Source organism: Rahnella sp. CJA17(1/100) (genome assembly GCF_963881615.1).
Lineage (GTDB): Bacteria > Pseudomonadota > Gammaproteobacteria > Enterobacterales > Enterobacteriaceae > Rahnella > Rahnella aceris.
Genome location: NZ_CAWOJA010000003.1, coordinates 57,672 through 115,342 on the forward strand (window position 1 = coordinate 57,672; position 57,671 = coordinate 115,342).

Below are 57,671 nucleotides of genomic sequence, written 5' to 3' on the forward strand. Positions count from 1 at the left end.
CAATTTTGACCGCCTGCGTGCCTGCACCACGGCGCAACAGGTGCTGGATCTGATCGACCTGACCTCCGCCACGGCGGTTCATTAATTCGTTAGCAGAGAAGGAATATATTATGTCTCATTCATTACCGATGTTGCAGGTGGCGCTGGATAACCAGTCGATGGACGACGCTTACAAAACCACGCGTCTGATCGCCAGCGAAGTCGACATTATCGAAGTCGGCACTATTTTGTGTGTCGCAGAAGGTGTGCGCGCGGTGCGTGACCTTAAGGCGCTGTATCCGGAAAAAATTGTGCTGGCCGATGCCAAAATCGCCGATGCCGGAAAAATCCTCTCGCGCATGTGTTTCGAAGCCCATGCTGACTGGGTGACGGTGATTTGCTGTGCCGACATCAACACCACCAAAGGTGCGCTGGAAGTGGCGAAAGAATTTAACGGCGACGTGCAGATTGAGCTGACCGGTTACTGGACGTGGGAACAGGCGCAGGAATGGCACGACGCAGGCATCGGGCAGGTGGTTTATCACCGCAGCCGCGACGCGCAGGCCGCCGGGGTGGCGTGGAGCGATGCCGATATCTCGGCGATTAAACGCCTTTCCGCCATGGGCTTTAAAGTGACCATTACCGGCGGCCTGGCGCTGGAAGATTTGCCGCTATTTAAAGACATTCCGGTGCACGTCTTTATCGCCGGACGTAGTATCCGCGACGCCAAAGATCCGGTTGACGCAGCACGTCAGTTCAAAAAATCCATTCGCCAGCTCTGGGGCTAAGGAACACCGGATGATGCATAAAGCCGTTCCACTCGGTATCTATGAAAAAGCCCTGCCTGCGGGCGAAGACTGGCTGATGCGCCTGACACTGGCGAAAGAGCTGGGCTTCGATTTCGTTGAAATGTCGGTGGATGAAACCGACAACCGGCTGGCGCGGCTGGACTGGTCACGCGAGCAACGTTTGCGGGTAGTTGATGCAATATCACGCACCGGCATCCGCATTCCGTCCATGTGCCTGAGCGCACACCGGCGGTTCCCGCTTGGTGCAGAAGATGATGAAACCCGCAATCAGGGTCTGGAAATCATGCGCAAGGCCATCGTGCTGGCGCAGGATCTCGGCATTCGCGTGATCCAGCTTGCCGGTTATGACGTGTATTACCAGCAGGCCAATGAAAATACCCGCGAGCGTTTTCGCGATGGCTTGCAGGAGTCCGTCGAAATGGCCAGTCGTGCGCAGGTCACGCTGGCGATGGAAATCATGGATTACCCGCTGATGAATTCGATCAGCAAAGCGCTGGGTTACAGTCATTACCTGAACAATCCGTGGTTCCAGCTTTATCCGGATATCGGCAATTTATCGGCATGGGATAACGACGTGCAGATGGAACTGGCAAGCGGCGCAGGGCATATCGTCGCTGTGCATGTTAAAGACACGCAGCCCGGCGTATTTAAAAACGTCCCCTTTGGCAGCGGCGTGGTGGAGTTCGAGCGTTGCTTTGCCACGCTGCAAAAAAGCGGTTATCGCGGGCCGTACCTGATCGAAATGTGGAGCGAAACTGCCGCCGACCCGATGCAGGAAGTGCGCAACGCCCGCGCCTGGGTGGTCGATAAAATGCAGAAAGCCGGGCTTAACATGGAGGAAACCCGATGACGGATGCACTGAAACAACGCGTATTTGAAGCCAACATGGCGCTGCCCGCTTTTGGTCTGGTGACCTTCACGTGGGGGAATGTCAGCGGTATTGATCGCGAGCGCGGTATTGTTGTGATCAAACCGAGCGGCGTGGAATACGAGAAAATGCAGGTCAGCGATATGGTCGTGCTGAACCTGCAAGGCGACGTCGTGGAAGGGCATTACAAACCCTCTTCAGATACCGCCACGCATCTCGAACTTTACGCCCGTTTCCCGCAGCTTGGCGGTATCGTGCACACCCATTCGACCTATGCGACGTCATGGGCGCAGGCCGGCGTCGCCATCCCGCCACTCGGCACCACACACGCGGATTATTTTGCCGGTGCCATTCCCTGCACCCGGCCTTTATCGCGTCAGGAAGTCAGCGGAGAGTACGAACTGGAAACCGGCAAAGTTATCGCCGCGTCGCTGACCGGCATCGATCCGCTGCATATGCCGGGTATTCTGGTCGCCCAGCATGGCCCGTTCTGCTGGGGAATCACGCCGGAACAGGCGGTACACAACGCGGTGGTGCTGGAAGAAGTCGCGAAAATGGCGTGGATCACTGGTTCCATCCGCCGTAACCAAACTCCGATGGATGATTACCTGCTGCACAAGCACTTCAGCCGCAAGCACGGGCCGGATGCGTATTACGGGCAGAAATAATCGCTATTGAGATGCCATTAAAACCCCACCCCACCCCAACCCTCCCCTTCGCAGGGGAGAGAGCCGATCGAGTTTTTGCTCCTCCCCCTGCGAAGGGGGAGGCGGGGAGGGGGTTTTAATGGCAACGCCCCATCCCTTCGACATGATTTCATGCATTTTTCCTCATCCCCGCAGTGAGCATTTTTCCAGCATAGGGTTTATACATAGATATCGCGATCACACTTTTTCTCACGGAAGCATTCCGTCCCCTCAGACTGAAAAGAGACTGCCCTATGTCGAAGATCACGTTCAAGCAGGATGTTTTTTTGGCGGCGCTCACCCGCCAGTGGCAAGCGTTCGGACTCACTTCAGCTTCAGATATGACCCGGCACCAGTGGTGGCATGCGGTCAGCGCCGCCGTTGCGGAACAAATTCCCCCGCAAAACGAGCCGGTCAGCAGTAAAAGCAAAAAAATCACCCGCCACGTTAACTATATCTCGATGGAGTTTCTGGTCGGGCGTCTCACCGGTAACAACCTGATTAATCTCGGCTGGTACGAAAAAATTGCCGCTGCGCTGGAACAGTTTGATATCAACCTGACCGACCTGCTGGAAGAAGAAATTGATCCGGCGCTGGGCAATGGCGGGCTGGGACGGCTGGCGGCCTGTTATCTCGATGCGATGGCTTCCGTCGGGCAGCCCGGCATCGGTTACGGCCTGAATTATCAGTACGGTTTATTCCGCCAGCGTTTTGTTGACGGCAAACAGAAAGAGTCGCCGGACGACTGGCACCGCAGCGAATATCCGTGGTTCCGCCACAACAGTTCGCTGGCGGTCAGCGTCGGTATTGGCGGTAAAATCGTGAAAAATGAGCAGGGCGTTTCACGCTGGGAGCCGGAATTTACCCTGCGTGGCGAAGCCTGGGATTTACCGGTAATGGGTTACCGCAACGGTATCACGCAACCGCTGCGCTTATGGGAAGCCACGCATCCGCACCCGTTTGATCTCGAAAAGTTTAATGACGGCGAGTTTCTGAAAGCGGAACAACAGGGCATCGACGCCGCTAAACTCACCAAAGTGTTATACCCGAATGACAACCATCAGGCCGGTAAACGCCTGCGCCTGATGCAGCAGTATTTCCAGTGCGCCTGCTCGGTGGCCGATATCCTGCGGCGTCACCATTTTCTCGGCCGCAAAATCAGCGAACTGCCGGATTATGAAGTCATCCAGCTTAACGATACGCACCCGACCATCGCCATTCCTGAAATGCTGCGCGTGCTGCTCGACGAGCATCAGCTGAGCTGGGATGACGCGTGGCACATCACCAGCCGCACCTTCGCGTACACCAACCACACGTTAATGCCGGAAGCGCTGGAAACCTGGGACGAGCGACTGGTGCGCAGCCTGTTGCCGCGTCATTTCCAGATCATTAAACAAATCAACGCCAACTTTAAGAAACAGGTCAGCAAAGAATGGCCGGGTGATGAGGCCGTCTGGGCGAAACTTGCCGTGCATCACGACAAACAGGTGCGTATGGCGAACCTCTGCGTGGTCGCGGGTTTTGCGGTGAACGGCGTAGCGGCGCTGCATTCGGATCTGGTGGTCAAAGATCTGTTCCCGGAGTATCACCAGTTGTGGCCGGAAAAATTCCATAACGTGACTAACGGCATCACGCCGCGCCGCTGGCTTAAACAATGTAATCCGGCGCTGTCGGCACTGATTGATGAACGGCTGAAAACCGACAGTTGGGTCAATAATCTGGACCTGCTGAAAGGTCTGGAAGACGGCGTTAAAGACAAAAAATTCTGCAAACAGTACCGCAAAATCAAGCACGATAACAAAGTGCGGCTGGCGGAATACGTCTGGCAGCGCATGGGGATCCGGCTTAATCCTGACGCGATTTTCGATGTACAGATTAAACGCCTGCATGAATACAAACGTCAGCATCTCAATCTGCTGCATATTCTTTCCCTGTACCGCCAGATCCGCGATAACCCGAAACTCGACATCGTGCCGCGTGTTTTCCTGTTCGGCGCCAAAGCCGCGCCCGGTTATTACCTCGCCAAAAATATTATCTATGCGATCAATCAGGTGGCGGAGAAGATCAACAACGATCCGATCGTCGCCGATCGTCTCAAAGTGGTGTTCATTCCCGATTATTGTGTTTCGGTGGCAGAACTGATGATCCCGGCGGCGGATGTGTCGGAGCAGATTTCCACCGCCGGGAAAGAGGCTTCCGGTACCGGCAATATGAAACTGGCGCTGAACGGTGCACTGACCGTCGGCACGCTGGATGGTGCCAACGTCGAAATTGCCGAACAAGTCGGCGAGGACAACATCTTTATCTTTGGACTGACCGTCGATGAGGTCAAAGCGCAGCTGAAAAAAGGCTACAAGCCGAAAGCGCTGGTGAAAAAGGACAAACATCTCAAAGCCATTCTCGACGAACTGGCCAGCGGTTTTTATGCCAGTGGTGACAAAAAGGCCTTCGATCTGATGCTCAACAGTCTGCTCGACGGCGGTGATCCGTATCTGGTGCTGGCGGATTTTGCCACCTATTGCGAGGCGCAAAAACAGGTCGATGCGCTTTACCGTAATGCCGATGAATGGACCCGCCGTACCTTGCTCAACACGGCCCGTGTAGGCATGTTCAGCGCAGACCGTTCCATCCGCGATTATCAGCAGCGCATCTGGCAGGCCAAACGATAGGAGCCGACATGGAGGACAAGCAACTCGCTGAGGCCGCGCGCCGGGCAGGCATTGTAGACAGTTTCATTAATATGACGGATGACGTGGAAACGGTGTCAGATGACACGCGCGTCGCCTTGCTGGCGGCGATGGGGCGTGATCCGGCTGACGTGCCGGAAATCACGCCCGTGCCGCCGGTCAAAGTGTTTACACAAGGCAAAAAAGTGTGGCTCACGCCGGAAGGCAGTGGCGCATTTCAATGGCAACTGACGCAGGAAAATGGCAGCCAGACGCAGGGCGAAATCCTGACAGGCAACGTGTTGAACCTCGGGGCTGCGCTGCCTGCTGGCTATCACCAGTTGACGTTATCGCAAAATGATAACGTCTGGCCTTGCCGGATCATCGTCGCGCCGCCGCGCTGTTATGAGCCTGAGGCATTGCTGGCAGGGGAAAAACTGTGGGGTGCGACGGTTCAGCTTTATACGCTGCGCTCGGAAAATAACTGGGGCGCAGGCGACTTCGGTGACCTGAAAAAAATGGTCGAAGAAGTTGGAAAACGCGGCGGGGCGTTCGTCGGGCTGAATCCGATACACGCGCTCTATCCGGCGAATCCGCAAAGTGCCAGCCCTTACAGTCCGTCGTCCCGCCGCTGGCTGAATCTGACCTACATTGATGTGAATGCCGTGGAGGAGTTTACCGCCAGTCGCGAGGCGCAAGACTGGTGGCATTCCACAGAGACGCGCGAGGCGTTACTGCAGGCGCGCAGCACGGAGTTTGTCGATTATCCGCTGGTGATGGCGTTGAAATCGGCGGCGCTCAAACTGGCCTGGCCGCTGTTTTGCGAGTTGCCGGAAGACAGCCCGCGTAAGCAGGATTTTCGCCGTTTCGTCGCACTTGGTGGCGACAGCCTGCGACAGCAGGCGTTGTTCGACGCACTGCATACGCATCTGCGCGATCTGGATTTAGGCCAGTGGGGCTGGCCGGTATGGCCGGAAGTCTATCGTGATGCGAAAAGTGCACAAGTGCGGGAATTCAGCGAGCGTTACGCCGGTGAAATTGAATTTTATCAGTGGCAGCAATGGCTGGCGCAGATGCAGTTTTCCGCATGTTATCAGCGCAGTGTTGAGCTGAAGATGCCGATCGGCGTGTATCGTGATCTGGCGGTCGGCGTAGCGCAAGGCGGCGCGGAAACCTGGTCCGATCCGGCGCTGTATTGCCTGAATGCCACCATCGGTGCGCCGCCAGATATTCTCGGCCCGCAGGGACAAAACTGGGGGCTTCCGCCCATTGATCCACACGAAATGAAAGCCCGTGCCTATCAGCCGTTCATAGATTTGCTGCGTGCAAACATGGCGGAATGCGGTGCACTGCGTATCGATCACGTCATGGGGTTGCTGCGTTTGTGGTGGATACCCGCCGAACAGGACGCGGGCAGCGGCGCGTATGTCCGTTATCCGCTGGAGGATTTACTCGGTGTGCTGGCTTTGGAAAGTCAGCGGCATCAGTGCATGGTGATTGGTGAAGACCTCGGTACCGTGCCGAAAGAAATCCTCGCCAGCCTGCGTGACAGCGGGGTGTATTCCTACAAAGTGTTGTATTTCGAGCACGATAAACACTTCCTTTACCGGCCGCCGGAAGATTATGTTTCACAAGCGATGGCAACGGTCACCACCCATGATTTACCGACGTTGCGGGGCTACTGGGAAGGGGGCGATTTAACGCTAGGTGCGTCGCTGGGTGTTTATCCTGATCCGCAGGTGCTGGAAAAACTGCGCGGGGAACGTGAACGTAGCAAGCAGGGGCTTCTTAATGCGCTGCATCTGACACAGTGTGTGCCGAAATCGATCAGCCGCAGTGCTGAAAACATGCCGATGACGCCGCTGCTGAACCTGGGTTTGCAACGTTATCTGGCGGGCAGTGCCAGCGCGTTGCTGGGTTTGCAACCGGAAGACTGGCTGGATATGGATTTGCCGGTGAATGTGCCGGGCACCAATACCGAATACCCCAACTGGCGGCGCAAACTGACGCGAACCCTGGAGGATATGTTTGCTGATGAGCATATTGATGCGCTGCTCAGTGATTTAAACCAGCGCAGGCAGGCATAAAAAAAGCACCCAACGGAAGGGTGCTTTTTATGTTCTGGCTGATCAGCAGGTGATCAGTAGAAGGAGTGCTCGCCGCGCTGGTGTTCAGTCAGGTCGCGAACGCCTTTCAGCTCAGGGAAGTTTTGCAGCAGTTCTTTCTCGATGCCGTCTTTCAGGGTGACATCAATCATCGAACAGCCGTTGCAACCGCCGCCGAATTGCAGGATAGCGATGCCGTCGTCGGTGATTTCCATCAGGGAAACACGACCACCGTGGCTGGCTAACTGCGGGTTAATCTGCGACTGCAACTGATATTCAACACGTTCCATCAGCGGCGCATCGTCAGAGACTTTACGCATTTTGGCGTTCGGAGCCTTCAGCGTGAGCTGGGAACCGAGCTGATCGGTGACGAAGTCGATCACGGCGTCTTGCAGATAAGGCGCGCTTAATTCATCAATGAAAGCAGACAGTTTCTCGAACTTGAGTTCGGTATCCGTCGCTTCTACGGCGTCAGGTGGGCAATAGGAGACACCGCATTCTGCGGTTGGCGTACCGGGATTGATCACGAATACGCGGATTTGGGTGCCTTCTTCCTGGCTTGCCAGCAATTTGGCAAAGTGCTCTTGGGCAGCATCGGTAATAAGGATCATAACATTCGCTCAATAGTTGACTACTCTAGTTGGTTATAATACGCCCTTTGTTTTTACCCGTCACCCTTCACGTTGCCAGTGTGTTAGCAGCACGTGCTTACGCCTGTAAAGTCCGGCAAATACAGGCAATTTGCAGCGAAGCAACGCCCTGATTACGCAGAATCTTGCTGATTTCCCTGACAGTACTGCCGGTGGTGACCACATCATCGAGCAACATCACGTGCTTATCGCGCAGGCTGGCATGGCATGTGAAGGCTTTGCGCAAATTCCACTTTCTCTCGTGCTCGGTCAGACTTTGCTGCGGCGGCGTGCGCCGGTTGCGGCTCAGGGCATCGGGCAGATATTGGCAATGCAGCCAGCGTGCCAGCGGCTTCGCGAGCAATTCACTCTGATTATACCCGCGCGAGAAATAGCGCTTCTGATGCAGCGGCACGCTGAGAAGCACGTCGGGTCTGGGCAGATTGCTCATCCGGTAGCGTTCCTGCCAGCGCAGAAAAAGTAAACGGGCAAGTGTGGTGTCGAGTTCCGGTTGCCTGGAGAATTTGAACCGCAAAACCAGCCCGCTCACCGGCATTTCATAAGGGCTGGCGAAGATCATCGCATCCCACGGTGGGGGTTTTAACAGACAACGTCCGCAATCGGCATGGCCCCCGGAAGAGGGCAATCCGCAGCGCAGGCAGCAGGGCGGTGCGACCGGCAGATGTTTCATGCACAAACTGCAAATGCCCTGAACCGGGAGATGCAGCGGACACTGGCATAGCCAACAGCGGCTGGCAATTGTTAGCATAGCGGCGGGTTCCTTTTGCCAATCAGACAGACACGGACAATACGCTATGAATACGCTTTACCGGGAGACTATCGGCGAAGGAGATCGCCATCTTGTGCTGCTTCACGGATGGGGGCTGAATGCCGAAGTGTGGCGTTACACGGCAGAGCGACTTGCGCCGCAATTTTGTCTGCATCTGATTGATCTGCCGGGCTATGGCCGCAGTGAGGGTTTCGGGGCGATGACGCTGGAAGAGATGGCGGAAACCGTGCTTGCCGCAATGCCGGAGAAAAGCGCATTACTTGGCTGGTCGCTGGGCGGCCTGGTGGCCAGCCAGATAGCCCTGAGTGCGCCGCAGCGCGTGGAAAAACTGATTACCGTGGCATCATCGCCCTGTTTTGCCGCTCATGAAAACTGGCCGGGGATCCGCCCGGACGTATTGCAGGGTTTTCAGCATCAGTTAAGTGAAGATTTCCAGCGCACGGTTGAGCGTTTTCTGGCGCTGCAGACGCTGGGCAGCGACAGCGCCCGTCAGGATGCGCGGCTGCTTAAATCGATCGTTCTGAATCTGCCGATGCCGCCGGTTGCCGTGCTCAATGGCGGGCTGGAGATTTTACGCAACGTGGATTTGCGCCAGCCGGTGACGCAACTGACCTTGCCAGTCCTGCGTATTTACGGTGCGCTCGACGGGCTGGTACCGAGAAAAATGGTGCCGCTGATGGATGCGATTCTGCCCGATTCCTGTTCGGAAGTCGTTGAAAAGGCTGCACATGCGCCGTTTATCTCCCACCCTGATAGGTTTTGTGAACTTGTCGAGCGTTTCCTGATTGCAGACTGCAAGCCAATGTAAATATTTTTTTCAATTTTCTGGCTAATTCTCAAGGGTGACTAATACTTAAGCCGATGATGACGGGGTGAAAGGTGGGCGTAAGTTGTTACGCGAGCCTGTTTGCGTCTCTGGGGAGTTTACTGGCGTTTAACCATGAAGGTCATGCCAGCGCAGATACACCCGCTGTTCATATCCTGACTGCTTTCTTTGAGAACTATTCATCCAATTTAGAGGTTATGTCATGAAATCAAACAAAATTATCGTTGCGGCAATTCTGACAGGGTTATTCTCACTCAACGCGATGGCGGCAGAGATGATCTCGAAAGAAGAAGCCAAAGATAAGGGTTACACCAGTCTGGGCGTGGTCACGACCAGCAATGAATACACTGCGCCAATGGATGCGAAAGAAGAACTGTCCAAACTGGCTGATGAGAAGGGCGGCAAATACTATGTGGTGATTGCGGCTCAGGAGAAGAAGAAAATCACCGCAACGGCTGAAGTCTTCAAATAATCGCTTTTATGCCGCTCTGAACCCCGGGATGCCTTTGTGCATCCCTTTTTTATTCCCGTTTTCTGTGCGCTCCTTCTCTTTCTTTGTTCTGTATCAATTTGTTTTTAAAGAAATACGTCAGACCGTTACTCTCAGCGTAACGAAGTGTCCGGACGCTTAATTGATGCAATATTCTTCGCTGTTTACACTTAGCAGGCTATCAAAACAGGTCAAATGTGATGCAACCGCCACTTGACTGAACTTCCCAATGCCTCTTGTTTCATCACGCCGGGAAAGATTCAGCAAGCTCAACCCAGGGAGGTTTGGCATGCCGCAACATCCGCAGACCACGAAAGTGTGGGACACCCGCCGCAATGAAAAACAACGGCGTATCGACAGTGTCCGTTCCGTGGCAGAGGGTAAAGTTTTACCCACAGATAAAATTATCCCCATCCTCGAAACGCTGATTGCCTCCGGCGACCGCGTGGTGATGGAGGGTAACAACCAAAAACAAGCTGACTTCCTTTCCCGATCACTGGCGAAAGTGAATCCTGAAAAGCTGCATGATTTACATATGATCATGCCGAGCGTCAGCCGCGCTGAACATCTGGATCTCTTTGAACGTGGCATCGCCCGTAAGCTCGATTTTGCGTTCTCCGGTCCGCAAAGCCTGCGTATCGCGCAGTTGCTGGAAGACGGTCAGATGGAAATCGGTGCGATCCACACCTATATCGAACTGTATTCCCGCCTTTACGTCGATCTGGTGCCGAACATCGCACTGATCGCCGGTTTCAAAGCTGACCGCAAAGGCAATCTGTATACCGGCGCAAGCACCGAAGACACCCCGGCGCTGGTCGAAGCCGCAGCCTTCAAAAACGGTATCGTGATTGCGCAGGTCAACGAACTGGTTGAAGAAGACACTGATCTGCCGCGCGTCGATATTCCGGGCGACTGGATCGATTTCGTGGTCGTCGCCGACAAGCCATTCTTCATCGAACCGCTGTTCACCCGTGACCCGCGCCTGATCAAACCGGTTCACGTGCTGATGGCCATGATGGCCATTAAAGGCATCTACGCCAAACACAACGTGCAGTCGCTCAACCACGGTATCGGTTTTAACACCGCCGCTATCGAACTGCTGCTGCCCACTTACGGCGAACAGCTCGGCCTGCGCGGCAAAATCTGTAAACACTGGACACTGAACCCGCATCCGACGCTGATCCCGGCGATTGAAAGCGGCTGGGTGGAAACCGTTCACTGCTTCGGCGGCGAAATGGGGATGGAAGAATATATCCGCGCCCGTCCTGACGTGTTCTTCACCGGCTCCGACGGTTCTATGCGCTCCAACCGCGCGTTCTGCCAGATGGCAGGTCAGTACGCGGTAGACATGTTCATCGGTTCGACCTTGCAGGTTGACGGGCTGGCGAACTCGTCAACCGTGACCCGTGGTCGTCTGGCCGGTTTCGGTGGCGCGCCTAACATGGGTCATGATCCGCACGGTCGCCGTCACTCCACGCCAGCCTGGCTCGACATGATTGAAGAGCCGGACCCGATGGCTCGCGGTAAAAAACTGGTCGTACAGATGGTGGAAACTTTCCAGGCCGGTGGCAAACCGACATTCGTTGAGAAACTCGAAGCCGTTGATGTGGGTAAAGAATCCGGTATGCCGCTGGCGCCGGTGATGATTTACGGCGACGACGTGACCCACGTGCTGACCGAAGAAGGTATCGCCTATCTTTACCGCGCCCGTTCTCTCGAAGAACGCCGTGCGATGGTGGCGGCAGTTGCCGGTATCACTGACATCGGTCTGGGCGTTGACGCCAAACGCGTCGCCGACCTGCGCCGTCAGGAACTGGTGGTCTTCCCGGAAGATATGGGCATCCGCCGCACCGACGCCACCCGTTCATTACTGGCGGCAGGCAGCGTGAGCGAGCTGGTTGACTGGTCCGGCGGCTTGTATAACCCGCCAGCCAAATTCCGTAGCTGGTGATCACTATGCCGCAGACTTTAACGACTGGCGCTCTGCTCACAGCGGAAGAACTGGCCGAAAGGCTGGCAGAAACGGCGACGCAGGCGCTGATCGACGAAGCGCGGCTTAGCCCGAAACCGGGGCTGGTAGACAGCCGGAGTGCCGGTGCCCATCAGGATTTAAGTTTAGATCTGATGGTGCGTTCGGCGCGCAGCCTGACGTCCACGTTCTATTTGCTGGCTTTACACAGCTGGCAGCGCCCGGCGGATATCGCCCTGCGTCAGGAAGTGGGCCGTTTAGGTCGTGCTGGCGAAGCGCAGATGATGGCGGAAACCGGCGGCGTGAATACTCACCGGGGCGCTATCTGGGCGATGGGGTTGCTGGTCAGCGCCGTTGCCATGCAACCGGAACGTTTGCTGCCGCAAAGTATTGCGCAGCGTGCCGCGAAAATTGCAGCGTTACCCGATGCTTTCAGCCCGAAAAAATTCAGTAAAGGTTCGCACGCCGTGCAGCGTTATCAGGTGCCGGGTGCACGCGAAGAGGCGCAAAGCGGTTTCCCGCACATTATCGGTTGTGCACTGCCGCAGCTTCATCACAGCCGGGCACACGGCGCCAGCGAAAGCGAAGCGCAGGTCGATGCCTTACTGGCGGTGATGTCCACACTGGCCGACACCTGCGTGCTGTCACGCGGTGGCTTACCGGCGCTGGAAGCCATGCATCAGGGCGCGCAGGCCGTGCTGGAAGCCGGTGGCACCAGCACGATGGCGGGCAAACAACGGTTGCGCCATCTCGAACACCGGATGCTGGCGGACAACACATCGCCCGGCGGTGCCGCTGATTTACTGGCTGCGACGCTGTTTCTTGACCGCGTCAGCGTGGTCTGAACCGGATACGCATTAACTAACATCAGTACAAAGAGGTGTTATGGAACGTTTTGAATTTAACTACCCGGCGGCAAAACCGCTGGCAGGCCGTGCCGAAGCAGGCGTGGTAGGTTCCGGCGATTTAGAAGCGCTGTATGAACCAAAAACAGTCAATGAACTGAACATTATCGTCACCACCTCGGTCGACGGCAGCCATACCTTATGGCAGAACTTTTTTAACCGTCTGAGCGCGCTGCGTGAATTACCGGCAGGCCGTCTGGACATCAATGATTTTGGCGCCACACCCGGGGTTGCCCGTCTGCGTATCGAACAGGTCTTTGAGGAGGCAGAAAATGCCAACTGATACTGATCAGAGCTTTATCGAACTGAGCGCCCGTCAGCGCGCCCGCAAACTGCTGGACGACGGCACTTTCCGCGAACTGCTCGGGCCGTTCGAACGCATTATGTCTCCGTGGCTGGAACCGCAGGGCATCGTGCCGCAGGCCGATGACGGCATGGTCGTCGCCAAAGGTCAGATTAACGGCCAGCCCGCCGTGGTTGTGGCGATTGAAGGCAGCTTCCAGGGTGGCAGCATGGGCGAAGTGTCCGGTGCCAAAATGGCCGCTGCGCTGGAACTGGCTGCAGAAGATAACCGTAACGGCATCCCGACGCAGGCCGTTCTGCTGCTGGAAACCGGCGGTGTGCGTTTGCAGGAAGCCAATCTTGGTCTTGCCGCGATCGCTGACATTCACGCCGCCATTGTGGATTTACGCCGCTATACGCCGGTGATCGGCGTCGTTGCCGGTACTGTTGGTTGCTTTGGCGGGATGTCGATTGCCGCCGCACTGTGCAGCTATCTGATTGTCACCCGCGAAGCCCGTCTGGGACTGAACGGTCCGCAGGTTATCGAACAGGAAGCCGGTATCGATGAATACGATTCCCGCGACCGTCCGTTTATCTGGAGCATGACCGGTGGCGAAGTGCGCTATCACAGCGGGTTTGTTGATGCGCTGGTAAAAGATTCCCTGAATGAAGTGAAAGACAGCGTGCTGGCCTTTATTAAAGCGAGCGTACCTGCGACACATCGTTCTGATAATTATGATTATTACCTGCCAAAACTGACCGGTTTTGACACCGCGCAGCAGGCCAGCCGTGAAGTGACGGAAACCCTGTTTAACCGGGAGGAGCGCGCATGAGCAACATCAATAACAACGCCGTGAGCCGGGGTGATTACTGGTTCGCTGAACTGACCAAAGATGCCACACCGGTAACCGGTCTTTGCCCTTCCGTGAAAGCGGCTGATGGCAAAATGAATGACCAGCCGGTACGTTTCATCGCCGTGGTGCCGGACAAAAATAACCAGTATCCGCGTGCAGCGGGCGGCGAAGTCGGTTTGCTCGAAGGCTGGAATCTGGCAAAAGTCGTTAACGACGTGATTGACGCCGACGCTGATGCCAGCACCAAACGCGCCATCGTGGCGGTCATCGACGTACCAAGTCAGGCTTATGGTCGCCGCGAAGAAGCATTCGGTATCCATCAGGCGCTGGCCGGTGCCGCAGGCGCTTACGCCAAAGCGCGTCTGGCCGGGCATCCGGTGGTCGGGCTGATTGTCGGTAAAGCGATGTCCGGTGCGTTTCTGGCGCACGGTTATCAGGCTAACAAACTGATCGCCTTCAAAAACAACGGCGTGATGATCCACGCGATGGGTAAAGAATCTGCCGCACGTATCACCTTACGTTCTGTGGATGCGCTGGAAAAACTGGCTGCCACCATTCCGCCGATGGCTTACGACATCGAAAACTACGCCACGCTGGGCCTGCTGTCGCAATTACTCGACATCGCTGACCCGGACAAGGCCACACCCGACGACATCAGCAACGTGCAAAACGTTGTCTGGCAAAACATCCAGGACGCACGCAAAGAAGGCGTTAGCCTCAGCAACCGTCTGGGTGCAGAAAACCGCGCAAGTTCCCAGCGCGTTCGCCAGCAGATGCGCCAGGAATGGTAATTCGTTAACAACTTTCAGTCTCAACCGGTAACGCACCTGCAAACAGCGTGACGCAGCCGCATTGCGGGTTCCCGCCCTGACATACCGTCCGGGCGAGGGCCTGCTGTTGTCTGCAACTGGACTGTCATACTAAAAAAACCATCGCACCGGCGCCGACTGAGCAATCATTTTTTGCCTCAGGAAAAACGCTATGACTTACGTAATATTGCACGCGCTTGCCCCTATTTTCGTCATCATGATCCTCGGTTTTTACGCCGGGAAAGCGAAAATGGTGGATAACCAGAATGTCTCTTTACTGAATATTTTCGTGATGGATTTTGCTTTACCTGCTGCGCTGTTTGCAGCCACCGTACAAACCCCGTGGGCGGGCATTGTGGAACAATCACCGCTGATTCTGGTGCTGGTTCTGGCGATGTGGATCACTTATGCGGCGATTTACTTTATTTGCACCAAAGTCTTCAAAAAATCCGCGCAGGACGCGGCGGTGCTGACGCTGACTGTCGCACTGCCAAACTATGCGGCACTGGGTTTGCCTATTCTGGGCAGCGTGCTGGGGGATGCGCCGTCAACGTCACTTTCCGTCGCGGTCTCTATCGCCTGCGGTTCCGTGCTGATGACACCATTCTGTCTGCTGATCCTTGAACGTGAAAAAGCGCGTCTCAGTGGTGAAAATCAGGGATCTTCCCTGGCATTGCTGCCGGTTCTGATGTGGCGTTCAGTGAAAAAACCGATCGTCTGGGCACCGTTGCTGGGTGTGATCCTGTCAGCGATTGGCATTAAAATGCCGGAAATTTTCCTGGCTTCGATCAAGCCGCTGGGGTTGTCAGCGACCGCATCTGCGCTGTTCCTGACCGGTGTGATCCTGTCAGCCCGTAAACTGAAAATTAACGGTCCGGTGTTGTTGTCTTGTGTGGCGAAAAACCTGATCCAGCCGTTCATCGCCTGGGGTCTGGTTCTGGCATTTGGCCTCAGCGGTCAGGTTGCTGTGACCGCAATCCTGATGATTGCGCTGTCTGCCGGTTTCTTCGGTATCGTGTTCGGTAACCGTTTCGGTGTGCAGTCCCCGGATGCAGAAGCATCACTGCTGATCAGTTCCGTATTGTGTATCGTGACCTTGCCGCTGTTTATCTCACTGACCGCTGCATTGCATTGATTTAAGAAGGATTGAATATGTGTGACCCGCGTGCCCATGATTTTGTCTGGATAAGCGACCGTTCAGCGCTGCAAAGCGACACAACCTTACCCGAATGGGTAAACACCGGCTGGCGCACTGCGCTGCCGCTGGTGGTGCGTCGCGATAAGCGTGCTGACGGTGCGGTTCCGGTGGGTATTCGCGGGCTGACCCGTATTCAGCGAGCCGCCGCCTGGATTGACCCGGCGGCGGTGGAGCGGGTTGTCACACCGGAATCACTGGTCAGCGACGTGAATGCATTACTGCATTCGCCGTTTGTGTCACAGCAACCGGTGCAGGCGCTGATTACGTTATGCAGTCTGCAACTGCCTTTCGCGTGGGGCGTGACGGGCAGTTGTGCCTACGCGCTGGTCAGTGACCTGCCGGTGATGCATGCCGACAGCGATCTCGATTTACTGGTCCGTTGCGACACGCCGCTGGATCCTTCTCAGTTTTCCGATTTTTACGACCAGCTTCAGCGGCTTCCCTGCCGCGCCGATGTTCAGATCAATACGCCGCAGGGGGGATTTGCCCTCAGCGAATGGCTGCGTGGCGGTGACATCATGCTGAAAACGGCGTCCGGCCCGTTGCTGGTGCGCGACCCGTGGCAATCGCAGGCAGGCTAAGGCCCGCAAAAAGAAGCAAGGAGCACGATGAAAATCTTATTTACCTTCCCCGGGCAAGGGCCGCAGGTGCCGCAAATGCTGCATCGCCTGCCGGATAACCCGCTCACGCATTCCCTCATTGAACAGGCCAGCCTCGCGCTGGATGAAGACGTTCTGCTGCTCGACAGCGCCGATGCTCTGCGTTCCACCCGCGCGGTACAACTGTGTTTACTGATTGCCGGTGTGGTCTGGGCAAAACAATGTCAGGCCGAAGGAATCGAAGCCGATTTTTGCAGCGGGCTGTCGATTGGCGCGTTTCCGGCGGCGGTGATTGCCGGTGCGCTCGACTATTGCGATGCTGTACGTCTGGTCGCACTGCGCGGTGAACTGATGCAACAGGCTTATCCGCAGGGCTTTGGCCTCTCGGCGATCACCGGCCTGCGTCAGATGCAGGTTGAAGATCTGGTGGCGCAGGTCAACAGCGCGGAATCACCGGTATATCTGGCGAATATTAACGCGGAAGATCAACTGGTAATTGCCGGCAGCGATGCCGCGATGGCGCAGGTGATGCAACTCGCTAAAGCGCAGGGCGCACAGAAAACCCATCAGCTGGCGGTCAGTGTGCCGTCACACTGTGCGCTGCTTGATCAGCCTGCGGCAAAACTGGTGGAGGCGTTTAAACAGATTCATATTTCCCGCCCGATCAGCGGTTATCTCAGCGGAACAACCGGGCGTGTGTACTGGCAACCGGAAAAAATCGCTGACGACCTGGCGATGAACATGGCCCGTACTGTCAACTGGCGTGACGCCATGGTTGCCGCGTATCAGCGCGATGTACGACTGGCAATTGAAATGCCGCCGGGCGCGGTGCTGAGCGGCCTGACACGCCGCGCGATGGAGCAGGGCGAAGCGCTGTCGTTATGCCAGTCGGGTATGCAGGTTGCGCGACGTCTCGCAACACGGTTACGGGAAAACGAACGCTGATTAAAGGCGTGATAGGTTGGTGATGCTACGGAATAAAAGCCTTTCCTGAGTGAAAGGTTTTTTGTTTTTATCGGACCGTTTATACAGGGAGGTCACCGCCATGCCAGTGATACTACGCTTTAAAAATTACCGTTTTTTCTTCTATTCCAATGAAGGAAATCCTCTTGAACCGCATCATATTCATGTAAGATCTGGTCAGAAAGAAGCCAAACTATGGCTTTCACCTGTTGCCCTATGTCGCCAGACAGGTTCTTCTGCCAAAGAGATCAGGGAAATTATAACGTTAACTAACGTTTATCAGACACTATTTCAAGGAGCATGGAATGAATATTTCGCCTAAAAGTGTTCGTTTTGATGAAAGTACAATGTGGGTGACTCTTGAAGATGGCCAGATCCTGACAGTGCCGCTGGCGCAATTTCCTGTTCTGCTGAACGCAACACCCGCACAGCGTCAGGATTGCGAAACCAGTGCTTATGGTTTGCATTGGGATGCTCTGGATGAAGATATTTCCATTGAGGGCTTAATCGTGGGAAAGCCGATCGCTAAACCGGCGACCCATACGAATGCGTCAGCGCTTTCTGCTCGCTAGCGCATACATCCGGCTTTCAGCGGCGAGGGCGAGCAGATTCGGGTCGTGCTCGCGGCTGTGTGGAAAGACCAGCGAAATGGTCTGGCGCATCTGGTAGGCTTCGGCCAGTGGCAGTAATTTCACCGTATTCTCATACACGCCTTTCATCCTGCCGGGAATCAGTGTGTAACCGACACCCGCCTGCACCAGACTCAGCATCGAGAAAATATCATTCACCCGCGTCACGATATCCGGTTCGAAACCGGCGACCTGAAAGGCTTCCTGAAAGCCGTGATAGGTGGCGAACCCTTCGGCCAGCGACACGAATTTCTTCTGTTTGTAATCGCGTAAATCCGCTGTGCCTTCTGAAATCAGTTCTGCGCTGGCCGGTGCGGCGAGGAAGATATCGTCCTGAAACAGCGGCAACTGATCGTAACGCTGGGCATCGACATTGGAATCACTGGTCGAAATCAGGATGGCATCCAGCTGACCGTCTTCCAGCTTGTGCAGTAAATCATTGTTGGACCCCATCACCAGTTCCAGTTCAAGCTCCGGACGGCGCAGTTTCAGCCCCATGATCAGGCGCGGAATGGTTTCCAGCGTCAGCGAATATAACGTGCCGACTTTCAGCCGCTTATCGCCAAAACCGGCGGCGCGCCGGGTCGCCAGGATACCGTGTTCCATTTGCTCGATGACCTGCGTCGCGTGCTCCAGCAGCGCTTCAGCCGCAGGCAGCGGCAGCAGATTGCGGCCACGATGGATAAACAGCGGGCAACGTAAGCCTTCTTCCAGTGAATGCAGGGCGCGATGCACGCTGACGCTGCTCAGACCGAGTTGTTCAGCAGTACGCGTGATGTTTTGCTTTTCCATATAAGCGAGGAAGATTTCGAGTTTACGGAAGGTGATTTCACTGTCGATCATGCAGGCTCCTGCGGGCGTAAACGAGGAGTGATGATAGCCGCGACGCGGCTATCAGGAAAGGCTTTGAATCAGTGTCGGGTGAGCTGATAGCTCACCGTGAGGCATTTCTTGCCGTCGGCGCAGCTTTTACAACTGCCGCTCAGACAACTGTCATCAGCTTCGACCACTTCTGCTTTGCGCATGGCGACCAGCCGTTCAAGCATCGCCTGCACCAGCGGTTGTGGTGCATTAAGCTGATGGCTGAGCTGGCGGGCATCTGCCCGCCCGGCCAGTGCGAGACTGTCGCGAACCTGAATCAGACTGGTCATCTCATCTCCTAGTGGCAATCGCTGCCGGTAGCGGGTTTACAACAGGCCGCCACATTGCGCGGTTGCAGATGAACGCTGACCCGGCTGCGGGCTTTGCGCAGGGCGGTTAAGACGAGGGCATTGAAAATCAGGACGATCAGGATAATGCCCGCGCTGTGTGCCGGATGCGTGCTGAACGTTGCCGCCTGATAGAACAGGGTTGCCAGTGAGTACGCCACGTTTAGCCCCCAGAAGATCGAGAACGTCATCCAGCTACGGCTGGTTTCACGGGCAATCGCCCCCATCACCGAGACGCAAGGCACGTAAAGCAATACAAAGATCAGGTAGCTGTAAGCCGAAATCGCCGAACCAAATTTGGTGCTCATGACGCCCATTGAGCTGACGCCCATTTCGCCGTCGCCTTTGCTGGCTTCGATCGGGTTCGACAGCACGCTGATGCTGAAGGTATCTTTCAGACCCTGCCAGGTTTCTTTCACCGCGCCGCCCAGTTCATCGAACAGGTTGAAGCTGGCCGCATCGAAGGCTTCATTGGTGATGTGTTCGGCGGTATATAGCGTGTTCAGCGTACCGACCACCACCTCTTTTGCCATCGCACCGGTGACCAGACCCACGGTCGCCTGCCAGTTGTCAGGATGTACGCCCATCGGCGAGAGCACCGGTGTCAGCACTTTACTGACTGACGCCAGCGCCGAGTCATTGATGTTATCCACCGCCTTGCCGCTGAACGAGAAACTGTTCAGTGCGCCGATGAAAATACTGGCAATCACGATTACCTTACCGGCGCGCAGTACGAAACCTTTCAGACGTTGCCATGTTTGCAGCAGCAGGCTTTTCAGGTGCGGTACGTGATACACCGGCAGTTCCATCACAAACGGCGAGGCTTCGCCGCGCATGATGGTGTATTTCAGCAGCAGTCCGGTCAGGATAGCGACCACGATGCCCAACAGATACAGCGAGAACACCACGGATGCGCCGTCCTGCCCGAAAAAGGCCGCAGAGAACACCGCAAAAATCGCCAGACGTGCGCCGCATGACATGAACGGCGCCATCATCACGGTGATCAGCCTTTCACGCGGCGCATCCAGCGTGCGGGCACCCATAATAGACGGCACGTTACAGCCGAAACCGACAATCAGTGGCACGAAGGATTTACCCGGCAGGCCGAGCGACTGCATCAGCCTGTCCATGACGAACGCGGCACGCGCCATATAACCGGAGTCTTCAAGGAACGACAGGAACAGATACATCATGCCGATTTGTGGCACCAGCGGCAGCACGGTATTGATACCGCCACCCAGCCCCTGTGCCAGAAAAATGGTCAGCCATTGCGGGAAATGCAGGGTAAAGCCAATCCACTGCATGCCCTGAATGAAAATCGCAGCGGAGCCGATATCGAAAATCGGCTGCAACGCACCACCGATGTTGATGGCCAGCACGAACATCAGATACATCACCAGCAGGAAAATCGGTACGCCCAGAAAGCGGTTGAGGATCACGCGATCGAGCACCTGCGTCAGTTTATTCGGCGCCGTAAGGTGGGAGTTGCTGATCTCTGCGCAAAGCGCCGCGATGCTCTGATAACGCGCATCGGCGATCAGCAGTGCCGGATCGTCCAGTTTCTGCTCAGCCAGCCGGGCTTTCACCTGCGGCAATAATGCCTGTGCGTTGCCTGCGTGCGTCTGGCTATAAATATCCCCTTCAAGAATTTGCAGTGCCAGCCAGCGGCGTTGTTGCAGCGCCATGGCTGGCGGCATTTCGGCGGCCAGGACATCGACTTCCTGTTGTAAAACCGGATGATATTGCACACGTTCCAGCACAGCCACTTGTGGCAATTCGTCGATGGCGGCTTTCAGTTCTTTGATGCCGCTGGCACGGGTAGAAACCAGCGCCACCACCGGGCAACCCAGACGAGCAGACAGCGCAGGGATATCAATATTGATGTTCTGTATTTTGGCGATATCCAGCATGTTCAGCGCCACGATGCATGGCACGCCCAGTTCCAGCAGTTGCAGTGTCAGGTATAAATTGCGCTCGAGGTTTGAGGCATCGACGACGTTGATCATCAGATCCGCGTCGCCACTCAGAATGTAATGGCAGGCAATTTGTTCATCGAGCGAAGTTTGCTCGGAAATGGTGGTCAGGGAATAGGTACCCGGTAAATCCACCAGCGTAATCTGGTGCGCTGCGGTGGCAAACTGACCTTCTTTGCGCTCGACGGTCACGCCAGCCCAGTTACCGACACGCTGGCGTGAACCGGTTAACTGATTGAAAAGCGTGGTCTTACCTGAGTTTGGGTTACCAATCAGGCCGATCGTTAATGGTTTCATTCGATAAAATCTACGTGTCAGAAAAGGTAAACATGCAAGCCCGGGGCCGCCGCGAAAAATGAACTGTCAAAGGCCTGATGTTGGGATCAGGCCATCATCTCGAGCTGGAGGAGATCGAGGTCTTTTCTGCGGACGACGAGGCTGGTACGGCGGGTTTCGATTTGTACCGGATCACCCATCGGCGCAACGCGGATAATGTTGAAAAATGACCCCGGTAACATCCCGAGTGACAACAGTTTCTGCCGGTAAGCCGGGCTGATTTCGTGTGAAAAGCCGGTAATTTTATAAGCACGTTTTGATTGAAGTTGCATAGTTCCTCGCGAAGCATTCAGGCATTTTGGGGGCAGCGTGACAAAGGTTACGCCGCGCTTCCGTGCCCGGTGATCTCACTTAACTGCGAAATATTGCTCAGAAATTGTCCATGGTGCGAAATTGTCAGCCTGTGGCTGACGGCGTATTGAATACGCAAAGAAGTACAAACGAGAATAGTTATCATAATTAGTACGCGTGTGGAGACAAAAGAAAAGAGGGGGTGCCTCTTCACGGGAATCTCCACCGCGTCGCTATCGTATGCCTGCCGGATGGCCGATTTATTGATTTACCTCAGTGATTGATTCATTAAGACAGAGTTTAAAAAGTGTCGAAAAAAGATACATAAAAAAAGCCGCTGGATATCAGCGGCTTTGGTGTGGCGGGGAAAAACGAAGAATTAACGTTTTTTGCCGAGCGCGGCGGCCAGAGCATCGGCCATCGCGTTATTGCCTGCTGGCGCGGCATTGTGGCCCGACGGTTTGTTTGGCGCGTGGCGTTTCTGATTGTCTCGTGAATCTGACGCTGGCGCGGAAGAACGGCGCGCGGGTGCTTCGCCCGGTTGCTCGTCCAGTCGCATGGTCAGCGCGATACGTTTGCGTTGCAGATCGACTTCCATCACTTTGACTTTGACGATGTCGCCCGCTTTCACCACCGTGTGGGGATCTTCGACGAATTTGTTCGCCAGTGACGAGATGTGAACCAGGCCGTCCTGATGGACACCAATATCGACGAACGCACCAAAGTTGGTGACGTTAGTGACAGAGCCTTCGAGGATCATGCCCGGCATCAGGTCGTTCATGGTTTCCACGCCCTCGGCAAAGGTCGCGGTTTTAAACTCTGGACGCGGATCGTGCCCCGGTTTTTCCAGCTCTTTGATAATGTCGGTGACCGTCGGCACACCGAACTGCTCATCGGTGAATTCGCTGGCTTTCAGGCCGCGCAGCACATTGGAATCGCCCATCAGTTCTTTCAGCGCCAGCTGTGTTGCCGCCAGAATGCGTTCCACTACCGGATAGGTTTCCGGGTGAACTGTCGAGGCATCAAGCGGGTTGTCGCCGTGGTTGATACGCAGGAAGCCCGCGCATTGCTCAAAGGCTTTTGGCCCCAGACGGCTGACTTTCAGCAACTGTTCGCGGTTACGGAACTGACCGTTTTCGTCGCGCCAGTTAACGATATTCTGCGCCATCATGCGTGTCAGACCGGCCACGCGGGTCAGCAGGGGAACGGATGCAGTATTGAGATCGACACCCACGGCGTTCACACAGTCTTCGACCACGGTATCGAGTTTTTTCGCCAGCTGAGACTGGCTGACGTCGTGCTGATACTGACCAACACCGATGGATTTCGGGTCGATTTTCACCAGTTCAGCCAGCGGATCTTGCAGACGTCGCGCAATGGAAACAGCACCACGAATCGAAACGTCCAGATCCGGGAATTCCAGCGCCGCCAGTTCGGAGGCGGAATACACCGATGCACCGGCTTCACTGACAATCACTTTCTGCGCTTTTACCGCCGGGAACTGTTTTTGCAGCTCAAGGAAGAAACGCTCGGTCTCGCGGGACGCGGTGCCATTACCGATCGCCACCAGTTCGACATTATGTTTGATGCACAGCGCGGCAACCTGTTGTGCGGCTTTTGCAGCCTGACCGGTATGGGGATAAACGGTATCGATATCCACCAGTTTGCCGGTGTTATCCACAACGGCGACTTTTACACCGGTACGTAAACCCGGATCCAGACCCATAGTGGCGCGCATACCGGCGGGGGCGGCCATCAGCAAATCGTGCATGTTGCGGGCAAAAACGTTGATCGCTTCATCTTCGGCGCGTTCGCGCACGGTGCCCATCAGCTCGGTTTCGAGGTGCAGCAGCACTTTGATACGCCATGTCCAGTTGACCACGGCACGACGCCAGACGTCAGCAGGCGCGTTGTTCAGGCGCAGGCCCAGATGGTCGATGATCAGTTGTTCGGCATAGCTTTCTTTTGGCGGCTCGTCATGCTGCGGATCGGCATTCAGCGCCAGTTGTAAGATACCTTCGTTGCGGCCGCGGAACATCGCCAGCGCGCGGTGCGAAGGCACCTGAGAAATCGGTTCGTGATGGTCGAAATAGTCGCGGAATTTCGCGCCTTCCTGCTCTTTACCTTCCACCATACGGGACGTCAGATGGGCGTTTTTCCACAGGTAATCGCGGACTTTCGCCAGCAGCGCGGCATCTTCAGCGAAACGCTCCATCAGAATGTAACGTGCGCCATCAAGGGCAGCTTTGGTGTCGGCCACGCCTTTATCGGCATCAATGAATTTTGCGGCAGCAGCGTCCGGCTCGTTTTGCGGATCGTTCCACAGCAATTCGGCCAGCGGCTCCAGACCGGCTTCGATAGCGATTTGTCCGCGGGTGCGGCGCTTGGGTTTGAACGGCAGGTAAAGGTCTTCCAGCTCGGTTTTGCTCAGCGTGGTATTAATGGCTTTTGCCAGGTCGTCGCTGAGTTTGCCCTGTTCCTCGATAGATTTGAGGATGGTCTGGCGGCGGTCTTCCAGCTCCCGCAGATAACCCAGACGGGTGTCCAACTGACGCAGTTGGGTATCGTCCAACCCACCGGTGACTTCCTTACGATACCGCGCAATAAACGGCACGGTATTACCTTCATCCAGCAGACGCACCACGGAAGCAACCTGCTCCGGGCGAACCTGCAATTCACTTGCGATAATGCGGCTCAGTTGATCATTCATAGGTCTGATATCAGTTTTTTTCGTTTAAAAAGCAGGGCACAGTTATACGGTTTGAAGACATAAAATGCCAGTCATCAGGCTGTCCGCCTGCGTGTTTTGAGAGTTAGCTGATCATTTCCCGTAGTCAATCTCATTGACGTACCAGGTCGCGTCGCCAACCGGCGTGGTGACCACCAGACTGTCGCCGACTTCTTTTTTCAACAGCGCGCGCGCCATCGGCGAGTCGATAGAAATGTAGTCTTTACGGCCAAAAATTTCGTCATATCCGACAATGCGGAAACGCTTGATGTCGCCGTCGTCATTTTCGACTTCCACCCAGGCACCAAAGAACACTTTGCCGTCCTGTTGCGGTGAATAATCGACGATGCGCAACTGTTCCATGCATTTGGTCAGATAGCGGATGCGGCGGTCGATTTCACGCAGCCGTTTCTTATTGTACTGGTAATCGGCATTTTCACTGCGGTCGCCCAGGCTTGCAGCCCAGGTGACCTTTTTGGTCACTTCGGGGCGTTCATCGCGCCACAGGAAATCCAGTTCAGTTTTGAGCTTGTCGTAGCCTTCACGGGTAATCAGTTTCGTCTTCATGTCACCTGTCGCTTTGCGCAAAATCCTCGCGCTATTGTTTCACACAATCGTGTCGCTGGCAGCGCAGAAATCAGCCGGAAATCCCCGGTTGCTGCTACGCTTTATCTGATGGCTTTTTAGGCGAATAATCATTATCCTGCGGCGCAATGCGTTGAATTTAATAAAAGTCCTGATTCGCATAAAAATATCACTTCTGGCGATGGTTCACAGGGATTAGGGGTACAGCAACAAATGGATTTATTAAAATTCTTACTTCGTCTGCCTTTTACATTGATAAAAGGTGTTTTCCGCGTGCTGGCTTTTGTTCTGGGCCTGCTGGGTCGTGTCTTCAAACCGCTGGTCGGGAATATTGACTGGCGGGCGCCTGCCTGGTGGACAGCCACTTCCGGCTGGCTGAAGCGCAGCTTTACGCGGATGGAAAATGGCGTAGATAAATACCCGAAAGCCATCAGTCTGGCGATTCTGGTTTTGCTGTGCGCCGCAGGTGCTGGCGTTTACGGCTGGCACTGGTGGCTCAATCGTCCGCAGCCGATAGAACCGGCGCCGATGGTTTATCAGAACACCAGCGTGAGCGTCAGCGGCCCCGAGTCCGTCAATTACGCCGCGCAAAAGCCTGCACCGCAGCAAGTCATTTTCAGTTTCCGCCATTCTGCCGCGCCCGTGACGGAAGTGGGCAAAGTGGTCGAAAAAGGGATTTCCCTGAAACCTGCCACGGAAGGTGAATGGAAATGGGTAAGTGGTTACACCTTAGTGTTCACGCCTAAAAATCCGCTGCCGATGGGCAACAAATATGATGTGAACTTCACCCCTGATGTGCTGCTTGCGCCACAAATTAAACTGGCGAAAACTCGCTATGAATTTTCTGCCCCGGCTTTCGGTTATCAGTTGGGTCAGGCCGAGTATTATCAGGACCCGCAGGATCCCCAAAAACGCAGCGCGATTTTTAACGTTAAATTCAACGCACCGGTGGATGTCGCCAGTTTCGAAAAACAGATTTCGCTTGGCCTGACCGAAGGGAAAGCCAAAACCGGGACGAAACTCAATTATTCTGTGGTCTATGACCAGAAGAAACTCAATGCCTGGGTACATTCCGAACCGCTGAAATCGCTGGATCACGGTGGTTCCGTGCGTGTCATCATTGGCGAAGGCGTGAAAGCCTCTGTACCCTCAAATGCCACCGCGCAGGCGAAGAATGGCGTGGTGTCCGTGCCGACGCTCTATAGTCTGACGGTGAACGAAGCCAGCGCGCAGGTGGTGGATGCCGATGGCGCGAAAGGCCAGCGTGCGCTGATCGTCGGGTTCAGCGACGCGGTCAAAGACAAAGATATCCGCCAGGCGGTCAAAGTCTGGTTACTGCCACAGCATAATCCAAACGATCAGGACGAAGCCAAAGGCCCGGATGATTACGCAAGCTGGGCAGTCGATAGCGTCGAGAATAATGTGCTCGCGCAGTCCACGCCGCTGAATATCCAGCTCAATGACGCGGAAAGTGATTATCAGCCGCAGTTCAGCTTCCGTTTCGATGCGCCAGCCCATCGCGCCATGCTGGTGGAAATTGACAATATTCTGACATCTTCCGGCGGCTATAAAATGCCGGAAAAAGTCTACCGTATCGTCCAGGTTCCGGATTATCCGAAATCCCTGCAATTTATGTCGCAAGGCTCGCTGCTGTCGGTCAACGGTGACAAGCAAATCAGCGTCGCGGCGCGTAACGTACCGGGGCTGCGCCTGGACATCAAACGGGTGATCCCGAGCCAGCTGCAACACATCGTGTCGTTCAAAAGTCGTGAATATTCATCGGCGGAATTTAACCGTCTGAATGACGAGTATTTCACCGAGCACTTCAAATATCAGACGGCGGTGAATAACGACAAGCCGGGTGAAGTGAATTATCAGGGCGTCGATCTTTCGCGTTATCTCTCCACCGATCCGGCGTCGCATCGCGGCGTATTCCTGCTGACGCTGTCGGAATGGGATCCGAAAAAGAAAGAAGTGAAACCGGAAGCTGATGACGACGGCAATGTGTATCAGGATGAAGACCAGAGCGGAGATGAAGCGCCGGTTGGCGATTCGCGATTCGTTGTTGTCACCGATTTGGGGATTATTGCCAAGCGTTCGCAGGATAAAACACGCGACGTATTTGTGCAGTCAATTCACAGCGGTACACCGGTGGCAAATGCGAAAGTCTCGGTTATTGCTAAAAACGGCGTCACGCTGCTGACTCAAACCACCGGTGCTGACGGGCATGTACGTTTCCCGGCGCTGGACGTTTATACCAGCGAGCGTCAGCCGGTGATGTTCCTGGTGGAAAAAGAGGGCGATGTCTCCTTCCTGCCAGCGGACCGGAATAACGATCGCGGCCTCGACTTCTCCCGTTTTGATGTTGATGGCGAAATCACCCCCAATGACCCGCGTACGCTGAGCAGTTATCTGTTCTCCGATCGCGGCGTTTATCGTCCGGGGGATACCTTCAATATCGGGTTGATCACCCGCGCTGCCGACTGGAGCAACGGGCTGACGGGTGTGCCGGTGCGTGCGGAAATTCACGACCCGCGCGACAAGCTGATGAGCACCATCCCGCTGACGCTCGGTGCCAGCGGTTTCAATGAGCTGAGTTATACCACTGACGATAATTCACCTACCGGTGAATGGAATGTCTATCTGTATCTGATCGGCAAAGACAACGAGTCTTCCACTTTGCTGGGACATACCTCAGTTAACGTCAAAGAGTTCGAGCCGGATCAGCTGAAGGTGAAATTGCAACTGACGCCGGAGCGCAAACAAGGCTGGGTGAAACCGTCAGAATTGCAGGCCAATATTGACGTGCAGAACCTGTTCGGTACGCCTGCGCAGGACCGGCGCGTGACCTCGAAACTGACGCTGCGCCCGATGTATCCGAGCTTCGATCAGTTCCCGGATTACGCTTTCTATGAGAACCGCCAGAACAGCGACGGTTTCGAAACGGAACTGGAAGACCGCACGACGGATGAAAAAGGCGCGGCGAATATCCCGCTGGATCTGAAATCTTACGCTGACGCGACCTATCAGTTGCAACTGCTGTCTGAGGCGTTCGTGGCCGGTGGCGGACGTTCCGTGGCCGCAACGGCTCGGGTGCTGGTATCGCCGTATGATTCTCTGGTCGGCGTAAAAGCCGACGGCGATTTAGGCTATATCAACCGCGATGCAGCGCGCCATCTGAACATTATTGCGGTCGACCCGTCACTGAAACAGATTGCGTTGCCGGATCTGAAAGTCGCGCTGATTGAACAGAAATACATTTCAGTGCTCACCAAACAGGATTCCGGCGTTTACAAATATCAGTCGAAAATGAAGGAAGTGCAGTTGTCGGAACAGCCGCTGTCACTGACGGCGCAGGGCAACGACCTGACGCTGGCGACGGATAAACCGGGTGATTTCGTGCTGGTTATTGAGGATGCGAAAGGCAACGTGCTGAACCGCATTGGCTATACCGTGGCCGGCAACGCCAACCTCAGCCGTTCACTGGACAGGAATGCCGAACTGAAGCTGAAACTCAATCAGGCGGAGTACCAGCCGGGTGAGGAAATCGAGGTATCCGTTAACGCGCCGTACACCGGCAGCGGGCTGATTACCATCGAGAAAGATAAAGTCTACAGCTGGCAGTGGTTCCACACCGACACCACCAGTTCGGTGCAGAAAATCCGTGTTCCTGCAGGCATGGAAGGCAACGGCTACATCAACGTGCAGTTCGTGCGTGATGTGAATTCCAATGAAATCTTTATGAGCCCGCTGAGCTACGGCGTGATGCCGTTCAAAATCAGCACTAAAGCCCGCCAGAACGCTCTCGAGGTCAACGCGCCTGAGGTGATTAAACCGGGGGAAAACCTGGTCATGACGGTGAAGACCGACGGCCCGCAACAGGTGGCGCTGTTTGCCGTCGATGAAGGGATTTTGCAGGTGGCGCGTTATCGCCTGAAAGATCCGCTGGAGTACTTCTTCCGTAAACGTGAACTGGGCGTGGAAAGCTCGCAAATTCTGGATCTTATCCTGCCGGAATTCAGCAAGCTGATGCAGCTCGCCGCCGCGCCGGGCGGTGACGCCGGTGAAGGGCTGGATCTGAACGTCAATCCGTTTAAACGTAAGCGCGACAAGCCGGTGGCGTACTGGTCGGGCATTACCGAAGTGAACGGCGAGAAGCAGTTTGATTATCCGGTGCCGGATTATTTCAACGGTAAAATCCGCGTGATGGCGATTTCCGTGACGCCGGACAAAATCGGTAAAGCGCAGACCTCGGCAACCGTGCGCGATAACTTCATCATGACGCCAAACGTGCCGTCGATGGTGGCACCGGGTGATGAGTTTGATGTCAGCGTAGGTGTCAGTAACAACCTCGAAGGGCTGAACGGCAAAAGCATTCCTGTTGCTATCCACCTGACTATACCGCCGCAGCTTGAAGTGGTGGGCAAAACCGATCAGAACCTGTCGCTGGCTGAAAAACGCGAGGGCGTGATTAATTTCCGCTTACGCGCCAAAGCCTTGCCGGGCGATGCGCCGCTGGTGTTTGAGGCGACGTATGGCGATAAAACCAGTCGCCGCACGATCAGTACGTCGGTGCGCCCGGCAATGCCGTTCCGCACGCAGTCGGTGATGGGACGCATGAACGGCAGCAGCCAGAACGTCGATAATCTGCGTCAGATGTTTGATGCTTACGCGGTGCGTAAAGCGGCGGTGTCCAACTCGCCGCTGGTACTGACCAGCGGGTTATCCCAGTATCTGGCGGATTATCCGTATTACTGTTCTGAGCAGATTGTCAGCCGCTCGGTGCCGCTGATCCTCGAAACCGTGCATCCGGAAATGCGTGGCAATCTCAGCCCGGCGGACAGCAGCAAGCAACTGAAAGATATGCTGGGGGTGCTGCGTTCACGACAGAACGACAGCGGCGCGATTGGCCTGTGGCGTTCATCGCCGCAAACCGATCCGTTCGTCACGCCGTATGTAGTGCAATATCTGCTGGAAGCCAAAGCGGCGGGCGTTGCGTTGCCAGCCGGTATGCTGGAAGAAGCCAATTCGGCACTGCGCGAACTGGCGGGAAATCAGAATGATGATTTGTATACCCTGCGTCTGCGCGCATGGGCGGTTTATTTGCTGACGCGTCAGGGTGAAATCACCACCAGTTCGCTGGCCTCGGTGCAGGACACCTTGCAGCAGCGCTATCCGGACACCTGGAAAACCGATCTCAGCGCGATGTATCTGGCGTCTTCTTACCGTCTGCTGAAAATGGATGATGAGGCGAATACGCTGTTGCAACCAACGTGGGCGCAACTGAGCAAGGCGTATGACAAAGCCTGGTGGACGCAAAGTTACTTTGATCCGCTGGTGCAGGACGCGACGCGGCTGTATCTGATCACCCGTCACTTCCCGGAAAAAGTCTCCGCGATTCCGCCACAGGTGCTGGAAAATATGGTCAAGGCACTGAAAGAGGAACGCTACACCACGTATTCCTCGGCAATGAGCATTCTGGCGCTGGAGAGTTATTCCGCACAGGTGGCGGCGCAGGCCACGGCACCGGATGCGCTGAAAATTACGCAACTAAGCAAAACCAAAAATGTCGAACCGCAGCTGATTTCACAGGTTCAGGGGCTGTTTGCTAAAGCGAATTTCACCGCTGACGCGCAGGCACTTCGCATTGAAAACGGCAATAACGCGCCCGCCTGGTACGTGGTGACGCAGGCGGGTTACGATCTGGCAGCGCCGAAGAAAGCCATTTCCCGCGGTCTGGAAATCACCCGCGATTACACCGATGAAAAAGGCAACGCAGTCACGCAGGTGACGCTGGGGCAGAAGATCAATGTGCATCTGAAAGTCCGCGCCAACTCGCAGGAAGGGCAGGACAATCTGGCGATTGTGGATTTGTTGCCGGGCGGATTCGAAGTGGTCCAGCAAACGCCACCGGAACCGGAATCTGACAGCAGTGATGAAAACAGTGAAGCAGAAGCTTCAGCGTCCTGGCAGTCACCGCTGGCGGCATCGGGTTCTACGTGGGCACCGGATTACAGCGATATTCGTGAAGATCGCGTGGTGATTTACGGCAGCGCCAGCACCGATGTGCAGGAGTTTGTGTATCAGATTAAAGCCACCAACACCGGCAGTTTCGTGATCCCTCCGGCTTACGGGGAAGCGATGTATAACCGTGAAGTTCAGGCGTTGTCGGTCAGTGATAAAAAACTGGTGGTCGTGCCGGCTGATGAAGCGGCTGTTGCTAAAAAATAACACAATGCAGAAGCCCCGCCGCTGATGGCGGGGCTTAACCTGTTCTGAGTAGCAAGATGATCACCTTTCGCGCATTTTCTAAAACAGCCAAACGTCTGCTGCAAAACATCGCGATGGCGGTTTTTTTACTGGCGATGATTATTGTGGCATGCCGCCTCTGGCCACATCCGCTCCTTTCTCAGGGCCAGCCTTTTTCCACCGTCTATTATGACCGTCAGGGTACGCTGATGCGTATCACGCTGGCGAACGACGACCGTTATCGCCTCTGGACGCCACTTGAACAGGTTTCTCCGCTGGCGGTGAAAAGCTTGTTGCTGCATGAAGATCGCTGGTTTTATATCAACCCCGGTTTTAACCCGTTCAGCCTGATGCGGGGGTTCTGGCGCAGCTATGTGACGGGTGGAAAGATGCAGGGCGGCTCCACTATCACGATGCAACTGGCGCGGATGCACTGGCATCTGAACACCCGCACGCCATCGGGTAAAATCATGCAGGTTCTGCGCGCGGTGCAACTGGAACTGAGTTATTCCAAACATGACATTCTCGAAGCCTATCTGAATACCGCACCGTACGGGCGAAATATTGAAAGCATTGGCGCGGCCAGCCTGATTTATTTCAACAAAGCCCCGAAGGATCTGACGTTACCGGAAGCACTGACGCTGGCGGTTCTGCCACAATCGCCGAGCTACCGTATCGACTCTAAAACCGGTGTTGTCGGTGCGGCGCTGACGCAGGCTCGTAACCGGCTTTTCCAGCGCTGGCAGGCCCATTATGCAACCGACAGCAGTCAGACTTCATTGTTCAGATTGCCGCTGGCACTGCGCCAGCCCGAACAGATGCCTTATATTGCGCCGCATTTCATCGAGCAGTTACGCCAGCAGAACCCGCAAATTATCCGCACGGATACCCGTATCGACACCACGCTGGATGCCGGTTTGCAGCGGCTGATCGAGCGGCAGGTGAATGCGTTTATCACCCGCAACGAAAGCCGTGGGATTCACAATGCTGCTGTTGTGCTGGCCGATACCCGTGATATGGGGGTGCGTGCGCTGGTCGGTTCCGCCGATTACTACAACCGTACGATTCAGGGGCAGGTGAACGGCACCAATGCGAAACGCTCGCCCGGTTCGGCGCTCAAACCGTTTATTTACGCGCTGGGCATGGAGCAGGGCGTGCTGCATCCGATGACTATTCTCAAAGATGTACCTTCAGCATTTGGGGCATATGCGCCGGAGAATTTCGACCGGCGATTTCTCGGACCAGTGACTGCCACCGATGCGCTGAACTTCAGCCGAAACATTCCGGCCGTGTATGTGGCTTCACAGCTTCGCCAGCCGACGTTCTATCAGTTTCTGCGTCTTTCCGGCGTGGCGGATATGTCCAGCGAGAACCATTATGGTTTATCGCTGGTGCTGGGCGGTGGCGAAGTGACGATGCAGGAACTGGCAAAACTGTACGCATTGCTGGCGAACCGTGGCGTCTTACAGCCGTTACGGATGCAGAAATCCGATCCGCGGCAGACAGCGCCGGTCAGGTTACTGAGTGAAGAGGCCAGTTTCATCACCCTCGATATGCTGCGCCAGCACCGCCGTCCGGGCGATACGCTGGCACAGGCACCGTCTTCACTGCCGGTTTACTGGAAAACCGGCACGTCCTGGGGCTTTCGTGATGCCTGGAGCGTGGGGGTTTTCGGGCCTTACGTGCTGGTTGTGTGGGAAGGGAATTTCGACAGCAAAGGCAACAACGTGTTTGTCGGTGCCGATGCGGCCGCGCCGCTGTTCTTCAATATTATCGACAGCATTACCGCCAGTTATCCTGATTTGCAGGAACCCAAACGCCCGTTTCCCAAAGGGTTGAAAAGGGTGGATATCTGCCTGGCCAGCGGTGATTTGCCGACGCCGTGGTGCCAGCAAAAAGGCAAAACCTGGTTTATTCCGGGCAAGTCGCCGATCAAAGTCGATACGGTTTACCGCCCGGTGCGCCTCGATAAACTGACCGGTGAAGTGGCATGCCCGCCTTATGAGGAGGACGAAACCCGTACGGAAGTGTTTGAGTTCTGGCCATCGGATCTGGCGAATGTTTTTGCACAGGCAGGGTTGCCAAAACGTAAGCCCCCGGCGAATCACTGCAAGGATGAGGGCGTTGACGTGAGTGGCAATCCGCCACGCATCACGTCACCGCTGAAAAATACCACCTACACGCTGCGGCAGTCACAGCAAGGCCGTGACCGGATTTCCTTTAATGCGGTCACGGATGCGGACAGTAAAACGGTGTACTGGTTTGTCGATGACATCTACCTCGGCAGCTCCGCCAGCAAATCCGCTATCGACTGGCGGCCTATCAATAACGGCCAGTATCGCATTCGCGCGGTGGACGACCACGGGCGCGCGGACAGCCGGTTGGTGAGTATTGAGATTGTGAACTGAACAGCGTGGCAGGCTTATCGGATATCTATTTTCAAGGTCGCCATCCCACTGAATTCGCCGGTATCCAGCCCGCCACCAATGAGGTTAATTGGGTAAGCCGTCATAGAAATGTTTCCCATACCGTTTTGATTCATGGGTAAGTTTCCAGATTCAAAAGGGATCGCTGTACCGCTGGCATTCTCAACGCGAATGCCAATATCGGCTTTATTGTCAGAAGGCCGGCGTCTGGCGACCAGCGTGTACTGATCTGTCAGGTCGTCCCCCTTCAACAGCATGGCAAGCTGTGTTCCTGCCGGGATCTTCGGCAATCCATTGGCTGTGCAGTCATACGTAATGTTGAACGTTACAGGAATAAACCCTCTGGGAGGCTGATTGAGCGTGGTGAATTTATTGGTGGCGATGGCACCGAAATTGACCGTGATCGTTTCACCTTTATTGATTTCGCAGCTTTGGGGTACGGTCAGTTTTCCGCTGACGTAGACGCGGGCAACAGGGGAGCCAAGCGGCGGGGCGGTCACTATGGCCGTACCTGATGACAAATAAATCTCAGCGATCTCTGTTCTTGGTATATCCAGTTCTCCGATAAAAGGGGTGGTGATATAAAAAGTTAATGAGCCTTGAGAACCAATGTTGAGGCTGGCACGGGTATTTTGCTGCACGCAAACGCCGTTATTATTTGCATCTGTGTGATGCGTGGCATCGCCAAGTGTTTTGGTCGTCGGCACCGGAACATCAGTTGCCGGAGGCAGATCAAGGCTTGCTTTGACATCAATGTGGTCATTAATTTTGTAATATCCCGGCTCAGTTCCCTTAGGTAAGGCGGTTTTTACGGTGTACATCAGTAGTACTCCACTGCGGCTGCTGGCATCGTTGTCGGTACAATTGCAGGCAATGGTGTAATTCTGCATTCCACCATTCATGTTTTTTTCATACTTTTTCCCTCTCTCGTTGTCCGACGCGGGGATGTCTTCATGAAGAAAGTTTTCATAACTCACGCCGGCACCATTTTCTGGCGAGCACATTGCCGATCCCGCTTGTGCGAGGGATGAAAAACTATTTATGGCGATCCCCAACAGTGCGAGCTTTATGAGTGATGTCAGGTTGTGCAAAACCTGTTTTTTAGTGTGCATGAATTATCCTTAAATACACTGAGCCGTCAGCGAATTCACCTGAGAGGTTGAGGCAGAAATGTTGAGTTGAGCCTGACATTGCTGAGATGCGTTATTCCCCCATTTGACATGAAGTAAAACGGGTTTTTCTAACGGGATACCTGACAGATAAACGACGCCGCCCTCATCCACGATATTGCTTTGTTTATCAGTGGCCGCCACGGCACCAAACGGGACTGTGGCCCCGTTTGGTCTGACAAGTGTCACCAAAACTCTGGCCCCCACTCGGGCATCAAAATGTGCCGTCACCATGGCGCCGGAATTCGGGATCACAATGGCTGAGGTATTTTCGATATCTACGTCGTCAGGCAGGGTGGTGGTGTCCATGGCGATACGGTTTTCGTTATACGCAGTCAGATACGGGACGACAGCAAAACCACGCCAGTCTGTTCTGACGCCAGGAAGATTTTGCAGACGTGCCCCACTGGCCCCATTGGTATCTATTAATGCAAAGGAATCACCGAGGGGTTGAGACAAAGTGGCGCCCCGGGAATGCGCCACGATCCCGCCGGCAATGCCGTAGCTGAGTTGCTGAGAATCCCTGCTGTAATTGTAACCTGCGTTGAGATTGCCAAAGGAGGAGCGGTAAGAAGAGTAAAGGTTGCTGCCGCTTTCACTGTTATGATCGGTATAACTTTGCTGAACTGAATAGCTCAGGCGACGATCGTCAAGCGCGGTTCCGCTTAATCCAACCTGATGCCGTGTCCCTTCGCCTTTCTGGTGAGAGACATTGTATGTCCCCCAGCTTTGTGGCAACCAACGGCTGAGCGGAATACGGACGTTCAGGGATATCTGTTGATCGTTATCCTGATCCTGTAACTGGCTGTAGGAATAGCTCAGGTTATAGCTGATACCAAACAGACTGTTGTTTAAGCCCAGTGAGAGATTCTTCTCCTTGCCGCTGTTGTTCCAGTAGTCCTGTTTGTATCCTGACAGATACAGGCTCGCGCCTTGCCACAATGTCTGATTGATATTGAACTGGATTTTACTGCGTTTGTGATAATCAAGTTCCGGAGCATTGTCGCCATCAAGATATTGTGTAGACTCATCGAAGTCGTAATATCCCGCACTTGAGTACCGATAGCTTGCCAGACTGAAATCTGTGTCGGTCATTTCAATATTTTTCGAATACTGGACGCGATATGACTGACCTGAGGTGGTTTGATTATTGTCCAGTGTGGAACGGGCATGGGTAACATCAGCCGAAATGCCGCCCAGCCACCGGAGGTTATAACCAATACCGATGAGTCCTGAGAGGTAATCTTCAGATACCACAGAGCCACCGTAGGACGTAATGGTGTTTGAAAGACCATAGATAGCCGTACCTTGAGCAAAGGTTGGCTCTTTCTCATTGTTATCTGTCGCGCGATAAGTCCCCGCTGTTGCGCTGTATTTCAAACGACCAGGGCGTTGCATGATGGGAATCGCTGAAAAAGGCTGATTAAACCGGCGTTCAGTCCCGTCAGCTTCTTTCACCGTTATCTCAAGATTTCCGCTGTAGGATGAGGGATAAAGATCGTTAATCTCAAAGGCACCCGGAGGGACAAAAGACTGATAAATAATGTGATCATTTTGCCGGATAGTGACTTCTGCATTTGAGTTTGCAATACCCCGTATGGTGGGTGCGAAACCGCGCTGGCTGTTTGGCAGCATATTATCGTCAGAAAAAAGCTGAACCCCGGAGAACGGGACACTGCTGAGGATTTCTCCGGAGGTCGAATTTTCACCGATTTGGAATTTTGATTTTAAGGTTTTGATATCCCGTTCGGCGTAGGTTGAGATCGTATCCCAACGCTTCTCATCTCCGCTGTTGCTGTAAGTCGTGTAATTACGTAAGCGCCACGGGCCTACGTTGAAGCCATTTTGCAGATTCAGGTATTGGCTGGAATCATCACTGCCATTTCGGTAACTCCGCTGGCCGCCTGAATAGGAATAATTTGAGAAAAGTACAGGCGCGCCATCATCCCATTTTTCCGGATCAATATAGTCTTCAGCTTTTTGAAGGATCGCTGCCTGCGGAATGCTGAAATTAAGCTGCATGAGGTAGAAATCAAATTTGACGTCTGCAGCAGGGATATATTGTGCAAGCGAACCCAAAGGTGCGTCCGGCTGATGATTTTTTAACGCCGGAAACGCATCAACATTGACGCCCAGTAACCGCAATATATCAGGCGTGATCTGTGGCTCAAGCGTGCCGTCTGGTTTGGGCAAGTAGCTGATTGAATGACGTATTTTTAATTTTTTATTCACATACAATGCAGTGTCGTAGTTACCTGGTAACTGTGCCTGGTCATTACTCTGGAACAACGAGAGGTCGACATCCCCAACATCACCGGCTTGACGCTCGATGAACTGAGGATCGAAATAGACATTTTCTGAACGGGCCGGGTGAGCGGCGAGTAATCCCAAAGCCGTACTGGCCAGCAGGCCACCCAGTTTTAGCACGAGCGGCGCGGAGGTCTTTTTAATATCTCCAGACAAGCTCTTCTGTAAAAATTTTTCATCCGTGAGCATAGTTTTCTCGTGCTTCTGAGTTGCCGTAATTAGGCGATTGCTGTGAGTTATGGCGTGGCTTTATTGGTCCGGTTACAAAGGTTGCTCATATCGTTCTGTCGTGCCGCCATAGTCATTTATCGCTTCCCATTTCACACTGTTGCCTGAGATTTTTGCGGGAAGAATGACATCCAGCTCGCTCAATGGCGCAATCATGGCCACCTCTTTTAAAAAAGTTGAGCCAATGCTGAGTGAACTGAAAACAACGTGATAAGGGCTCTGATTCTTGATAACGAGATGCCCGTTATTTCTGGAGAAAGTGAGCGCTTTCGGTGCTTCAAACGATTTTCCGGGCAGTTTTGTTGGCCGGTAAAAAAGCTTTATCCGCGTATTGACCACCAGTTTAAGTTCGTTTTTTGTATTTTTAGGCGTTGAAGGTATCGCTTTAACATTGATATAGAAAACGGACTCTCTGTCTGTCGGGAGGGCGCTGCCGTTATAGGAAATGCGCAGGTTACTTTCCTGTTGAGCATTCAGTCGAAATAGTGGCGGGGTGATAATAAAAGGACCGCGTGTTTTTTCTCCCCCCGCATCAACCCACGATTGTATGAGGAAAGGATTGTTATCGGCATTGTTTTTAACGGAAAGGGTAGCTTCCCTTTTATCTGCGTCATAAATAACGCGTGTCCGTCCGACAATAATTCCGCCGGCATAGGTTATTTGTGATGTAACTACTGAAGTTATAATGAAAAGTAATGTTAATATTTTTGACTTACCCATTCGAATATGAATCCTTACAGTAGCAATATATTCATGCGGTAATTGAATAAACGTATAAGAAATGCCCTGTAGAATTAATTTTTTACAGGGCAAGGCTCAAAGTACTTATCTGTAATCGAGAGTGACTTTCACGCGCGCGTCTGCCGCACCGGCAGTGATATCGCCAGGCAATTTAAACGACTCATAGTATGCGAGAAGGTTGACATTCATAACCTTTCCGGGGATTGGATAGATGATGTCAGGTAATCCGTTGATTTTCATTATCTCGTTGGTTTCTGCATCTTCGATTCTGATGCCGACACCATCCGCCATTTCATCACCGTAATCATTGCCCAGTGCAATCAAATCAGTGGTATCAGCAACGGTATCTGACTCCAGCCATATCCGGAAGTGAGGAGTAGGATTACTTTCAGTAACGACAGGACAGTTATCAAGTGGCAGGGTAAAAGGGATCTTCGGAGAGAGATCACCAATTTCCTGGAATTGAGCTGCTGAATAAGTCCCTAAAGGTATATTGAGCTCTTCACCCCCATTGATTTCACAGGCCTCTTCAACAATCGCACCCGTAAAATTAATAGCGCCATCGATTGCATAGCTATTTGCAGCCATAGCCAAAAATATCCCACCCGCTAAGAGCTTGAACTTGGTTTTCATTTTTTGCGTCCATTCAGAAATAAAAATTAGTGGTTAATCTAAAGATGACTTTATCGGATTAAATAAAGTGAATTCATCACCTTCAGACGCCGGATTCTATCAAGTGTTCTATACATTGAATAGTCGGTGGCATCCTGTCTAATTAAATGATAATGAGTTTTTAATCTGAAATATCACTGTCTATGATCTTTATGGTTTGGTTAATTCATTCAAATGATCAGTTGGTGGGTAAATGATCTATTTCTCAAATAAAATATTATCCTTATCGCTTTATTATTAATCAAACGAATAAGTAAAATCACCAAACTTTTATCCCCACGGGCACACTGAGATGATCATTTTCCTGATACTTTCAGCAGAAATGCTCAGTTAATGACCAGAAAAACGGACGAGCAGGTTTGCAGAGCGGGACACCCCGTAACAAACCAACCTTCGCTTGCGGAAGACTCCTCTGATATTGTTGATAAATTAGGAAATCCATAATCATTGTTACAATTTCGACTAGAATATATACCATTAAACGCTGTCTGTTTTGGCTGACTTTTCTAACAATACAAGCTTGAGGCATTCACGCCTTTGGGAGATTTAAATGCAAGAAAATCACAAGATTCTGGTGGTCGATGACGATATGCGCCTGCGTGCACTTTTGGAGCGTTATCTGACTGAACAGGGCTTCCAGGTGCGTAGCGTTGCCAATGCTGAACAAATGGACCGTTTGCTGACCCGTGAGTCATTCCACCTGATGGTTCTGGATCTGATGTTGCCTGGCGAAGATGGTTTATCTATCTGCCGTCGTCTGCGCAGCCAGAGTAACCCGATGCCGATCATCATGGTGACGGCGAAAGGGGAAGAAGTTGACCGTATCGTGGGGCTGGAAATTGGTGCCGACGACTACATTCCTAAGCCATTTAACCCGCGTGAACTGCTGGCGCGTATCCGCGCAGTCCTGCGCCGTCAGGCCAATGAACTGCCAGGCGCACCTTCTCAGGAAGAAGCGGTGATCTCATTTGGTAAGTTCAAACTGAATCTCGGCACCCGCGAAATGTTCCGTGAAGATGAACCTATGCCACTGACCAGTGGTGAGTTTGCTGTGCTGAAAGCGCTGGTAAGCCATCCGCGTGAGCCACTGTCCCGTGACAAGCTGATGAATCTGGCGCGTGGCCGTGAATACAGTGCGATGGAACGTTCTATCGATGTGCAGATTTCCCGTCTGCGTCGTATGGTAGAAGAAGATCCGGCGCACCCGCGCTATATCCAGACTGTCTGGGGTCTGGGCTACGTATTTGTACCGGACGGCAGTAAGGCATGAAGCGAATACGCTTTTCACCGCGTAGCTCGTTTGCCCGAACACTGTTATTAATCGTCACCTTGCTGTTCGTCAGCCTGGTGACGACCTATCTGGTGGTGCTGAACTTCGCCATTCTGCCCAGCCTGCAGCAGTTCAATAAGGTATTGGCATACGAAGTCCGTATGCTGATGACTGACCGGCTGCAGTTGGAAGATGGGACGTTGCTGGCGGTTCCACCGGCATTTCGTCGCGAAATCTACCGCGAACTGGGCATTTCTCTTTATACCAACTCTGCGGCCGAGGAGAGTGGCCTGCGCTGGGCGCAGCATTACGAATTCCTCAGTCAGCAGATGGCGCAGCAGCTCGGTGGTCCTACTGACGTGCGCGTCGAGGTCAATAAAAATACCCCGGTGGTGTGGCTGAAAACCTGGTTGTCGCCTGACATCTGGGTGCGGGTTCCCCTTACTGAAATCCATCAGGGTGATTTCTCTCCGCTGTTCCGCTATACGTTGGCGATTATGTTGCTGGCGATTGGTGGCGCGTGGCTGTTTATCCGTATACAGAACCGCCCCCTGGTTGAGCTGGAGCATGCGGCGTTGCAGGTAGGGAAAGGCATTATTCCGCCGCCGCTGCGTGAATACGGTGCGTCTGAAGTGCGTTCGGTGACGCGGGCGTTTAATCAGATGGCTGCCGGTGTCAAACTGCTGGCCGATGACCGTACCCTTCTGATGGCGGGCGTCAGCCATGATCTGCGTACGCCGCTGACGCGCATTCGTCTGGCGACCGAAATGATGAGTGACGATGACAGTTATCTCGCCGAGTCGATCAATAAAGATATCGAAGAGTGCAACGCGATTATTGAGCAGTTCATCGATTATCTGCGCACCGGACAGGAGATGCCGACCGAGATCACCGATCTTAACGGTATTCTGGGCGAAGTGATTGCGACGGAAAGCGGTTATGAACGTGAGATCGACTCTGGTCTGGCGGACGGCGAATTGCTGGTCAATGCTCATCCGCTGTCTATCAAACGTGCCGTGGTGAATATGGTGGTGAATGCCGCCCGTTATGGCGACGGCTGGATTAAAGTCAGTAGTGGTCGCGAATTGCAGCGGGCCTGGTTCCAGGTTGAAGACGACGGCCCGGGCATTGAGCCTGACCAGCTTAAGCATCTGTTTCAGCCATTTGTGCGTGGCGAAAGTGCGCGAACTACCAGCGGAACCGGACTCGGGCTGGCGATTGTTCAGCGCATTATTGATGCCCACTCAGGCACGCTGGATATCGGGAAAAGTGACCGCGGGGGATTACGAATTCGGGCCTATCTGCCGTTACCGGTTGAGATGCTGAAAGCGGTGGCGGTACAGCAAAAACTGGTTTGATTAAGGGGAGCCTTAATGATCCCTTTTATTCAGACAGGTGAAAGTTTCGGTTTCTCAATTTCGGCGATCACTTATCGCGCTGCGGCAGCTGAAACATAGCCAGCGCGGAGCGCGCAATAGAGCCCGGGATTCTTAAGGGGGGTGGCGATAAGCCACCTTTAAGACCGGAGTGCGTGGCAACCCACGGTTTAACAGCAGCCCAGCCGCTGGCTTAATTCTTCCTGCTCATCACATAATACTCTGCCGCTTCTTCCCGCCATCGTGGTGTTTCCGCCGTATCCCATGGATTAACTAACACCACGCCCGTGTGGGCAAACACTTCTGCGTGATCCGTGGCAAGCCCCGCCTGATGGTTCAGGCAGATTGCCGCGAGCTGCATATCACGCTCCGCCATCTCAATATTGGCCGCCTTCGATAAGGCCATCACACGCGGGTAATACAGCGCGCTGGCCGCATCAAACGGCAACAGCCTGCCCGCGAAATCCTGGTTCATCATCTCCAGCAAAGCGTCCGAAAGCGCGGCTTTCGGCTGATTCTCCGGCAGACTATCCGCCCAGCTGAAAAGCGCCGCGACGCTCAGGCTGGTCAGATACAGTTGTGTGGCGTCCTGCGCGTCCAGCCATTGCAGCACGTTCTTTTGCGGGAAGGGGCTAATCATCTCAAGGATGACGGCAGTATTGAGGATGATCATTTCGGTGGCAGTTCCAGATGTTCCACGCTCAGGGAAGAAAAGCGCTGGCGCAGCTGACTGCCCAGACCAAAATCAGGCACTGTAGTGGTCAGCGCCTGTTTTAGTATCAAACGTGCTTCTTCTTCCATCGAATGGCCTTTTCTGGCCGCCGCAATGCGCAATAATTCCTTCACATCATCATCCAGATTACGAACGGTAATCGTCGCCATATCAGGCTCCTCTGACAGCAATGCTGTCATTCTGAAATGCCAGCTGTGCTGGTTGCAATAAAAAAGGCGCGGAAGCCCGCGCCTGATAAGAGTTTGCCAGCAGATTAGCGTTTCGGTCCGGCACTGACCAGTGCGGCGCCAGCCGGGGTATCGGTGTATTTGTCGAAGTTATCGATAAATAACTGTGCCAGATGTTCAGCTTTTTCCTGCCACTGTTCACGGCTGGCGTAAGTATTGCGCGGATCCAGAATATGCGTGTCGACGCCCGGCAGCTCAACCGGCACCGCCAGATTAAACAGCGGCAGCGTGAAGGTTTCCGCATCATCAATGGTGCCGTTGAGGATCGCGTCGATAATAGCGCGGGTATTTTTCAGCGAAATACGTTTGCCTGTACCATTCCAGCCAGTGTTCACCAGATAGGCCTGAGCGCCTGCAGCTTCCATGCGCTTCACCAATACTTCGGAATATTGCGTCGGGTGCAGCATCAGGAACGCCGCACCAAAACAGGCAGAAAAGGTTGGCGTGGGTTCAGTGACACCGCGCTCAGTTCCGGCCAGCTTCGCAGTGAAACCGGACAGGAAATGGTATTGCGTTTGCGCAGCTGTGAGACGGGAAACCGGCGGCAATACGCCAAACGCATCGGCCGTCAGGAAAATCACTTTACTGGCGTGACCGGCTTTCGATACCGGTTTCACGATATTTTGAATGTGATAAATCGGGTAGGAGACACGGGTATTCTCAGTCTTGCTGCCGTCATTGAAGTCGATTTTGCCGTCTGCGCTGACCATCACGTTTTCCAGCAAGGCATCGCGTTTTATCGCACCGAAAATTTCCGGCTCGGCGTCTTTGCTCAGTTTGATGGTTTTGGCATAGCAGCCACCTTCAAAGTTAAAGACGCCGTCATCGTCCCAGCCGTGCTCATCATCGCCGATAAGCTGACGCTTCGGATCGGTGGATAGGGTGGTTTTGCCGGTACCGGAGAGACCAAAGAACACCGCCACATCGCCTTTTTCGCCGACGTTCGCCGAGCAATGCATTGAGGCGATACCCTGCAATGGCAGCAGATAGTTCATGACCGCGAACATGCCTTTCTTCATTTCGCCGCCGTACCACGAGCCGCCTATCAGCTGGATACGCTCGGTCAGATTGAAAGCGATGAAGTTTTCAGAATTCAGGCCCTGTTTCTGCCAGTCCGGATTGGTACATTTCGCGCCGTTCATCACGATGAAATCAGGCTCGAAATTTTCCAGTTCATTGACTTCGGGCCGAATGAACATGTTCTTGACGAAATGTGCCTGCCAGGCGACTTCCGTAATAAAGCGTACTTTCAGGCGTGAGTCTGCATTGGCACCGCAGAAGGCATCAACGATAAACAAACGTTTCCCGGATAGCTGCTTGCTGACCAGCGCCTTGAGTGATGTCCAGATTTCCTGCGACAGCGGTTTGTTATCATTTTTCCCTTTGCCCTGATCAGCCCACCAGAGCGTATCGCGTGTGGTGTCATCACGGACGATATATTTATCTTTCGGCGAGCGGCCGGTGAAAATGCCAGTATCGACATTCACTGCACCGAGCTCTGTCACCTGCCCGCGCTCATAACCTTCCAGGCCCGGGGCCGTCTCTTCTGCAAAAAGAGTTTCGTAATCAGGGTTATAGACAATTTCGCTATTCTGGTGGATCCCATACTGGGAGAGTGTTTCGGCGGTGATCCCGATAGTGGTAGGCATTTCCCTGCTCCTTGCTGAATTTGAATCCCGTAAATAGGGATAAATCAGTTGCTATTGTAGGTATATATCGCTTTTGTGCCACGACAGCTCTCAAAGAATAACGGTAGATGTGAATGTTTTTCCAGAATTGTGATGAAAAACCCGAAAGGTGTGCAAATGAGGTTATGGAATAGCAATAAAAAAGGGACTTTTCAGTGAAAAGTCCCTCAGGCTGCGCGTGTTAACGATCAATGAACGTGGTCATCTCCGGAATGAACGTCGCCGCCAGCTTTCAGTGTCGCCATATCCATCGCGTCAAATTCATAGTCCGTACCGCAATAATCGCAGTGCATCTCTATTTTTCCATCAGTTTCCAGCATGTCGAGCACATCTTCATCCGGCAGCGTCAGCAGCGCTGCTGCACAACGTTCGCGGGAACAGGTGCAACGGAAACAGACATTCTGCGGTTCATACAGGGTGACCTCTTCCTGATGATACAGACGATAAAGCACTTCGTTGGCAGGCAGGGTCAGCAGCTCTTGCGCCTTGATGGTGGTGGTCAGCTGTGCCAGATGGCTGAACTCTTCCGGATCAGTATCTTGCGCTGGCAGAACCTGCAACAACATGCCGCCTGCAGCAGGCTGGCCTTCAACTTCACCTGTGCGGATGAAGATGCGGGTTGGCAGCTGTTCTGACTGCATGAAGTAGTTTTCCAGACACTCTGCCAGGTTTTCGCCTTCCAGCCCCACGACGCCCTGATAGCGTTCGCCGACGGTCGGAGAAATCGTGATCACCATGTAGCCGTTGCCAATCATCTCTTTCAGCGAGCTGCCTTCGGTAATGTCACCCTGCAGACGTGCGACGCCGCGCAGTTCCTGCTTGTTGTTACCGTTGATCACGGCCAGTTTCAGCGGACCATCACCTTGCAACTGCACGGTAATATCGCCGTCAAATTTCAGGGTGGCAGTCAGCAGGCTGGTCGCCACCAACATTTCACCCAGCAGATTGCGCACTTCTGCCGGATAGTCGTGACCGGCAATAACCTGCTGGAAAGTTTCTTTGAGCGAGACCAGTTCACCGCGAACGGCGTGATGATTGAACAGGTAGCGATGCAGTTGGTCGTGATTAGACATAATTTTCTCTCTGTTTAGCGAACTCAAATCCTTCATCCCTCCTGGAAGGACTTTGGATTTATTCAGAATCGCCATATTTAAATTTGATCAGGTTGCGGCGTTCCTTTTTGTCCGGACGTCTGTCCGGATGCGGCATCGCGTTCATTTTGCGTGCTTCGGAGATTTTTTCCCGGCTGGCAATGCTCGCCTCAGTTTCCTGATACAGTTTCTGTGCTTCTTCTGCACTACGGCGCTGAGTGGTCAGCCCCAGAACGATGATCGTTTTTGAGTCATTTCCCTGACGCAATGTAATTTCGGCATTCAGTTCCATCAGCTTGCTGGGTTTCCCCCGCTGACCGTTGTAATGCACTTTGCCGCCATCAATCATCTCGCGTGCCAGCGCGCGGGTCTTATAAAAACGAGCCGCCCACAACCATTTATCGAGGCGCACTGCATTATCGTCGTCTTCCGTTTTACCTTTCATATTCTTCCCCTGAGCGTACCGGTGTTACTTAGCCGGGCCTGTTACGGGGTGAATTGCAGGCAACAGGCTGCGGTAATCATTGATGGAAGGATGTCCTTCAAATGACTTATTTGCCATGGTCGAGTCCGGATTTTCTATACCCAGACAATAGCGGATGCCGAAGGTTTTTGCCGCATTCAGGATCGGTTCACCGTCATCGACAAATAATGTCCTGTCGGGATTAAAGCCCGTTTGTTGCTGAACTGCAGACCACAGCCGCTGATCTTCCTTCGGATAACCAAATGTGTGGGTGGAAAGTAATAAATCAAGGTGCTGGTCTAATCCGGTATGTTCAATTTTAACGGAAAGACTGTGCGGATGCGCATTGGTGAGCAAAATTGTCTGTCGTCCGCTTTCACGCAGATGAGCCAGAAACGGCAGCGTGTCGTCGCGAAGACGCGCATTTTTGCCGATGCTCGTCGTCATCTGGTAGATATCCAGACTCAGCCTTTCACTCCAGTAGTCGAAGCAATACCAGTTCATGGTGTGCTGGACGGCAAGATATTCGTCATGAATTAACTGGCGCGCGTTTTCAAGCGGGATCGCACGCTGCTGGCTAAGGGCAAGAGGGACATCCTGCAACCAGAACTGGCTGTCAAAAGCCAGATCCAGCAATGTGCCGTCCATATCCAGTAAAACAGTATCGATGCATTGCCAGTCAAAATCGGGGGGCATGAAGACTCCAGGTTCTTGCGGCTGTGAGAAACCGCAGGGGTGAACAGATGAAAGCAGGGAAGGGCGTCAGGGTAGCATAATCTGACCGGGTGGCGCAGGGACACCCGGTGGTTTTCAGCCCAGTTTTTGCACGGGGATTGGCATTAATGTGGGATGAAAGCAGGAGTTATAATATTGCTGAATATCGTCGATTCTGCGCTTATCTTTGATGAAACGGCGGGTAAACAGCACGAGATTGACCGCCAGAACACCGATTAACAGTAACAGTAATAAGCTGGTGCCCAGATAGCGCCAGAGCGTTGAGATATCCGGCTCGCTGTGCAGCGAAATGTGACGGGTTCCGTTAGCATCAATGCTGATACTGGTGATCACGCCCTGCGCACTGAACGGTGTATGTAGCAGGAGTGTCGATAATTGTTGCAGTTGCTTCCACTGCTCCTGAGGCGGGTTAGCAAACACGCTGACCGGAGGCGTGGGCATTTCAATCAACTGGCGTCCTTCATCGTTACTGATCAAGAATCCGCCCGGTGGCGGGCTGTTAAGGCTGTCAGCGGCGCGACGGGTTTCCTGAACAAAGAAAGAAGACGTTGCGTTATTCACCAGTTCACTCAGCGATTGCGCGCTGACCGGACGCAGCAGAACGTTAATCCCCTGCAATGTGCCTGCTTTTGCCCGCTTCACCAGCGAATTCCAGTTGCTCGAATTGCCCAGATTCACCAGCGCATTTTTCAGACGAACACAATCGTTGCTGTTTCCGCATAGCGTTTCGGTTTTCAGCACGATATCCGCGAAATCATCAAGCAGGATCATCCCGGATTTCTCGATGGCGGTAGCCAGTTGCGGGTTAATGTTTTGCTCGGGCGTTTGGTTCTGGCCGGGATGCAGCTGGTTGTTCACCGTGGTTTGCAGCGCTGTAGCTGCATCAATAATTTCTGACTGCGGCACCGGCAGCGGCGTCGCGGTATTCCAGTAAATCGCGGAACAATCAAAAGGCATAAAACCGGATGCAGAACGGCTGGCCGCCGGTGGCACATAACACATGCCGGTACCCTGAACTTTCAGGGTGTCGCCGACGCGCAGGGCAGCCTTTTCCAGTTCCTGTACGCTGTTAACCTGCGAACTTTGTGCACCCTGCAGCCAGGCTACGCTGAGTTTGAGCGGCAGGCCAAGCGGCACATAAACCAGTAACGCCAGCAGCAAGAGGAAAGCGCTGGTGGCGAGCACCAGGTTTCTTCCCCACTGCTGGAGCGGGAATCTTTTCACTTCCTCGTGCAGTGTCAGATAGCTTCCCTGGCGGACAACGTGGCTGTTCATATAGACTTCCACGTCCGTTGGCTGTCCGAGATCACGACCAATATAGGGCTGCCAGTGAGGCGGATAAATCAGGTCTACCGCACCGAGCGAAATATTGCTGATATCACCTTGTTTGGATTCACCGAACAAACCCCAGCGTTTAGGTAAGCCGCGCAGGCAATGAATTTCCTTACGATTCTTACCTAAACGTTCAGACACAAACCGCCAGATAACCCAGGCGGCTAATCCTGCCGAAATCACCAGCAACCAGGGCAGAAATATCACCGGACTTTGCAGTGTGATGAAAAGCAGAAGCAGAATAGCGGAAACAGCCAGCGCTTCTTTTACACCATTCGAACGGGTCAGCGCATGCTCTTCACGTGTTTCGCGACGCACTTTGACCAGTTCAATATGCTCGCTTTCTTCATGACGGATAGACGCATTTTGCGGCTGAGAAGGTATCACCGCCGAAACCGGCGCCGGGCCTTCGTAAACGTGCTCGGTCAGCGTATGACCGTTGAGTGAAATCACCAGCGGCAGAGTCTGTGTTTTGATCAGCTCGACCTGGTTTTCCTGAGCAATGTATTGCTCCCAGAATGGCGGCAGGTGAATTTCAGTAGAATCGAGGAAGTAACGCCATTTGTTAGGATCTTCGCTCGCCACCCCATAACGGGTGATCGCGCGGGTCAGGCTATAAACATTTTCGCTTTTGGTGGTCAGCGTCAGTTTATCGCGCAGGATAATCAGATTATTGCGGTGGGTGATCGGTGTCTGGCCGAGGCCTTCATTTTGTCGCAGATAGCGTTCTACTGCGTCGCGTTCTTTCTGGGAGAGTTTGCGCTGACTGGGTGTGGAAAAACGCACGACTGACTCGCCGCGTTGGCGGCGACGCAATACGAGCCAAAAATAAGACGCTGTGGCAATAATTGCGATACACAACAACACCAGTGTCACGACTACTGTGCTCATCCGATCCCCGTTCAGACGTGGGTGACTTACGTCAACTCTGTGAAAGTATTATACATATAACGAAATGCACATTCTGCGCATGGGTGCTTTTTGATAGGAATTTTATTATTGTTAACCTGAATCGCGTGCACAAAAATACCACGCTAGAGGATACCTGCATTTGGGAATTAACGGGTATCGGTATAATCCTATTTTTAAGTGAGAGTGTTTTTGTTAAAGCAAAAATGTGACAGCCATGAGTCAACGTGTTTTTTTTGCGCGATTAACGGCGATTATTTAGTGATATTTTGAACGGGAAACAGGCAGGACAAAGACAGTTTTTCAGTAAAGATTGCGATGCTGACGCTCCTTAACGCACAATGACTACCGGTAGCGGCTTTTGAACAGACAAACGAACCCATTAGAACACCTCTGGTCAGGTGAATAATAAGTTGGGGATGAGATGACACAACACCTGCAAAAACCGAAAATTACGAAGGTGGAAACCGTAGCCCGTTCGCGATTATTCACCATCGAATCTGTTGATCTGACATTCAGCAATGGCGCTGAACGCGTGTATGAACGCATGCGTCCTTCCGATCGCGAAGCGGTGATGATTGTACCGATCATTGATGATGAGCTGTTGTTAATTCAGGAATATGCCGTTGGGATTGAAAGCTACGAGCTGGGTTTCCCCAAGGGCCTGATTGATCCGGGTGAAGGTGTGCTTGAGGCGGCGAACCGGGAACTGATGGAAGAAGTGGGCTACGGTGCACGGCACTTTGACGTGCTGGCAAAACTGACCATGGCACCTTCTTACTTCTCCAGTCGCATGAATATCGTCATTGCTAAAGATTTGTATATGAAAAGCCTGGAAGGTGATGAGCCGGAGCCTTTGCCACAAACGCGCTGGCCGGTGTCACGCATGATGGAACTGCTGCAACATCCCGATTTTTGCGAAGCCCGCAACGTGAGTGCGTTATTTCTGGCGCATGAGTTTCTGATGCGCAATGCCCGCTGAGCCTGCGATAAAACCTCATTAAAAAAGCCGGTCATGCATTACGCAGACCGGCTTTTTGCTTTACAGCTCAGGCATCAGAACAGTTCGTGTTCCTGACCGTTATCCATGATGGTTGTTCCGACCTCATGCACAGCATGTTCTGTCGGCTGAGTCCCGTCGATAAAGTATTCCGGGCGACTGTTACCGCCGCCGTCAGAAAGCTTACCGGTACTCTTATCGATAGTGACGGTCACCACACCCGGAGGCGGAGTCTGTGGCTGTTCCGGCACTCCTTCCAGCACGGCTTTCATGTAATCATCCCAGGCTGGCTGAGCACTTTTCGCGCCGCCTTCGGCACCGGAGATTTGATCCGGGATGACACCGGAAGCCGTCGAACGGCCTAAATCACGACGGTGATCGTCAAAGCCAATCCAGACTGATGTCACCACGTCAGGGCCATATCCGGAGAACCAGGCATCTTTCGAGCTGTTGGTTGTCCCGGTTTTGCCGCCAATGTCGTGACGTTTCAGGTCGCGTCCTGCGCGCCAGCCCGTCCCCATCCAGCCCGGTTCCCCGAAGATGTTGGAGTTCAGTGCATCACTGATCAGGAATGACAGAGGAGTACTGATCACATGCGGTGCGTATTGCTGTGCGGCATCAACCTGTGGCGAGTTCGGCGGAACCTGCTCAAGTTGTGGCGTTGGCACACTGGTATTGTTATTGATGGTGGACGTAGCAACATTTTCTACGTTGTCATCCGACAGCACGGCAGATTTCTGCGTATCCCCATAAATAACCGGAATATTACAGGTACGGCAGGCGATTTTAGGTTTAGCTTCAAACTGAACCTGGCCGGATTCATCCACGATTTTGGTGATGAAATACGGGTCAACCAGATAACCGCCGTTGGTCAGTGTGGCGTAACCGCGCACCACCTGTAACGGAGTGAATGAAGCAGAACCCAATGCCAGTGATTCGGAATGAACAATGTTCGCCGCCGGGAAGCCAAAACGCTGCAGATATTCAGCCGCGTAATCCACACCCATCGCACGCATCGCACGCACCATCACCACGTTTTTAGACTCGCCCAGACCCTGACGTAAACGGATCGGACCGTAATACGTTGGCGGGGAGTTCTTCGGCCGCCAGTCGGTACCTGCACCGGCATCCCAGCGGGTGATTGGCATGTCATTCAGGATAGTCGCCAGCGTCAGGCCTTTATCCATTGCTGCGGTATACAGGAAAGGTTTGATGTTCGAACCGAGCTGACGAACCGCCTGATTGGCGCGGTTAAACTTACTCTGGTTGAAGTCAAACCCGCCGACCAGCGCTTCAATGGCACCGTCGTTTGGATTGAGTGAAACGATGGCTGAGTTGACATCAGGCACCTGCGCCAGCCACCAGTCATCCCCCACTTTACGTACCCAAACTTGCTGACCAGGGCGCACCACGTCAGTGACTTTTTTCGGTGTCGGGCCCTGAGCATTGTCATTACGGTAAGGTCGCGCCCAGCGCATGCCGCTGAATGGCAGGCTGATGACCGCGCGGTTGGACATCGTTGCCGTCGCCTGAGCGTCGTCCGTTGCGGTGATAACGGCCGGGAACAGCGGGCCATACACCGGCAGGGTTTTCAGCGACTGAACAATCTTGTCCTGATCCCACGCAGGTTCACCCACTTTCCATAACTGATTTGACGGGCCACGGTAACCGTGGCGCATATCGTAATTGAGCACGTTGGTGCGCAGGGCTTCCTGCGCGGCCAGCTGGGTTTTCTTGGTAATGGTGGTGTAAACCATGTAGCCATCGTTATAAGCGTTGTCGCCATAACGTTTCACCATCTCCTGACGCACCATTTCGGTCAGATACGGCGCAGAAAACTCGATATGTGGAGCATGATAATTCGCCACCAGCGGCTCAGCACGCGCCTGATCGTACTGGGCCTGCGTGATGTATTTCTCATCCAGCATACGCGCCAGTACGGTGTTGCGACGCGCCAGAGAACGATCGTGAGAATACAGCGGATTGAAGGTTGACGGTGCTTTTGGCAGACCGGCAATCACCGCCATTTCACTGAGCGTCAGCTGGTTGACATTTTTCCCGAAGTAAACCTGTGCAGCGGCACCCACGCCATACGCGCGATAACCGAGATAGATCTTATTCAGATACAGCTCAAGGATTTCATCTTTGGACATCATCTGCTCAATGCGGATGGCCAGAAATGCTTCCTTGATTTTACGGGTCAGCGTGCGTTCAGGACTCAGGAAGAAGTTACGGGCCAGTTGCTGAGTAATAGTACTCGCGCCCTGTGAGGCGTGGCCGGACACCAGCGCAACGGAAGCCGCACGGAAAATACCGATCGGGTCCACGCCGTGATGTTCATAGAAACGACTGTCTTCTGTCGCGATAAACGCATGCACCAGTTCCGGTGGGATCTGGTCGAGTTTCAGTGGGATACGGCGCTTTTCACCATATTGAGCGATTAAATCACCCTCGGCACTGAAAACTTGCATCGGTGTTTGCAAGCGCACGTCTTTAAGCGTGGCGACATCGGGTAGCTGTGGCTCGATATATTTATACAAACCGAAGATCGAGGCGGCTCCCAGCAAAATGCAACACACTGCAAGAATCAATAAATACTTTACGAACTTCACCTGAGATTTCCCATTAAGTGTCAATTGGGCAGTTTATAAACAACCGCGCGGTAGTATAAAGGCAAGCCAGCAACATGGATACGTTCTTTTATTTACCTGACGATATGGAGATTGGGCGAAAATGCGACTACAAGCATGGCAGGTAGGTCTGGATATTCAAGCCGGTTTTGCCCGTGCGATCGCCGTTCAGCGGCGGCGTCATGGCTGGCAATTACGTCACTGGTGGCAGCATCCTTTGCCTCCTTTCACATTGCGGGAGGGGATATTACATGAGACCGCGCCGCTGATCGCCCTTTTATCGTGCTGGCGAAAAACGCTGCCGACGTCGTTTTCATTACGAATAAGCCTTCCTGCACAACGTATTATGCAACAGCGAATGGCCGCGCCCGATGCCCGGTTGGGTGAGCCGCAGCGCAGTGCGTTTATTTTCGCTAACGCCGCGAAACAATTCCCCCTCGGCATGGAACATCTGGTGATGGACTACCGGGCTGATCCTCATGGTGATAATCAGTTGGTGGTTACAGCCGCAAGGCAGCAGGAAATTGAACAGTGGGTGCGATGCATGGCGCAGGCACGGTTGTTCCCGGATGCTATTGAACTGGCCCCTTGCGCACTTCAGATGGCGGCCTGTGCTGCTGGCGTTCCGGGTGATGCATTGCTGATTCATCCCCTTGACGATGCCTTTCTCTGGGCTTCGCCGCACAGCTTGCCGTTCCAGTTTGGCTTGCTGGATCACGCAGAGGCCATGACTGAAACCTCAATTTCTCAGAAGATCCGCACACAGTATCGCGCGGCCGCATTATGCCACGCGGAGGACTATTTCAGTGGCGAATCGCCATCTGCGGTAATGCAATGCTGGTCGCCATTAAGCGCAATCGCGCAATTGTCCGCGCCTTTGCCTGCGAATCCCGGTGCATTTGCGCCCGCCGTCGGGCTGGCTATTCGTCAGGCGGATTACTGATGCTCCAGGTCAATTTATTACCGTGGCGAAAGCTGCGCCGTCAAAAGCGGATGCGTTGCTGGCTGAAGATTTTCGTTTCGTTTCCGGTCTCTGTGGTGGTCTGTGCCTGGCTTCTGGCCGCTTTCATTGTGCAGGAGCGGACGTTATTGCAGGTGAAGCTGTCAGCGCTAAATTCAGGCATTCAAAAGATTATGCTTCAGCAGCGTCGTGTGGAGGCCGCATCAGCACAGGTAAAGGTTCTGACTGAAGCACGTCTTTTGAGCCACCAGCGTGTGCAGCGGAGCCGGGACTATCTGCAATTATTGGAGCTGCTGGCGTTAAAGATGCCCGAAGAACTGTGGCTGACTGAGCTGACAGAACATCAGGGAATGCTGACGTTAAAAGGCGAGGGGCGGTTGTACCACGACATTCTGGCATTGAGCGACATGCTGTCGGCAGGAGACTTGCTCAGCAAGGTCAGTCTTTCTGATGTACAGCAACAGCCCAACCAGAATCTGAGCTTCGTGATGAAAACGCAGTTTCGCGCTGAAAGGCCACTGCCTGCGCCGGAAGTACCGCAATGACAGGTTTTCTATCAGAGCGTATTGAACCGCTGATGGAAAAACCCGGCTGGCAGCGGGTATTCATTCTGACCGCATGTTTAGTGATGATGGTTTTAACGCTGTATCAGTTCGGATTGCGCGGATTATGGCAGCAACAGGAAACCCTGAAACGGGAGATTGACATCGCACAACAGACCCTTTCCCTGGCTCAGGTGACGCTAATGCGCATGATTCCACTGGAAAGACTGGAGCAGGAACTGGCCGGTAATGCGACATCACTGCGCAAAAGCCTGCCTCTGGAGCAAGCGTTTTCCCGGCCACTGAAAGACTCTCAGGCGGTGCTGATTCGCTGGCAACCCGTTTCGCAACCGAAACAAGAACCGCAGGGTGAATTGCAATTGCAGGTGACTTTTACCGAACTGATGCATTTTCTTCATGCGCTGTTGCAACGTCCCGAACAGCCTGCGTTTAGCGAGCTGAATCTGCATACCACCGGTAGTGGTGGGATGAACGCATCAGTGTTACTGACACAAACTGCGCCAGCGGCGGAGTTTGTTAGCGGTGTCGTCGCGTCGAAAGCCGTGCGTGATCCGTTTAATGTGCCACAGACACCCGACTGTGCTGGTATTTCTCCATTATCTGAATGGCTGTTAAGCGGGATTTCAGATGTCGGAGGGCAACGTTATGGCTGGCTGCTTTCTCCGCAGGGGCGCTGGAATAAAGTCGAAACAGGTTCACTCGTTGGGATGCCGCAATGGACGGTTGAAGTGCTCAGCAGTGTGCAGGTTGAACTTAGCCTCAGTGACGCACGTTGCGGCTTACAGCGTCAGATTATCAGGCTGGGTAAAGGTAATGATTCTCCAGGGAAAGGAAAATAATGAAATACGTAAATAAACGGATTGTGCTGTTTTTGCTGTGTTTATGTCTTAGCCCGGTGAAAGCCGGTACGTCACCGCTGATTTCGCTGGAGTTTCAGTCCTCGCCGGTCGGTTTGGTATTGCAGGCGCTGGCGGATGCCCGGCATCTGAATCTGGTCACCGCACCGGGTTTGGACGGGCAGATGAGTGTGAAACTCAAAGATGTGCCGTGGCAGCAGGCGCTCGACATCATTCTGCAAATGAACCATCTCACCAGTCAGTTGCAGGGCAACGTTTTATTGGTGTCGCCTGAAGAAGACCCGCAGGTTGTACAACAGCGGATAAAAGATGCCGCCGATCAGCAGGCGCTGCAAAGCCCGCTGATCAGCCTCACCGTCCCTTTGCAATATGCGGATGCGAAAGAGACGGCGCTTAGCCTGAACGCTCAGAAAGGATCGCTGTTGTCGCAAAAAGGCAATGCTTCTGCAGATACCCGCACCAATACGCTATTGTTACGTGACACGCAGGCGGCGCTGGATGTGGTGGCACCGTGGGTAAAGGAGATGGATTTACCCCTCCAGCAGGTCCAGCTGGCGGCGCATATCGTCACCATGAACAGCGAAAGCCTGCGCGAACTTGGAGTGCGCTGGGGATTTACCGGGGAGGAACCCATTACAAAAGCGGTGCGCATGAACAATTTCAGTATGGGAATGCCGGTCGAAAATCCGATATTTACTGCCGGCTTCAATCTTGCTCACATCAGCGGGCGGATCCTTGATCTCGAACTGACGGCGCTTGAGCAGGAAGATAAGGTCGATATTATTGCCAGCCCGCGGCTGCTGACGGCGCATATGCAGACTGCCAGTATTAAACAGGGAACGGAAATCCCGTATCAGGTTTCCAGCGGGGCGAGTGGCAGCACGTCGATCGAATTCAAAGAAGCAGTGCTGGGAATGGAAGTCATGCCGAAAATTCAGCGTGACGGGCGTATTCAACTGGCGTTGCAGATTAGCCAGAACATGCCGGGGCGAAGTATCAAACAGTCCGAAGGCGAGGCGCTGGCGATCGATAAGCAGGAAATAAAAACCCAGGTGACGGTAAAAAACGGGGAAACGATCGTACTCGGCGGGATATTCCAGCGTAAAAACCAAAAAACGGATACGAAAGTCCCTGTCCTGGGTGACATTCCGGTGGTCGGTTCTTTGTTTAAACACCAATACACCAATGAACAGCGGCGTGAGTTGGTGATTTTCATCACTCCGACCTTAATCCTCACCCGTTAAATGGGTATTCTTACCCCTTGTAAATGACTTAATATCGTTGAGCGCATGCAACTTTTTGTGTTGCAAGAGGCTTCTGAGTTTGACGCTGCCGTCGATTTAGCTTACAAGGGTTACCGAATTGAGCACCGTGATCTTTTTATTACGACAGACACGCCGATAAAAACGTACGGTTTCCCTCCTGCGGCGTGCAAAGTGATTTATTCGGTTGCCAAACTACCAAGAGTGTTGAGATAATTTTTTTCTGATCTCGCACTATATCGCTCATGAGGTTTCAGTTTAGGTCCCGCCGCTAATTTGATTGGCGGGGCGGGTTATCATCAACGAATTGTCTTAGTAATACCGAAAAACATGGCAGAGAAACGCAATATCTTTCTGGTTGGGCCTATGGGTGCCGGCAAAAGCACTATTGGTCGACAGTTAGCTCAGCAACTCAATATGGAGTTTTTCGACTCCGATCACGAAATTGAGCGACGTACCGGAGCTGATGTGGGCTGGGTATTTGATTTGGAAGGCGAAGACGGATTCCGCGACCGCGAAGAAAAAGTGATCAACGAACTGACCGAAAAACAAGGCATTGTTCTGGCGACAGGTGGCGGTTCCGTGAAATCACGTGAAACCCGTAACCGTTTGTCAGCGCGTGGCGTTGTCGTCTATCTTGAAACTACCATCGAAAAACAACTGGCGCGTACACAACGCGACAAAAAACGTCCATTATTACAAGTGAGTGCTCCGCCGCGTGAAGTGCTTGAAGCACTGGCGAGAGAGCGCAATCCTTTGTATGAAGAGATTGCCGACGTCACTATTCGTACCGATGATCAAAGTGCCAAAGTCGTTGCTAACCAGATTATCAATATGCTGGAAAGTAACTGATTATTGGTGTCCATCATTGCCTGAGGGTGTCAGTTAAAGAAGGTCACAGAGCACGACATGGAGAGGATTACCGTAACGTTAGGGGAGCGTAGCTACCCCATTACGATTGCTGCCGGATTGTTCCACGATCCGGCTTCTTTTATGCCGGTAAAGGCAGGCGATCAGGTCATGATAGTGACCAATGAAACCCTTGCCCCTCTCTATCTGGATGCAATTCGTTCAGTGCTGGAGCAGGCAGGCGTTCGTGTTGATCAGGTCATTTTGCCTGATGGTGAACAATACAAATCCCTGACTGTTCTGAATGACGTGTTCTCCGCGCTACTCGAAAAGCCGCACGGACGTGATACGACTTTGATCGCTCTTGGTGGTGGCGTAGTCGGTGATTTAACCGGCTTCGCTGCAGCCAGTTATCAGCGCGGTGTACGCTTTGTTCAGGTGCCAACCACGCTGCTTTCTCAGGTTGATTCCTCCGTTGGCGGTAAAACAGCGGTAAACCATCCGCTCGGAAAAAACATGATCGGCGCTTTTTATCAGCCTGCGTCGGTGGTGGTTGATCTCGACTGTCTGCGAACTCTGCCTGCCCGCGAAATGTCATCGGGTCTTGCGGAAGTTATCAAATACGGCATTATTTTGGATGCTGATTTCTTTGTGTGGCTTGAAGACAACATGGACGCTTTACTGGCGCTGGATATGAATGCGCTGGCGTATTGCATCCGTCGTTGCTGCGAGCTGAAAGCCGAGGTTGTGGCTGCC

At 53.6% G+C, this 57,671-nt stretch carries 49 protein-coding genes (2 of these 49 cut by a window edge); 29 read left to right on the forward strand and 20 right to left on the reverse strand.

Going from position 1 to position 57,671, the window contains the following annotated elements; genetic code table 11:
- The 6 genes from ulaC to malQ form a co-directional block, all read left to right on the forward strand.
- A protein-coding gene (gene ulaC, locus AACU55_RS01975) for a PTS ascorbate transporter subunit IIA (RefSeq protein ID WP_013573566.1) crosses the window boundary here: on the forward strand, window positions 1-85 show its end. It extends 386 nt beyond the left edge of the window; 85 of the gene's 471 nt are visible here — the last part of the coding sequence; its start codon lies off the left edge, out of view; it ends in the stop codon at window positions 83-85.
- Window positions 86-110: 25 nt separating this feature from the next.
- Window positions 111-767, forward strand: a complete 657-nt coding sequence (locus tag AACU55_RS01980) for a 3-keto-L-gulonate-6-phosphate decarboxylase UlaD (RefSeq protein WP_013573567.1) — start codon at window positions 111-113, stop codon at window positions 765-767.
- 10 nt (window positions 768-777) lie between these two features.
- A complete protein-coding gene (locus AACU55_RS01985; RefSeq protein WP_037033705.1) occupies window positions 778-1,638 on the forward strand; it encodes an L-ribulose-5-phosphate 3-epimerase in 861 nt (286 codons plus the stop codon).
- The gene (locus AACU55_RS01990; RefSeq protein WP_134706560.1) at window positions 1,635-2,324 is read left to right on the forward strand and encodes an L-ribulose-5-phosphate 4-epimerase; all 690 of its coding nucleotides are present in this window, start codon (window positions 1,635-1,637) and stop codon (window positions 2,322-2,324) included. The genes AACU55_RS01985 and AACU55_RS01990 overlap by 4 nt, the downstream gene beginning before the upstream one ends.
- Window positions 2,325-2,596: 272 nt before the next feature.
- Window positions 2,597-5,011 (forward strand): maltodextrin phosphorylase, encoded by a 2,415-nt coding sequence (malP, locus tag AACU55_RS01995; RefSeq protein WP_037033703.1) that lies wholly within the window; start codon window positions 2,597-2,599, stop codon window positions 5,009-5,011.
- 8 nt (window positions 5,012-5,019) lie between these two features.
- Entirely contained in the window at window positions 5,020-7,095 is a 2,076-nt protein-coding gene (gene malQ, locus AACU55_RS02000) for a 4-alpha-glucanotransferase (protein ID WP_037033701.1), read from the forward strand.
- Between the two features lie 53 nt (window positions 7,096-7,148).
- Here malQ and nfuA read toward each other — a convergent pair whose 3' ends face one another.
- A complete protein-coding gene (nfuA, locus tag AACU55_RS02005) occupies window positions 7,149-7,724 on the reverse strand; it encodes a Fe-S biogenesis protein NfuA (protein WP_013573573.1) in 576 nt (191 codons plus the stop codon).
- A gap of 97 nt (window positions 7,725-7,821) precedes the next feature.
- Window positions 7,822-8,511 (reverse strand): DNA utilization protein GntX, encoded by a 690-nt coding sequence (gntX, locus tag AACU55_RS02010; RefSeq protein ID WP_013573574.1) that lies wholly within the window; start codon window positions 8,509-8,511, stop codon window positions 7,822-7,824.
- A gap of 46 nt (window positions 8,512-8,557) precedes the next feature.
- On the opposite strand from gntX, the gene bioH reads away from it, so the two are divergent.
- The 12 genes from bioH to AACU55_RS02070 all read left to right on the forward strand — a co-directional run bounded on the left by bioH (window position 8,558) and on the right by AACU55_RS02070 (window position 17,999).
- Window positions 8,558-9,340: a pimeloyl-ACP methyl ester esterase BioH gene (gene bioH / locus AACU55_RS02015; RefSeq protein WP_013573575.1), complete on the forward strand. Its 783-nt coding sequence runs from the start codon at window positions 8,558-8,560 to the stop codon at window positions 9,338-9,340.
- A 220-nt stretch (window positions 9,341-9,560) separates the two neighbouring features.
- Window positions 9,561-9,830, forward strand: coding sequence for a YdgH/BhsA/McbA-like domain containing protein (locus AACU55_RS02020; protein WP_014333504.1), 270 nt, complete (start codon window positions 9,561-9,563; stop codon window positions 9,828-9,830).
- Between the two features lie 307 nt (window positions 9,831-10,137).
- Window positions 10,138-11,799 carry a malonate decarboxylase subunit alpha gene (mdcA, locus tag AACU55_RS02025; RefSeq protein WP_013573577.1) on the forward strand — a complete coding sequence of 554 codons (1,662 nt, stop codon included), beginning with the start codon at window positions 10,138-10,140 and terminating at the stop codon, window positions 11,797-11,799.
- Between the two features lie 5 nt (window positions 11,800-11,804).
- Window positions 11,805-12,662, forward strand: coding sequence for a triphosphoribosyl-dephospho-CoA synthase (locus AACU55_RS02030; protein ID WP_134706561.1), 858 nt, complete (start codon window positions 11,805-11,807; stop codon window positions 12,660-12,662).
- A 40-nt stretch (window positions 12,663-12,702) separates the two neighbouring features.
- Entirely contained in the window at window positions 12,703-13,005 is a 303-nt protein-coding gene (locus AACU55_RS02035) for a malonate decarboxylase subunit delta (protein ID WP_013573579.1), read from the forward strand.
- Window positions 12,995-13,837 (forward strand): biotin-independent malonate decarboxylase subunit beta, encoded by an 843-nt coding sequence (locus AACU55_RS02040; RefSeq protein ID WP_134706562.1) that lies wholly within the window; start codon window positions 12,995-12,997, stop codon window positions 13,835-13,837. Before AACU55_RS02035 ends, AACU55_RS02040 begins: the two co-directional genes overlap by 11 nt.
- Entirely contained in the window at window positions 13,834-14,649 is an 816-nt protein-coding gene (gene mdcE, locus AACU55_RS02045; RefSeq protein ID WP_134706563.1) for a biotin-independent malonate decarboxylase subunit gamma, read from the forward strand. The genes AACU55_RS02040 and mdcE overlap by 4 nt, the downstream gene beginning before the upstream one ends.
- A gap of 190 nt (window positions 14,650-14,839) precedes the next feature.
- Entirely contained in the window at window positions 14,840-15,802 is a 963-nt protein-coding gene (locus AACU55_RS02050; protein ID WP_013573582.1) for an AEC family transporter, read from the forward strand.
- A 17-nt stretch (window positions 15,803-15,819) separates the two neighbouring features.
- Window positions 15,820-16,446 carry a malonate decarboxylase holo-ACP synthase gene (locus AACU55_RS02055; RefSeq protein WP_134706564.1) on the forward strand — a complete coding sequence of 209 codons (627 nt, stop codon included), beginning with the start codon at window positions 15,820-15,822 and terminating at the stop codon, window positions 16,444-16,446.
- 27 nt (window positions 16,447-16,473) lie between these two features.
- Entirely contained in the window at window positions 16,474-17,409 is a 936-nt protein-coding gene (gene mdcH / locus AACU55_RS02060) for a malonate decarboxylase subunit epsilon (RefSeq protein WP_134706565.1), read from the forward strand.
- A gap of 100 nt (window positions 17,410-17,509) precedes the next feature.
- The gene (locus AACU55_RS02065; RefSeq protein WP_013573585.1) at window positions 17,510-17,749 is read left to right on the forward strand and encodes a DUF4160 domain-containing protein; all 240 of its coding nucleotides are present in this window, start codon (window positions 17,510-17,512) and stop codon (window positions 17,747-17,749) included.
- A complete protein-coding gene (locus AACU55_RS02070; RefSeq protein WP_013573586.1) occupies window positions 17,733-17,999 on the forward strand; it encodes a DUF2442 domain-containing protein in 267 nt (88 codons plus the stop codon). The genes AACU55_RS02065 and AACU55_RS02070 overlap by 17 nt, the downstream gene beginning before the upstream one ends.
- Here AACU55_RS02070 and AACU55_RS02075 read toward each other — a convergent pair.
- The 6 genes from AACU55_RS02075 to greB all read right to left on the reverse strand — a co-directional run bounded on the left by AACU55_RS02075 (window position 17,979) and on the right by greB (window position 25,159).
- A complete protein-coding gene (locus AACU55_RS02075) occupies window positions 17,979-18,899 on the reverse strand; it encodes a LysR family transcriptional regulator (protein ID WP_013573587.1) in 921 nt (306 codons plus the stop codon). The two genes, AACU55_RS02070 and AACU55_RS02075, sit on opposite strands and share 21 nt — an antisense overlap.
- Window positions 18,900-18,967: 68 nt before the next feature.
- Window positions 18,968-19,207 carry a FeoC-like transcriptional regulator gene (locus AACU55_RS02080; RefSeq protein ID WP_013573588.1) on the reverse strand — a complete coding sequence of 80 codons (240 nt, stop codon included), beginning with the start codon at window positions 19,205-19,207 and terminating at the stop codon, window positions 18,968-18,970.
- An 8-nt stretch (window positions 19,208-19,215) separates the two neighbouring features.
- Window positions 19,216-21,534, reverse strand: coding sequence for a Fe(2+) transporter permease subunit FeoB (gene feoB, locus AACU55_RS02085; RefSeq protein ID WP_134706566.1), 2,319 nt, complete (start codon window positions 21,532-21,534; stop codon window positions 19,216-19,218).
- Window positions 21,535-21,620: 86 nt separating this feature from the next.
- Window positions 21,621-21,845 (reverse strand): ferrous iron transporter A, encoded by a 225-nt coding sequence (gene feoA, locus AACU55_RS02090; RefSeq protein WP_013573590.1) that lies wholly within the window; start codon window positions 21,843-21,845, stop codon window positions 21,621-21,623.
- Window positions 21,846-22,243: 398 nt separating this feature from the next.
- Window positions 22,244-24,574, reverse strand: coding sequence for a Tex family protein (locus AACU55_RS02095; protein ID WP_134706567.1), 2,331 nt, complete (start codon window positions 24,572-24,574; stop codon window positions 22,244-22,246).
- Between the two features lie 111 nt (window positions 24,575-24,685).
- A complete protein-coding gene (greB, locus tag AACU55_RS02100; protein ID WP_013573592.1) occupies window positions 24,686-25,159 on the reverse strand; it encodes a transcription elongation factor GreB in 474 nt (157 codons plus the stop codon).
- A 231-nt stretch (window positions 25,160-25,390) separates the two neighbouring features.
- Here greB and AACU55_RS02105 point away from each other — a divergent pair, with 231 nt between their 5' ends.
- Together AACU55_RS02105 and pbpC are read left to right on the forward strand one after the other, a co-directional pair.
- Window positions 25,391-31,408: an alpha-2-macroglobulin family protein gene (locus AACU55_RS02105; protein WP_134706568.1), complete on the forward strand. Its 6,018-nt coding sequence runs from the start codon at window positions 25,391-25,393 to the stop codon at window positions 31,406-31,408.
- A 56-nt stretch (window positions 31,409-31,464) separates the two neighbouring features.
- Complete coding sequence (gene pbpC, locus AACU55_RS02110) at window positions 31,465-33,834, forward strand: penicillin-binding protein 1C (protein WP_134706569.1); 2,370 nt, start codon at window positions 31,465-31,467, stop codon at window positions 33,832-33,834.
- A 14-nt stretch (window positions 33,835-33,848) separates the two neighbouring features.
- On the opposite strand, the gene AACU55_RS02115 is transcribed toward pbpC, so the two are convergent.
- The 4 genes from AACU55_RS02115 to AACU55_RS02130 all read right to left on the reverse strand — a co-directional run bounded on the left by AACU55_RS02115 (window position 33,849) and on the right by AACU55_RS02130 (window position 38,930).
- A complete protein-coding gene (locus AACU55_RS02115; RefSeq protein ID WP_037033682.1) occupies window positions 33,849-34,964 on the reverse strand; it encodes a fimbrial protein in 1,116 nt (371 codons plus the stop codon).
- 9 nt (window positions 34,965-34,973) lie between these two features.
- Window positions 34,974-37,484 (reverse strand): fimbria/pilus outer membrane usher protein, encoded by a 2,511-nt coding sequence (locus tag AACU55_RS02120; protein ID WP_240785673.1) that lies wholly within the window; start codon window positions 37,482-37,484, stop codon window positions 34,974-34,976.
- Window positions 37,485-37,589: 105 nt separating this feature from the next.
- The gene (locus AACU55_RS02125; protein ID WP_037033679.1) at window positions 37,590-38,276 is read right to left on the reverse strand and encodes a fimbrial biogenesis chaperone; all 687 of its coding nucleotides are present in this window, start codon (window positions 38,274-38,276) and stop codon (window positions 37,590-37,592) included.
- 105 nt (window positions 38,277-38,381) lie between these two features.
- On the reverse strand, window positions 38,382-38,930 hold the full coding sequence (locus AACU55_RS02130; protein ID WP_013573598.1) for a fimbrial protein: 549 nt from the start codon (window positions 38,928-38,930) through the stop codon (window positions 38,382-38,384).
- A gap of 589 nt (window positions 38,931-39,519) precedes the next feature.
- Between AACU55_RS02130 and ompR the strand changes: the two genes are divergently transcribed.
- Window positions 39,520-40,239: an osmolarity response regulator transcription factor OmpR gene (gene ompR, locus AACU55_RS02135; RefSeq protein WP_009635740.1), complete on the forward strand. Its 720-nt coding sequence runs from the start codon at window positions 39,520-39,522 to the stop codon at window positions 40,237-40,239.
- The gene (gene envZ / locus AACU55_RS02140) at window positions 40,236-41,597 is read left to right on the forward strand and encodes a two-component system sensor histidine kinase EnvZ (protein ID WP_013573600.1); all 1,362 of its coding nucleotides are present in this window, start codon (window positions 40,236-40,238) and stop codon (window positions 41,595-41,597) included. Before ompR ends, envZ begins: the two co-directional genes overlap by 4 nt.
- A 211-nt stretch (window positions 41,598-41,808) precedes the next feature.
- On the opposite strand, the gene AACU55_RS02145 is transcribed toward envZ, so the two are convergent.
- The 7 genes from AACU55_RS02145 to AACU55_RS02175 form a co-directional block, all read right to left on the reverse strand.
- Window positions 41,809-42,288 carry a twitching motility protein PilT gene (locus AACU55_RS02145; RefSeq protein WP_013573601.1) on the reverse strand — a complete coding sequence of 160 codons (480 nt, stop codon included), beginning with the start codon at window positions 42,286-42,288 and terminating at the stop codon, window positions 41,809-41,811.
- On the reverse strand, window positions 42,285-42,497 hold the full coding sequence (locus AACU55_RS02150; RefSeq protein ID WP_013573602.1) for a FitA-like ribbon-helix-helix domain-containing protein: 213 nt from the start codon (window positions 42,495-42,497) through the stop codon (window positions 42,285-42,287). The genes AACU55_RS02145 and AACU55_RS02150 overlap by 4 nt, the downstream gene beginning before the upstream one ends.
- A 104-nt stretch (window positions 42,498-42,601) precedes the next feature.
- Window positions 42,602-44,224 carry a phosphoenolpyruvate carboxykinase (ATP) gene (pckA, locus tag AACU55_RS02155; RefSeq protein ID WP_013573603.1) on the reverse strand — a complete coding sequence of 541 codons (1,623 nt, stop codon included), beginning with the start codon at window positions 44,222-44,224 and terminating at the stop codon, window positions 42,602-42,604.
- Window positions 44,225-44,451: 227 nt separating this feature from the next.
- A complete protein-coding gene (hslO, locus tag AACU55_RS02160; RefSeq protein WP_037033672.1) occupies window positions 44,452-45,336 on the reverse strand; it encodes an Hsp33 family molecular chaperone HslO in 885 nt (294 codons plus the stop codon).
- 58 nt (window positions 45,337-45,394) lie between these two features.
- Entirely contained in the window at window positions 45,395-45,799 is a 405-nt protein-coding gene (gene hslR / locus AACU55_RS02165) for a ribosome-associated heat shock protein Hsp15 (RefSeq protein ID WP_013573605.1), read from the reverse strand.
- Between the two features lie 24 nt (window positions 45,800-45,823).
- A complete protein-coding gene (yrfG, locus tag AACU55_RS02170; RefSeq protein WP_037033670.1) occupies window positions 45,824-46,513 on the reverse strand; it encodes a GMP/IMP nucleotidase in 690 nt (229 codons plus the stop codon).
- A gap of 114 nt (window positions 46,514-46,627) precedes the next feature.
- Window positions 46,628-48,775 carry an intracellular growth attenuator family protein gene (locus AACU55_RS02175; RefSeq protein ID WP_014411507.1) on the reverse strand — a complete coding sequence of 716 codons (2,148 nt, stop codon included), beginning with the start codon at window positions 48,773-48,775 and terminating at the stop codon, window positions 46,628-46,630.
- 442 nt (window positions 48,776-49,217) lie between these two features.
- On the opposite strand from AACU55_RS02175, the gene nudE reads away from it, so the two are divergent.
- Window positions 49,218-49,775: an ADP compounds hydrolase NudE gene (gene nudE / locus AACU55_RS02180; protein WP_013573609.1), complete on the forward strand. Its 558-nt coding sequence runs from the start codon at window positions 49,218-49,220 to the stop codon at window positions 49,773-49,775.
- Window positions 49,776-49,849: 74 nt separating this feature from the next.
- Here the strand turns inward: nudE and mrcA are convergent, their stop codons facing one another.
- The gene (gene mrcA, locus AACU55_RS02185) at window positions 49,850-52,405 is read right to left on the reverse strand and encodes a peptidoglycan glycosyltransferase/peptidoglycan DD-transpeptidase MrcA (RefSeq protein ID WP_013573610.1); all 2,556 of its coding nucleotides are present in this window, start codon (window positions 52,403-52,405) and stop codon (window positions 49,850-49,852) included.
- Between the two features lie 121 nt (window positions 52,406-52,526).
- Here mrcA and pilM point away from each other — a divergent pair, with 121 nt between their 5' ends.
- The 6 genes from pilM to aroB form a co-directional block, all read left to right on the forward strand.
- Window positions 52,527-53,366: a pilus assembly protein PilM gene (gene pilM / locus AACU55_RS02190; RefSeq protein ID WP_013573611.1), complete on the forward strand. Its 840-nt coding sequence runs from the start codon at window positions 52,527-52,529 to the stop codon at window positions 53,364-53,366.
- Window positions 53,366-53,929, forward strand: coding sequence for a PilN domain-containing protein (locus AACU55_RS02195; protein ID WP_013573612.1), 564 nt, complete (start codon window positions 53,366-53,368; stop codon window positions 53,927-53,929). Before pilM ends, AACU55_RS02195 begins: the two co-directional genes overlap by 1 nt.
- Window positions 53,926-54,786 (forward strand): pilus assembly protein PilO, encoded by an 861-nt coding sequence (locus AACU55_RS02200; protein WP_134706571.1) that lies wholly within the window; start codon window positions 53,926-53,928, stop codon window positions 54,784-54,786. Before AACU55_RS02195 ends, AACU55_RS02200 begins: the two co-directional genes overlap by 4 nt.
- A complete protein-coding gene (gene hofQ, locus AACU55_RS02205; RefSeq protein WP_134706572.1) occupies window positions 54,786-56,048 on the forward strand; it encodes a DNA uptake porin HofQ in 1,263 nt (420 codons plus the stop codon). The genes AACU55_RS02200 and hofQ overlap by 1 nt, the downstream gene beginning before the upstream one ends.
- Before the next feature lie 348 nt (window positions 56,049-56,396).
- On the forward strand, window positions 56,397-56,918 hold the full coding sequence (gene aroK, locus AACU55_RS02210; RefSeq protein ID WP_014333540.1) for a shikimate kinase AroK: 522 nt from the start codon (window positions 56,397-56,399) through the stop codon (window positions 56,916-56,918).
- A 57-nt stretch (window positions 56,919-56,975) separates the two neighbouring features.
- Window positions 56,976-57,671, forward strand: partial view of a 3-dehydroquinate synthase gene (gene aroB, locus AACU55_RS02215; protein WP_013573616.1) — the 5' portion only. Its footprint extends 387 nt past the window's final position; the window shows 696 of its 1,083 coding nt (coding positions 1-696); the start codon lies at window positions 56,976-56,978; the stop codon falls past the right edge of the window.

Bases quoted from the DNA above. Each gene is read 5' to 3' on its own strand.
- AACU55_RS01980 (WP_013573567.1), top strand. From the start codon at position 111: ATGTCTCATTCATTACCGATGTTGCAGGTGGCGCTGGATAACCAGTCG.
- AACU55_RS01985 (WP_037033705.1), top strand. From the start codon at position 778: ATGATGCATAAAGCCGTTCCACTCGGTATCTATGAAAAAGCCCTGCCT.
- AACU55_RS01990 (WP_134706560.1), top strand. From the start codon at position 1,635: ATGACGGATGCACTGAAACAACGCGTATTTGAAGCCAACATGGCGCTG.
- malP (WP_037033703.1), top strand. From the start codon at position 2,597: ATGTCGAAGATCACGTTCAAGCAGGATGTTTTTTTGGCGGCGCTCACC.
- malQ (WP_037033701.1), top strand. From the start codon at position 5,020: ATGGAGGACAAGCAACTCGCTGAGGCCGCGCGCCGGGCAGGCATTGTA.
- nfuA (WP_013573573.1), bottom strand. From the start codon at position 7,724: ATGATCCTTATTACCGATGCTGCCCAAGAGCACTTTGCCAAATTGCTG.
- gntX (WP_013573574.1), bottom strand. From the start codon at position 8,511: ATGCTAACAATTGCCAGCCGCTGTTGGCTATGCCAGTGTCCGCTGCAT.
- bioH (WP_013573575.1), top strand. From the start codon at position 8,558: ATGAATACGCTTTACCGGGAGACTATCGGCGAAGGAGATCGCCATCTT.
- AACU55_RS02020 (WP_014333504.1), top strand. From the start codon at position 9,561: ATGAAATCAAACAAAATTATCGTTGCGGCAATTCTGACAGGGTTATTC.
- mdcA (WP_013573577.1), top strand. From the start codon at position 10,138: ATGCCGCAACATCCGCAGACCACGAAAGTGTGGGACACCCGCCGCAAT.
- AACU55_RS02030 (WP_134706561.1), top strand. From the start codon at position 11,805: ATGCCGCAGACTTTAACGACTGGCGCTCTGCTCACAGCGGAAGAACTG.
- AACU55_RS02035 (WP_013573579.1), top strand. From the start codon at position 12,703: ATGGAACGTTTTGAATTTAACTACCCGGCGGCAAAACCGCTGGCAGGC.
- AACU55_RS02040 (WP_134706562.1), top strand. From the start codon at position 12,995: ATGCCAACTGATACTGATCAGAGCTTTATCGAACTGAGCGCCCGTCAG.
- mdcE (WP_134706563.1), top strand. From the start codon at position 13,834: ATGAGCAACATCAATAACAACGCCGTGAGCCGGGGTGATTACTGGTTC.
- AACU55_RS02050 (WP_013573582.1), top strand. From the start codon at position 14,840: ATGACTTACGTAATATTGCACGCGCTTGCCCCTATTTTCGTCATCATG.
- AACU55_RS02055 (WP_134706564.1), top strand. From the start codon at position 15,820: ATGTGTGACCCGCGTGCCCATGATTTTGTCTGGATAAGCGACCGTTCA.
- mdcH (WP_134706565.1), top strand. From the start codon at position 16,474: ATGAAAATCTTATTTACCTTCCCCGGGCAAGGGCCGCAGGTGCCGCAA.
- AACU55_RS02065 (WP_013573585.1), top strand. From the start codon at position 17,510: ATGCCAGTGATACTACGCTTTAAAAATTACCGTTTTTTCTTCTATTCC.
- AACU55_RS02070 (WP_013573586.1), top strand. From the start codon at position 17,733: ATGAATATTTCGCCTAAAAGTGTTCGTTTTGATGAAAGTACAATGTGG.
- AACU55_RS02075 (WP_013573587.1), bottom strand. From the start codon at position 18,899: ATGATCGACAGTGAAATCACCTTCCGTAAACTCGAAATCTTCCTCGCT.
- AACU55_RS02080 (WP_013573588.1), bottom strand. From the start codon at position 19,207: ATGACCAGTCTGATTCAGGTTCGCGACAGTCTCGCACTGGCCGGGCGG.
- feoB (WP_134706566.1), bottom strand. From the start codon at position 21,534: ATGAAACCATTAACGATCGGCCTGATTGGTAACCCAAACTCAGGTAAG.
- feoA (WP_013573590.1), bottom strand. From the start codon at position 21,845: ATGCAACTTCAATCAAAACGTGCTTATAAAATTACCGGCTTTTCACAC.
- AACU55_RS02095 (WP_134706567.1), bottom strand. From the start codon at position 24,574: ATGAATGATCAACTGAGCCGCATTATCGCAAGTGAATTGCAGGTTCGC.
- greB (WP_013573592.1), bottom strand. From the start codon at position 25,159: ATGAAGACGAAACTGATTACCCGTGAAGGCTACGACAAGCTCAAAACT.
- AACU55_RS02105 (WP_134706568.1), top strand. From the start codon at position 25,391: ATGGATTTATTAAAATTCTTACTTCGTCTGCCTTTTACATTGATAAAA.
- pbpC (WP_134706569.1), top strand. From the start codon at position 31,465: ATGATCACCTTTCGCGCATTTTCTAAAACAGCCAAACGTCTGCTGCAA.
- AACU55_RS02115 (WP_037033682.1), bottom strand. From the start codon at position 34,964: ATGCACACTAAAAAACAGGTTTTGCACAACCTGACATCACTCATAAAG.
- AACU55_RS02125 (WP_037033679.1), bottom strand. From the start codon at position 38,276: ATGGGTAAGTCAAAAATATTAACATTACTTTTCATTATAACTTCAGTA.
- AACU55_RS02130 (WP_013573598.1), bottom strand. From the start codon at position 38,930: ATGAAAACCAAGTTCAAGCTCTTAGCGGGTGGGATATTTTTGGCTATG.
- ompR (WP_009635740.1), top strand. From the start codon at position 39,520: ATGCAAGAAAATCACAAGATTCTGGTGGTCGATGACGATATGCGCCTG.
- envZ (WP_013573600.1), top strand. From the start codon at position 40,236: ATGAAGCGAATACGCTTTTCACCGCGTAGCTCGTTTGCCCGAACACTG.
- AACU55_RS02145 (WP_013573601.1), bottom strand. From the start codon at position 42,288: ATGATCATCCTCAATACTGCCGTCATCCTTGAGATGATTAGCCCCTTC.
- AACU55_RS02150 (WP_013573602.1), bottom strand. From the start codon at position 42,497: ATGGCGACGATTACCGTTCGTAATCTGGATGATGATGTGAAGGAATTA.
- pckA (WP_013573603.1), bottom strand. From the start codon at position 44,224: ATGCCTACCACTATCGGGATCACCGCCGAAACACTCTCCCAGTATGGG.
- hslO (WP_037033672.1), bottom strand. From the start codon at position 45,336: ATGTCTAATCACGACCAACTGCATCGCTACCTGTTCAATCATCACGCC.
- hslR (WP_013573605.1), bottom strand. From the start codon at position 45,799: ATGAAAGGTAAAACGGAAGACGACGATAATGCAGTGCGCCTCGATAAA.
- yrfG (WP_037033670.1), bottom strand. From the start codon at position 46,513: ATGCCCCCCGATTTTGACTGGCAATGCATCGATACTGTTTTACTGGAT.
- AACU55_RS02175 (WP_014411507.1), bottom strand. From the start codon at position 48,775: ATGAGCACAGTAGTCGTGACACTGGTGTTGTTGTGTATCGCAATTATT.
- nudE (WP_013573609.1), top strand. From the start codon at position 49,218: ATGACACAACACCTGCAAAAACCGAAAATTACGAAGGTGGAAACCGTA.
- pilM (WP_013573611.1), top strand. From the start codon at position 52,527: ATGCGACTACAAGCATGGCAGGTAGGTCTGGATATTCAAGCCGGTTTT.
- AACU55_RS02195 (WP_013573612.1), top strand. From the start codon at position 53,366: ATGCTCCAGGTCAATTTATTACCGTGGCGAAAGCTGCGCCGTCAAAAG.
- AACU55_RS02200 (WP_134706571.1), top strand. From the start codon at position 53,926: ATGACAGGTTTTCTATCAGAGCGTATTGAACCGCTGATGGAAAAACCC.
- hofQ (WP_134706572.1), top strand. From the start codon at position 54,786: ATGAAATACGTAAATAAACGGATTGTGCTGTTTTTGCTGTGTTTATGT.
- aroK (WP_014333540.1), top strand. From the start codon at position 56,397: ATGGCAGAGAAACGCAATATCTTTCTGGTTGGGCCTATGGGTGCCGGC.